Below are 57,671 nucleotides of genomic sequence, written 5' to 3' on the forward strand. Positions count from 1 at the left end.
GACCTTCAAGACGAACAAAGTAATCTTCGGCTCCGGCGCGTTTCCGGTGCTGAAATCGTCCAAATATCCGGAGGCCGCGTATAAGCTGTCCGCTTTCCTGAGCGGGAAGTTCTCTCAAAAAACAACGCTCGCCAATACGTCGATCCCGACCCGGATCTCGGTCATGAAGGAAGTGCTTCCGACTACGCAGGCCGAGAACTGGCAGGTGTTTGAGGAAAGCGCCGATATTGCCCAAGCGGTTGAGGCGCCGATGCAGTATGCCGAAATCGAAGGGGTATTCAACCGGTATATGTCGGAGATTCTCGCAAACCAATCCGATGCCGCAACCGCAATGAAGAAGGCCAAGGCGGAGATTGACGTCATTCTGAAAAAATAAGCAGGGCGGGCCGGCACGCCCGTACCGGCTCGCGGCTTACCAAGAAAGGATCGTGAAGCATGACACGAAACCGGACGCTCTGGGATGCTATCGCGGGCTATACCTTCCTTGCTCCTGCGCTGCTGCTTTTCGCTGTATTTATCGGGGAGCCGGTTGTAGTATCCATCTATCTCTGCTTTACCAAATACAATGTGATCACGCCGGCATCCTGGATCGGATGGGATAACTTCAGGCAGTTCTTTCAGGATGGCAGGCTGCTGGAGATGTATGGCAATACGCTCAAGTATGTGCTTATTCTGACGCCGCTCCATGCTGTACTGGGCCGGCTGCTGGCACTGGCCGTGAACCGGAAGATCGCCAATGGCTGGAAATACCTGTACCGGACTGTGTTTTATTTTCCGGTGCTGACTACCTCGGCGGCGGTTGCCGTTGCCTGGCAGTTTATCTTTGACACCGATTTTGGCATACTGAACTACTTCCTGGGGCTGCTCGGGATTAATCCGATCCCATGGATGCAATCGCCGCATTGGGTATATCTGGCTGTTGCGGTATACAGCTTCTGGAAAGGGATCGGCAGCGCGTTCCTGTTCTACTTTATCGGTCTGCAAAATATCCCGGCAAATCTGTACGAGGCTGCCGAGATTGACGGGGCAAGGCCCTTGCAGCGCTTCTTCTCCATTACGCTGCCGATGCTATCGCCTACGATTTTCTTCGTGCTGGTGACAACGCTGATTGGCGCGACGCAAATTTTCGATGAGCCTTATCTGATTACGGGCGGCGGACCTGGCGACGCCTCGCGTTCAGTCAATATGTATATTTATGAGGTGGCTTTTCAAAATCAGGATATGGGGTATGCCTCCACCTTGTCGCTCAGCCTGTTCCTGATCATCCTGCTGATCACGGTATTCCAGTTCTCGCTCAGTAAAAGATGGGTCTACTATGATCAGGAATAAGAGGGAGAGGATATGCTTATGGAACCGAATGTTCAAACAGGAGTGGGGCTTGCGCCCAAGCGGGAACGCGTAAGCCGCACCGGATGGGAGAGACTGCTGCTGGACGGAGGACTGCTGCTGCTCTGTTTCCTGATGCTGGCTCCCTTCCTGTGGATCATTTCGACTTCTTTCCGGCTGCCCAAGGACTCGTTCTCGCTGCCGCCCGCTATTTTCCCGACCAGCTTTCATCTGGGAAGCTACGCGGAAGTGTTCATCCGCGTGCCTTTTCTGAATTTCATTCTGAACAGTATGAAAATAAGCCTGATTATCGTAGCCGGGCATATTCTCATTTCGAGCATGGCGGCTTTCGCCTTCTCACGAATCCGGTTCCCGGGAAGGAATCTGCTGTTTCTCGTCTTTCTGTCGGGGCTGATGATTCCGGCCCAGGTGACCGTCATCCCGCGTTTTATTCTGATGTCGAAGCTGGAGATGGTTGACACGCATTGGGCGTTGATTTTGCCGGGGCTGATTAATCCGCTGGGGATTTTCCTGATCCGGCAGCTGATGATGACCGTTTCCACTACCTATGACGAGGCTGCTTATATGGATGGGGCAAGCCGGATGTATGTCTTTTTGAAGATCATTATGCCGATGGCTTTTCCCGCTGTCGCAGTTACCTCCGTTATGACCTTCATCGGAACCTGGAATGATTTTTTCGGTCCGCTCATCTTTCTCAATACGTTCGAGAAGATGACGCTGCCGATCGGAATGGCTGTTCTGAGCGGAGCTTTTGTCCAGGGGAATTTGTCCGCGATTCTCGCGGGAGTCGCAATGTCCCTCAGCATTCCGCTTCTGTTTTATATAGCGGGCCAGAAATATCTGGTTGAAGGAATCAGCACCGGCGGATTAAAGTTGTAATCAGATGAGGAGGCTATTATGATGCAGAAAACTTTTGAACAAAGCTTATACCCGGCAGACAAGAAATTCACCTTCACCGGCGCCAGAACGGGACAGATTTCGTTTCCGCTCGGCGGGATAGGCGCAGGCAGCATCGGACTTGCCGGCAATGGGCGGCTGATCGATTGGGAAATTTACAACCGCCCCAATAAGCTTAGCTACAACGGTTTCTCCTTCTTCACGGTCAAGGCTGAGCATAACGGAGAGGTGAAGCTTGCGAAAGTGCTGCATGGCGATTTGAAAGCGCCTTATATGGGAGAGGGCAGGGGGAAATACGAGGGCTACGGCTATGGGCCAAGACGCGAGAATCTGACGGGCTTCCCCCATTTCTCGGAAACGGCGTTCAAGGGAGAGTATCCCTTCGCGGAAATCTCCTTTGCAGATGCCGGCGATCCTATCGGGGTTGTGCTGACGGCATTCAATCCTTTTATTCCGCTGAATGACCACGACTCCTCGCTTCCCTGCGCCATTTTTGAATACGAAGTGACGAACAAGACGGCGGATACGCTGGATATCAGCCTGGCCGGCGTGCTGACGAATCCATTCTTCAAGGGAGCGGTCAATAAGAAAATTAAGCTTGGCAGCAATCCGGCGATGACGTTCTCTTCCACTCATTACGAGGCCGATTCGCCGGAATTCGGCGACCTGACGCTGGCAACCGACCAATCGGATACCAGCTATCAATCGTATTGGTACCGCGGAAGCTGGTTTGATAATTTGACGGTGTTCTGGAAGGACTTTGTTACGCCGGGGCGGCTGCAGGAGCGTCATTACGACAATCCCCAGGAACTGGATGCCGGCAGCTCGCATAACAAGCATCAGGATGTCGGGCTGCTGTGCGGGCATCAGAGCATCGCGCCGGGTGAGAAAGCGGTATTCCGCTTCGTCATCAGCTGGAGCTTCCCGAACTGTGTGAATTTCTGGAATCCCGGAGACAGGGGAGATGCGGATGCGGGCAGGAATCCTTCCTGGACCAACTATTACGCGACCCGGTTTGCGGACTCGACCGAGACCGCGCAGTATGTATTGACTGAATATGACCGGCTGCGCGAGGAATCCGGCTTGTTCCGCGATACGCTGTTCCGCTCGACGCTGCCGGATTATGTGCTGGACGCCGTTGCCGGCAACATCTCCATTCTGAAATCGCCGACCGTTCTGCGACTGACCGATGGAACGCTGTATGGTTTCGAAGGCGTTCATACGAATGAAGGCTCCTGCGAGGGCTCCTGCACCCATGTATGGAATTATGAGCAGGCGACGGCTTTTCTGTTCCCGGCGTTGGCCCGGTCGATGCGCAATATTGACTATAGCTACGCTCAATTCGATAATGGCAAAATGGCCTTCCGGCTGTTTCTTCCAGCCGAGCGGACAACGAGGGAGAATTTCTTCTTCGCTGCGGCAGACGGACAGATGGGAGGCATCATCAAGACCTATCGGGAGTGGAAGATCTCCGGCGATCATCAGTGGCTTCGCTCGGTATGGCCGAAGGTGCAGCGGGCGCTTGAATATGCATGGGAGCCGACCAATGAGAATCGTTGGGATTATGACAAGGACGGCGTGATGGAGGGACGGCAGCATCATACTCTCGACATGGAGCTGTTCGGTCCGAATTCATGGCTGACCAGTATGTATCTGACAGCGCTCAAGGCTGCGGCCGAGATGGCGGAAGCGATGGGAGAGCCGGAGAAAACAGCCGAATATAACGGGATTTTCGCCAGCGGCTCTGAGTGGGCGAATGAGCATCTATATAATGGAAGATATTTTCACCAGCTGGTCGATCTGAAGGACAAAACGGTTCTGGAACCGTTCGGAGCCGCTGCGGCCTACTGGAATGAAGAAGCGGGTGAAATCAAATATCAGATTGGCGAAGGCTGCGGCATTGACCAGGTGCTGGGCCAATGGTTCGCCCATATCGTCGGTCTTGGTTATGTGCTGGATGAGAGCAAGGTGAAGCAGGCGGTCAAATCAATATATGACAACAACTTTATCGAGTGTATGCGCGATTATCCCAACGCCTGCCGGATTTATGCGCTCAACGAGGAGGATGGTCTCTTAATCTGCACCTGGCCTGATAATAACAGTCCTGTCGTTCCGGTTCCTTACGCTGACGAGTGCATGAACGGCTTCGAGTATCAGGCTGCCTGCCATATGATTTACGAGGGGTTTGTGGAGGAAGGCTTAACCGCCGTCAGGGCCATCAGAGACCGCTATGACGGAGAGAAGCGCAATCCGTGGAATGAATTCGAATGCGGCAGCAATTATGTGCGTTCTATGGCTTCGTATGGTCTGCTGCTCGCGCTCAGCGGATTCGAATACGATATGACCAAGGGACATATCGGGTTTAATCCGAAGCTGAATGAGGACGAATTCAGCTTCTTCTGGAGCTTGAGCGAAGGCTGGGGAGAGTTCCGTCACCTGGGAGGCGTCCTCGAATTGGAGGTCAAACGCGGGAGTTTGGCGCTGCAGTCTTTTGCGAGCGCTCTATTGGAGGGCAGGGAGATTGCGGAGATCCGGTGCGGCGGAGCGGCTGTTCCTTTCAATAGAACAGACCGGCTGATTACATTCCAGGACCGTATAGAAATTGACCGCCATTCGACTCTACAGATGTTATTAGAATCGTAGAAGGTTCATGAACTGGTCCTGCATCCTGCAGGGCCAGTATTCGTGATGAACCGGCCGAGTCTGCGAATTCTGTCTGCCGCAGCACGCCAATCAATGCAGGAGGGTTGGGGAAATACGGCCAATTGCAGAGCTATTCCAGAAATATCGTGTCATATGGATGATCCAGCTTCCCGGTCCGATAGTCGCGGGGAGACAGCCCCAGGTATTCCCGGAATACTTTGCCAAAATAGCTGGGGCTGTCGAAGCCGCACATTCTGCCGATATCCTGCACGCTGACAGCGGTCCGGCGAAGCATGGTAACGGCAGCCTCCACCCTCCGGCGGCGCAGGAATTCCAATGGAGAGATGCCTTCTTTATGCTGAAACAGCCGGCACAAGTATGATCGGGAAATGCCGCATTGCGACGCGATGTCCTCCAGCGACAGATTGCGGGCATAGTGATACTTCATGTAATCCTTTGCTTTCTTAATAATCGGATGAGACTCCGGACCAGGAGCAATGGATGTATCCGGCGCGAGCAGGGACAGCATGAATCCATACAGCAGCTGCGAGAGCGGAGCGGATTCGTATATCCGTTCAACGGCTACGGCCCGGTACAGCTCCCAAAACCGCGCCACCGGCTGCGATTCGTTCTGCAGCGATACAATCGGCCCTCTTCTGGCGAGGATACGGTCCCACATGCGGACGGCGTCCTCGCCTTTGGCGTTCAGCCAGACAAACTCCCATGGCTTTCCCTGCCCGCCTGCATAATAGTAGTGGTGGGAGCTTGGAATCTTCACCATAAAAGCCTTGCCTTCCTGCAGGGTATGGGTCTGTCCTTCCATTTCGATTATCCCTTCGCCGCTTAAAGTATATTGAAAAATAACATGGCCATGGTCTGTCCGCTTAAGCCCCTTGTTCCCATAGCTTCCGGAGCTTGCGCTCTGCCAGCCCATGGAATCCAGCAGCATATAGGGAAGCGGCTCGGCATAACGGAACGCGAATGAATCGGGCTTCAGCATGATTGTCCTCCCTGCGAATACGCTCATCAGGCGTAGCGCAGCTTCCTTGTTCCATAATAATATTGTTCTATATTTGAATGGCAGCGATATGATTGTATCACAATAATTCTAACATATGCGGGAAAAGAATACATGGGATGCTGATGGACATTCCTTTCCGCAAGGTCAATTCTGTTATAGAATGGTTTAATATTTTGAGATTGCCGACAGGCTCCCCCATTGTTAAGATGAAGCCATAATAACTGACCGGAGCTTCCCTGATTGATCCAGGGCTCGGGGGCGGCATACGGATTCTAACTGGACAAAGGGGATTATGCCCATGAAGGAAACGACGACAGCTTTTGAAACACGCTCCTTAAGCTCGCTGGCAAAGGTGTTTGCCGATTCGGAGCTTCAGGATGAACGTTCAGCAGACGGAACCGCTCTATGGAAGGAGGTATTTTCCTTCCAGATCGCTTACCGCTCCAGCACAACGATTGCCGACCTCCGTGTAGAGGCGGATTCGCCGCTCTTACCCTATATGACCATTCGCTCCGTGGGACTTGCTCCTTCGGAGATGCCTGTATACGCCAATCCCGATGACCGTTACCTGCGTACGACGCCGGGCTTGTTTCCCGATCCGCTGTACCCGTTAAGCGACGGGCTGAAGGCGGTTGCCGGCCAGTGGCGTGCAGTATGGATCACTGTAAGTCTGCCCTCAAGGCCGGAGAGCGCTGCGCCTCTATATGCGGAAGAAACAACCTCGTATCCGATCGATATCAGGTTCAAGAATGCTGCCGGAGAACTGCTGGGAGAGGAGCAGTTCAAGCTGGAGATCGTGCAGGCCGAGCTGCCTGAGCAGGAGCTGCTGCACACGGAATGGTTTCACTGCGATTGTCTGGCAACCCAATACGGAGTTGAGGTATTCAGCGAGGAGCATTGGCGGCTGATTGAGCGTTATGTGCATAATGCCGCCGCTCATGGCGTAAATATGCTGCTTACTCCGTTGTTTACCCCGCCGCTAGATACAGCCATCGGGGGCGAACGCCCGACCGTGCAGCTGATCGGCGTGGAGCAGACAGCCGGGCATGAATATGTATTTGACTTCACGCTGCTGAAGCGCTGGATCGATATGTGCCATAAACAGGGGATTCAGCATTTCGAATTTTCCCATCTGTTCACACAGTGGGGCGCGAAGCATGCGCCGAAGATTGTCGCCTCCGTGCAGGGAGAGGAGAAACGGATCTTCGGCTGGGAAACAGAAGCGGGAGGCGAAGCCTATACGCGGTTCCTGGATCAGTTTCTGCCCCGGCTTGTACAGTTTATCCGCGGGCAAGGTCTTGAGAAGAACAGCTATTTTCATGTGTCGGATGAGCCGAATGCCGATCATCTGGAGGCTTACCGGCTGGCCAGCGGCATTCTGAAGAAGCATCTGGCTGAATTTGCATTTATTGAGGCGCTATCGGATTATGCCTTCTACGATCATGGACTTGTTCCCGTACCGATTCCATCCAATGATCATATCGCTCCTTTTCTGGAGAACAATGTAAAGCCATTGTGGACCTATTACTGCTGCGGCCAGCATCAAGAGGTTTCGAACCGTTTCTTCAGCATGCCTTCGGCCCGCAACCGCGTGCTGGGGCTGCAGCTCTATAAATTCGGCATCCAGGGATTCCTGCATTGGGGGTATAACTTCTGGTATTCGCGGCATTCGGTCCGCGCTATCGATCCGTTCCGGGTTACCGATGCGGAATATGCTTTTCCATCCGGTGACGCTTTCGCCGTGTATCCGGGAGCGGAGGGACCCATCGACTCTATCCGCTGGGAGGTGTTCTATGAAGCGCTGCAGGATCAGCGGGCGCTCGAGCTGCTAGGGCGGCTTGGCGGCAGAGACGCTGCGCTGGAAGTCATGGAGCAGGAGCTGGAGGAAGCGATAACCTTCAAGACTTACCCCGTAGAGGCTGCCTGGCTGCTGGGAACGAGGGAGCGAATCAACCGCCGGATTGCAGCGCTGCTCGGGTGAAGGGAATGAATAGACCCTTTTACCAAGGGGATAGCTTATAGGAATGACGAGACTGCCGGTGCCAAGCAACGGCAGTTTTTTACTGACGCCGTTACCAGACGATGGAGAATAATTGACGGATCCTACCCAGAAGAACAACAATGCTCATGTTGTCTATCCTTTGACGAGATGATATAATATTATTAATTGTCTTGCTTACAGGAGTCTGCCTTCGCGCAGACTCTTTTCTTGAATACAAGGAAGTATACGTTTTCATTTTAGACTTGGCTTCTAGCTCCCGGAATGAGTTTTGCTTCGATTTGACGGGTTATTGGGAGAATCTGATCAATCTGCTCCTGGCAGCCTATTTCTTGCCGTCTCCTAGTACAAGGCGCTCGCGTATGTAGCTAAAAAGGGTCATTAACTCATGGAGAGAAAGGGACTATTCATGGAATTTACAGCCTATCAGCCGGAGAATGTACGATGAGGATGAAGAAACATTGGTTTTATAAGACCTTGCTATCTTACCTGCCAATCTTTTTTATGCTGTCATCCGTTCTATTCCTCGTATTTTTCTTCGCATTAAGTGAATATATCAAAACCTCCACTATCAAATCGATCGAAATTATCGGTGAGCAGCTCGATCAATCCGTTGAGAATATCCTTCAACCGATCGATAAGGTCATCATCCGGGATATTTTGGTGGACGAGACCATTCGGCAATTTTTCGATGAGCAGGGAAAGGCGCCCTACACGATTTACCGGATGAACCAAAAGCTGAACAATCTGCTTCTCAATTTTTCAATTATTGATTCCTTGTATATTTACCGTTATTCGGATGGACAAGTTGTAACTGAAAGCGCTTTCTCTAATATTGACGATTTTGAAGACCGGGATTTCCTGCTTCAGCATATGGCAGGAAATTCATTAACCTCCTGGAGCGGTAAACGCGTCTATAAGGACAGCAAGCGTCCGGCATCGACGGAGGTAGTTACGCTGATAAGGAAAGCACCGTTCCAGACAGGCAGAGACGGTGTGATTGTCGTGAATATACGGGTGGATGTCCTTCGGGAGATGGTAGCGGATATGTCCAAGCTGGACATCAGTTTTGTACGTATGCTGGATGCGGATGGGGGATTGATCTTTACGACTTTGGAAGAAGGTGCGGATTCCGGTGAAGTCATCTCCCGCGTCCAATCCGACTATACGAATTGGGAAATTTCAACCGGCGTCCAGTCGAAATACCGGTTTGGCTTGCTTTCGTCGTTTCCGTACGTCTGGATTGGGATCGGATTTGTGTCGATCCTGCTGGGACTGGCCTCGATCGTTTACGTCACACGCCGAAATTATAAACCGATCGAGTCGATCTTCAATCGAATCAGCAGCATGGTGGGAGAGCGCGGCGGCGGTCAGGACGAAATTCGCATGATCGACATGGCTGTCGACAAGCTATTGGAGCAGTCGCGAATTTTTCAATCGCAATTTGAATATGATGCTCACCGTCTGCGCCATCATTTATTCATGGAGCTTCTGGAAGAGGGATTTTCGAAGCCCGTCGACGAGTGGAAGAAGGAAATGCGGCGGCTGAGCCTTCCCAGTCAATTTGATCATTTCGTGTTTGCCGTTATGGAAATTGACCGCTTTGCAGATTTTATGCGCGAGTATACAGACCGGGAGCAGGATCTTCTGAAGTATGTCATTTACAGTGCCGTTCAGGAGATGGCAGCTGAAAGCGGAGGATCGCTTTGGGCTGAATGGATCCATGCATCCCAGCTTGGAATTCTCTACTTCGCAAAAGAAGCGGAGGTCGGGACGGAAAGCGGCGATGGACCGATGATCGATTTAGGGGAGAGGGCAGCCCGCTGGTCCGAGCAAAATCTGAAGTTTACCGTTACGTTTGGTATAGGGGGGGACGCTGACAAAGCAAGCGAGCTCCCCCAATTGTATGGGCATGCGCTGGATGCTTTGAATCACAAACCTTTCTTCGGGAACGGGGCAGTGATTCAATACCGGAACTTGCCGGATAGACCCGCAGGGGATCTGTATCGCTATATGGAATTGATCCGGGCGTTTGTTCACCATTACCGAATGGGCGGCGAGAACTGGCAGCAGCTGTTTTCCTCGTTCATGGATGAGCTTCAAAGCGGTCTCTCTACCCGTGAAGATATTTTGAGGGTGCTTAACTATCTGCTGTATCACCTCAATCAAAAGATGTCGGAGCATGGCGGACGAACCGGCATTTGGGAGGAGAAATGGATGCCGGAGCTGGCTGACAAGCTAAGCCGCTTCGACACTCTGGAGGATTTTAGGATGGTGTCAACATCTATTCTGACCGGCATGCAATCCTATCTGCAGCAAATACGCGAGCAAAAAAGCTATAGTCAGTCGATTCGCCAGGTAAGAAAATGGATTGACGTTAATTACGCTAATCCGGAGCTGTCGCTTCTTCAGCTCAGTGAAGAGTTCAATCTGAGCACGCGTATTCTCAGCAAGCTGTTTAAAGAAGAATTCGGGGAAAAATTCATCGATTATTTGGTCCATGTCCGGATGGAAGCGGCCAAGCGCCTGCTGATGGAAACAACGGACTCCGTGCAGGTTATCGCGCTGAAGGTTGGTTATGTGCACTCTTTTTCATTTATCAGGGTTTTTAAGAAAGTGGTTGGAGTGACGCCGGGAGATTTCAGAAAGTGAGATAAACCCGTCATTGATTTATGTATTCTTGGCAGGAGCCTTCATCAAATGATTTTCACCAAGCATTTGAAGGAGGTTTTTTGCGCTGCAAACCGTAAATGTCCGCGACCGAATGCCTCTATTCGCTCCCAGGGCCATGCACATATTTCGCAGTATGCACATAAAAGTCCGCTTACTGGAAGAATCAGCAGCCGAAATGCCTGATAATGGCTGGATTTTCCGGGTTTATGAATAGGGACGAAGAACAATGTGCATACCGAGGAATCATGTTTATTGTCGAAACGGATGAATCCTGCTTGAATAGGAGACAGCGGAAGACATCCGCATCCGGCCTGTTCGATCCACAGCGCTTGGATCATCAACATCCATGAATGCGGTTGCATTGGGGCTGATAGACCAGGTGGTGGAGCGTTCATAACAGATTCTAAGGGAAAGGAGGGACATCCATGGTTGAGTTGGAGAAGGGAATCGAAGCAATAGCCTCTCCCGCAGCAATTAGAGGGGAGAACAAGATCAGGGCAGTAATCAGGGACATCAAACGAACCAAGGTCCTGCTGTTGTTTTTATTGCCGGCGGTTGTCTGGTATGTAATCTTTTATTATATTCCGATGTACGGCGTGACGATTGCTTTTAAGGACTTCTCCGTCATGAAGGGCATTATCGGCAGTCCATGGATTGGATTTACTCATTTCGAGAGGATGTTCGATTCACCGGATTTCAGCCGGGTCCTGCGCAATACGTTGATCATCAGTTTTCTTAAGTTAATCTTCGTATACACATCCGGACTTGTGCTTGCTTTGCTGCTTAACGAGGTTTTCCATGGAAGGTTCAAAAAAATTATCCAGAGCATCACCTATTTGCCCCACTTTCTGTCGTGGGTCATCATCGGCAGCATCATGGTGGAGCTGCTCTCCCCTTCCGGGCTTGTCAATGAAATTATTGTCCTGCTTGGAGGGAAGCCTATCTTCTTCCTGGCAAGCGGAAAATGGTTCGTGCCGACCCTCATTGCTTCCGATGTCTGGCAAAGCGTGGGCTGGGGATCCATTATCTATCTGGCCGCGATTGCCGGCGTCGATCAGCAGATCTATGAAGCCGCTACCATCGACGGCGCCGGCCGGTTCAAGCGTATGTGGCATGTGACGCTGCCGTCGATCGCGAATGTGATTGTCATCATGATGATTTTTAATGTAGGAAATATCATGAATGCCGGCTTTGACCAAATCTTCAATTTGTATAACCCTGCTGTGTATGCAGTGGGAGATATCCTGGATACGTATGTATACCGGGTGGGGCTTGTGCAAATGAATTACAGCTTCTCGGCAGCGGTGGGCTTATTTAAAAATGTGATTGCATTGGGGCTTGTCCTGCTTGTCAATCGCTTGGCTCGAAAATATGGCGAAGCTGGACTATGGTAGGGGGTGTCAGCCATGTCAGGCAGGATTAAATTCACCTGGTTTGATGCTCTGAATTATACGGGCATGGTGCTGCTCTCGTTGTCGGTCCTTTATCCCATCTGGTACCTGTTTGTTCTCTCGGTCAGCACCAGAGAAGGGATGGCGGCGCTGGACAGCTCGATTGTTCTTTGGCCGCAGGGCTTTACTTGGGCAGCTTATGAAGGGTTTATCAACCAATCCTATATTTACACGGGCTATGCCTATACAATCGGCCGCACGGTGGTAGGGACGGCTGCAGCGGTTATATTGATGTGTCTGGCCGCTTATGCGCTCTCCAAAAAAATTCCATTCAAAAAGTCGTTCACCTTTCTCTTTATTTTCACGATGTTTTTTAGCGGCGGTCTCATCCCGACCTACATTCTGATTAAAAATTTGGGGCTGCTCAATAATCCGCTGGTTTATATCCTGGCGCCGCCGTTTCTATTCAACACCTTCTACATGCTGATCCTGCGGAACTTCTTTATGACAATCCCGGAGAGCCTGGAGGAATCGGCGAAGATAGACGGGGCCGGCGATGTGCGTATTTTCTTTCAGATTATGGCTCCGCTGGCGGCTCCCGCGATTGCGACCATCAGCCTGTGGGTGTCTGTGAATCACTGGAACTCCTGGTTTGATTCGTTGATTTACGTTCAGTCATCCGAGATGCAGGTCATACAGGTGCATATCCGAAAGCTGGTCATTGAGCAGAGCGCGAGTATGATGAGCAGCACGATGGATTATTTCGACAAATCTTTGATGCCGACGCCGGAAAGCATGAAAGCGGCCGGCATTCTGATCACCATGCTCCCCATATTATGCATCTATCCGTTTATTCAAAAGTATTTCGTGAAAGGTGTCGTAATGGGCGCAGTGAAAGGCTGATTGCTTGCAGCATGATGGACCAGATAAAAATATATCCATGGAGGGATCACCGAATGGGCAGGACAATGAAGCGTGCGTGGGCGTTAGCTCTGATTCTGTGCATGACAACCGCTTTGTTAGCGGGCTGTACCGGCAGCAGCGCGAAGAAAACAGAACCGTCGACGGTTGCCGGAGAAGCGGGAGGCGAGACGGCCGGATTGGACCCCTTGTCTGCGGAAGCGGCAGAGGTCATCTTCGAGAAAGTATTGGCAGAGACCGAAACGCCGGCCCAATTTGCCGAAACGCCAACTTATGAGTATACGTTTCAATTGGGGGACAGTCCGGAGGATAATGCGTTCGGCAAGCGGTACTTTGAGAAGAAATTCAACGTCAAGCTGAATTTCCTGAAGCTGGATGGCGGAAATCGCAAGGAGCAGTTGAATCTGGCGCTCGCAACGGGTTCCATTCCGGATTTGACGGTAGTGTCGCTGGGAGATGTTCCGGAGTACACGAAGCAGGGGATTCTGGCGAAGCTTCCCGCAGATATGATTAAAACCAATATGCCGCATTATTACGGTCTTCTTGAGAAGAATGACCCTACGCTGCTGACCATTGCCCAGGTGGATGGTCAGAACATGGGGCTTCCGCGCCTTTATCCGAACGGCGGCGTTCCGCGTCCGGGCGCCATCCGCGCGGACTGGCTGCAGAAGGTGGGCGTCAATAAACTTCCCGAAACGCTTGACGAGCTGGAGCAGATCTTCATTAAATTCCGCAATGAAGACCCGGACGGCAACGGTAAGAAGGACACCTACGCGCTATCGAACGGCAGCGATTATCCAGGCGAGGTCTGGTTTCAGACCATTTTTGGCGCCTATGGCGGAAGTCCTTTTCAATGGCGTGATGTAGACGACAAGCTGCAGTTTGGCCTCACCACCCAGGAAACCAAAGAAGCCTTGATTCGACTGAACAAGTGGTATGAAATGGAGCTCATTGACCCTGAGTTTATTACGGAGAAGGGGAAAAACACAGAGGTGGAGGATGTAGCCGGAAAGTTTGCGTCAGGCAAAATCGGTTATATGGACAACTTGAGCTTCGATGATTATCAGTATGACAATGACGGTCATGTCAATTTCAAATGGGTCGTCGCTAATCCGGAGTGGCAGGCCTGGTTCGAAGAGCGCAAGGACAATCCGGAAGAGTTCTACTCTCTGGCCGCGCAAAAGGATTTTAATGCCGAAATGCCGCAGCCGTATTACATTAATCTTCCTCCGGTAGCTGGACCGGATGGACATAAAGGCTATTATCGGGTCGGCTTGCAGGAGTCGGTTCTTGTATTCAGCCAGAAATTGGAGGAAGAGCAGGAGAAATACGACAAACTGCTGCAGATTCTGGATTACATTAATACGGACAAACCGACGAATGACATGCTGGAGTGGGGTCCGGATGGCGTTATGATGATCATGAACGACGCCGGCGAACGGATCTTTAATCCGCAATGGGGAGAGCATGAATTGTTCGATCCCCAGATCACCAAGCTCGGAGCCGTATGGACAACCAACCCGATGAGATGGACAAATCCGGAATGGCTGGGCACCGTTGGTGGACCTCGTGAAACGCAGCGATTCAAGCTTGGCGGCGATGTCTTGCGCGATTATCCATACTTCGAGAACGCGTTGAAGGTGACGCTCCCTTCCCAGGCGCAGAATATGGAAATTCTCGATACGCGCGTCAAAGAATACGTGATCAAGGCCGTCACGGGAGAGATAGACGTTGAAGCCACCTTCGACCAGATGGTGGAGGATTGGTATAAAACAGGCGGCGAGCAGCTAACCAAAGAAGCGAATGATTGGTACGCAACCCAGTCATAAATAAAGGAGCAAAGCCTGTTTGCAAGCGCTGACCGGTCAAGCTTTGGCCGGTTGGCCTACTCATAAAATTGAATTGGATGGAGGCTCACTATGGAAGCAGCTGCAGAGACGTTCCGCAAATCAACCAAAGCCATCATAGATTGCGATGTTCATCCGTATCCCAGGAGCATGGATGAGATCCGTTCTTATATGCCGGAGCCATGGAGAAGCCGGTACAAAGGAAGCGGCCGCGGCTTTTTCGACAATCCCGTGCATGGCATGCGCTTGGACGCTGTGCCGCCGGGCGGGGGAGGCATAGGAACCGACCCGGATTTTGTAAGGCAGCAGCTCTTCGAGCCGTTCGGCCATGAGCATGCCATTCTTATGCCGCGGGCGTTCTGCAATATGATCCCTGATCCGGATTTCGCTACGGCTATCGCGTCCGCTTATAACGAATGGTTGGCGGATACCTGGCTGGGGAAGCACAACGCAGACGGCATCTTCAAGGGCTCGATAACGATTGCCCACCAGGATCCGCAAGCCGCGGCGCGAGAGATTGAACGCTGGGCCGGCCACCCGCATTTTGTGCAGGTGATGACGGACTCCGGAGCGCGCGCTCCCTTCGGACAGCGCCAGTATTACCCGATCTATGAGGCTTGCGACAAGCACGGACTGCCTTTCGCGATTCATCCGGGCACGGACGGAATGGGCATTAATGTCCAGCCGTCGCCGGGATATCCGACCCATTATATTGAATGGCATACCTGCCTCTCGCTTGCTTTCCAGGCGCATCTTGTAAGCTATCTGACAGAAGGTGTATTCGAGCGGTTCCCGGGATTCCGGGTAGTGCTGGTCGAAGGCGGGGTTTCATGGCTGCCGGCCTTGATGTGGCGTCTGGATCAGGAGTATAAAGCGCTGCGGTATGAGGTGCCCTGGCTGACAAAGAAGCCAAGTGAATATTTGCGCGATCATGTGCGCATTGCTTCGCAGCCGCTCGAGCGGCCGGATAACGACCAGCATCTGCTGCAAATGCTGGAGATGCTGGATGCGGAACACATCCTCATGTTTTCAAGCGACTATCCGCATTGGGACTTCGATTCGCCGAAGCAGGCATTCCCGAAGCTGCCGGATGCCTTGCGGAGCCGAATCTTCTACGAGAATGCGAAAGAGTTTTATAAACTGTAAACGGGCAAGGAGGCAGGATGCACTGTGGGAAGACATGTCATTGGGAATGTGGGCGATTTGCCGCAGGGCTCCAGAGTGGTCATGACCCTGGAAAATCGCAGTATCGGCATCTTTAATGTCGGCGGCAACTACTACGCGCTGAAGAACACCTGTCCGCATCAGGCAGCGCCGTTATGCGCGGGCCCGATTAAAGGAACAACTCTGCCGTCGGCCCCCGGCGAATACAAGTATGCCCGGGAAGGGGAAATTATCCGTTGTCCCTGGCATGGCTGGGAATTTGACCTGACGACCGGAAAATCGCTGTTCGATCCGCACAAATGCCTGGTGAAAACATACGAAGTCGCGGTGGAAGAGGAGCAGGAGCTGCCTTCGGTAGAAACTTACCAGGTGCAGGTCGAAGCCAATAAGGTTGTTGTATATATTTGAGTCAACGGACATGGATAGTACGCGAATAATAATTTCTTAGCGGGGTGCTGAACTTGAAAATTACGGGTCTGGAAGCAATCATACTGCAGACGGAAGTCAAGAAGCCTGTTTTCGATGCGATGAATACGTTTGACGCTGGCGGATATGTGGTGACGAAGCTATTTACGGACGAAGGCATTACCGGCTATGCGACGACGCATGTCGGAAGGGTCAGGTCCATTTGCGATATCGTCAAGGTCATCCTGGAGAAGGAGATGCTGCCGCTCATGGTCGGCGAGGACCCTTTCTTCGCCCGGAAAATCCGGCAAAAGCTGTGGGCCTCTGCGGATTATCACGGTGTAGAAGGAATCGCGCAATTTGCGATCGCGGCCTTGGACACTTGCGTGTGGGATATTGTCGGAAAAGCGCTTGGCAAACCCTCCTGTCATGTTGTAGGAGCCAGCCGGGATCGGATTCCTGCCTACGCGATGGCCGGATGGTACTACGATACGGAGAAAGAGTACGTTCAAAAATGCGTGGATGCTGCTGAAGAGGGATTTCGCGCGGTCAAGCTGAAGGTCGGCAAGACCTCTCTGGAGGATGATCTTCACCGGATCCGCATCGTGCAGAAGGAATTGGGTTCTGATATCCGGATCATGATCGATGCCAATCAGGCGTTCGATGAAATGGAAGCTCTGCGCCGCGGGAAGGCTTACGAGGAATTGGGGGTTTATTGGTACGAGGAGCCGATGATTCCGCAGTATAAGGAAAGTCAGGCGCGTCTGGCGGCCAAGCTTACGATTCCGCTTGCCATCGGAGAAAACTATTACACGCGCTACCAGTTTTACGACGCGGTCAGAACGGGCGCAGGCAGCATCTATCAGCCCGACAACCGGAGAGCGGGCGGGCTCACGGAATGGCTGGAAATCGGAGCGATTACCGAGGCGGCCGGCTTGAAAATTGCCAGTCACGGAGGAGGGCCCGCGAATGTCAATGCCCTCTGCGCCATTCCGAATGCGATTTATCTCGAAAGCGGAAGCTTGAAGCAGCAGGATCATGGGATGCTGGTAACCAAGATGAAGATGGTGAACGGCGAAATCCTGCTGCCCGAAGTGCCTGGAATGGGGACGGAGGTATCGGAAGACTTCATTAAGAAGCATCGAGTATCGTAATCTAAGCATGCATGCAAGATGCCATTTGACCGCTTCTCCAGAGTCATTGGCGTCTTGTGTTTTGTTAACGATCATACCCGGGGAGGCTGCAATGAGCATATTGGTCTATGGAAATTTAATTGGAAGGCAGTGGCGGGAGTCGAGTGAAACATTCCCTGTCGTTCATAAGTATTCTAACGAGATTCTGGCGGCAGTGTCCAAATCGTCCAGGGAGGATGTAGCGGAGGCCGTAAGCTGCGCCGCCGCCGCGTTTCGCGGGCATAAGCTGCCGGTCATGAAGCGTTACGGGATTTTAAGGAAAGCGGCGGAGTTGTTTGAAGCGCGGAAAGAGGAATTGGCGTTCACGATAGTGCGGGAATGCGGCAAAGCATTGCGGGACGCCCGCGCGGAAGTGGAAAGGGGCATCCAGACGTTTATCGCTTCGGCGGAAGAGGCGAAGCGCATTGCAGGCAAGGAAGTCCCAATCCAGGGGCAGCCGGGACAAGAAGGGAAGATAGCGTTCACCATTCGGGTTCCGGTAGGCGTTATTTGTGCCATTACGCCCTTCAATTTCCCGTTTAACCTGGTCGCGCACAAAGTAGCTCCGGCGCTTGCTGCCGGCAACGCCATCGTATTGAAGCCGTCCGAGCTCGCCCCCATCAGTGCAGTCAAAATGGCGGAAATCCTGCTGGAGGCCGGTCTGCCTCCGGGGTTTTTGAATATCGTTAACGGTTCGGGCGAAGAGACAGGCCAGTACTTGCTTGAAGACGAGCGGATTGCCATGTATACCTTTACCGGAAGCGCCGGGGTAGGCAAGCATATCAAAAGCTCAACGGGAATTCGGAAGGTTTCCCTGGAGCTGGGCAACAACTCGCCCAATATCGTTCACAAAGACGCGCCTGATATCGAGAAAGCGATCCGCCTCTGTGTCACGCGCGGATTTGCGAACAATGGTCAGGCTTGCATATCTGTTCAGAGAATTTATGTTCACCGCGACATCTATCATGATTTTATTGAAGGGGCTGTGAGCATTGCAAGCCAGTTGAAAGTGGGCAACCCGGAGCTGGAGGATACGCTTCTAGGGCCGATGATTTCGGAGAAGGCCGCGATGCGTGCGGAGGAATGGATTCAAGAGGCGGTGCAGCAGGGAGCCCGTGTGGCCTTTGGCGGAGTCCGTGAGGGAGCGCTATTGCATCCGACGATTCTTACGGAGGTCACCCCCGATATGAAAGTGGTATGTCAGGAAGTGTTTGCTCCAGTCATATGCATCGTCCCTTATGATGAGGTGGAAGAGGCCATGGACGCTGCAAATCATTCCAGCTATGGCCTTCAAGCGGGTTTCTTCACATCCAGCCTGCAATTGGCCCTGAAAGCGGCCCAAAGGCTGGAGTTTGGCGGTGTCATCATTAACGACGCTTCCTCCTACCGGGCGGATATTATGCCTTATGGCGGGGTCAAGGACAGCGGGATCGGCAAAGAAGGACCCTATTATGCGGTTCAGGAAATGACGGAAGAGAGAATCGTCGTTATCGATATGGGTTAGGTATCAAGGAGGCGGACATGAAGAACTATTGGGATTTTTATTTGACGGAAAGAATCGTATTCGGAAACGGTTCGATTATGAGGCTGGATGCGGTTTTGAAAAGGCTGAAGGCCCAAAATCTTTTGCTTATAACAGACCAGGGGATCACAAAGAGCGGCCTGACAACGAAGGTCGCCGGCCTCCTGCAGGATTGGGGATATCAACTGATCGTTTATGATCAGGCGGTACCCGAGCCTCCGGTCGAGAAGGCGGTCGAATGCTACGAGTTTGCCAAAGCTCAGATGAAGATCGACGCGATTATCGGATTGGGCGGAGGGAGCAGTATTGATCTTGCCAAAATCGTTGCCTTGCTGCTGGCGCAAGGGGGGCATCCGAGGGATTATTTTGGGGAAAATGCAATCGATCATCCCATTGCTCCCCTGATCGCAATTCCCACAACCGCGGGGACCGGCTCGGAGGTAACCTCCGTTGCCGTTGTAACCGATACGGAGAATAACATCAAGGTGGGGATTTCGAACAATTATTTACGTCCATCCGTTGCTTTGCTGGACCCTGAATTGACGCTTGAGCTGCCTCCATACGTGAGCGCATGCTCAGGAATCGACGCTTTGTCGCATGCGATAGAAGCCTATATGGCAAAGGACTTCAAGTATATTCAAGCAGAGGGTGAAATTTTATTTCAGGGCTCCAATCCCATCAGCGACACATTCGCTTTACAGGCGATCGAGCTGCTGTATCACAATCTGGTAACGGCTGTGCAGCAAGGAACAAATTTGGAAGCCAGATCAAACATGCTGTTAGGCAGTCTGTTTGCCGGGATCGCGTTCTCGAATGCGGGAACCGCTCTTGCTCATGCGCTGGCTTATCCAATAGGCGGAGCTGCCAAGTCGCCGCACGGGGAGATAACGGGATTGCTTCTTCCCTATGTGATGATGTTCAACGCCGAGGTGCAGGGCAAGAAAATGTCGCTTATAGCTGAAGCCTTTCATTTGAACTGCAGCCAGCTTGAGTCCAGGCAGCAATCCTTGCTGGTTGCTGACAAGGTGCTCGAGCTGTTGAAATCGATTGGTCTTCCCACGAAGCTTTCGTCTATCGGGGTGAAGAATGAGAGTCTGCCCGGCATTGCGGAGAAAGCGCTGCAGATCGACAGGTTGATTCGGAATAATCCGCGTGTGCCAACGAAAGAAGGATTGATTGCGCTGCTGGAGGATGCTTATTAAATGGAAATCCGAAAGAAGATTGTTATTACGAGGAAACTGCCGGACCCAATCATTCAGGAACTCGACGAGAGAAATTACCGCATTCATATGTGGCCGTCCGAGGACGACCCGATGCCCTACGACAAGATTGTGAAAGAAGCCGCTGAAGCGGATGCGCTCCTTACTAACGTTTCCGATCAAATTGACAAGCAGGTCTTGAGTGCCGGCGCAAAGCTTAAAATTGTCAGTACGATGGCTGTTGGATACAACAATATCGATATTCAGGAAGCTTCAAAACGAGGGATATATGTGGGACATACGCCGGATGTATTGACAGAAGCCGTTGCAGATCTGACATTTGCGCTTCTCCTGGCAGTTTCCAGAAAAATCGTGGAAGGGATGGCCTTTATTAAGGCGGATCGCTGGAATAGCTGGGGGCCGATGCTGCTGACAGGACAGGATGTCTGGGGTTCGACTTTGGGGATTATCGGTATGGGGCGTATCGGTGAGGCCGTTTCCCGAAGGGCAGCCGGCTTCGGCATGAATATCCTGTACTGCAATCGAAACCGGAAACCTCAAGCGGAGCAGCAGCTTGGCGTCGCTTATGCCGAGTTGGACGACCTGCTCACCAAATCGGATTTTGTTGTCATGCTGGCGCCCTCTACTCCGGCGACCCACAGAATGTTGGGCGAAAGGGAATTCCATTTGATGAAGCCCAATGCCGTTTTCATCAATACGAGCAGGGGGGAGAACGTTGACGAAGCGGCATTGTTTCATGCTTTGAAAAATAAACGGATATGGGGAGCGGGGCTGGATGTATTTGAACAGGAGCCCATTACATCCCGGCATCGTTTATTTGGTTTGGAGAACGTAACGCTGCTGCCTCATATCGGAAGCGCCACCATCGCAACCCGATTGAAAATGGCCGGCATTGCCGTACAAAACATTAAGGCAGTCCTGTCTGGCGGCAAGCCGGCACACTGCGTAAATGAATTTTAACGTATCAGTCTTACAGCAAGCACCATGACAGGATGGCGGGGATTTTGGGTAAAGCTTCAACAACGGTGAAAGATCATGACGGCAAGTCGTAAAGCCGGTCATTCTTTCTCTGCGATAATTGCCTGTAAAATATAGGTTATTGCTTAAGTCTCCCATAGATTTTGGGAGATTTTTTTTTGACCTTATAGCGAGAGAAAGGTACGGTCTATACAATTGATTGGCGGTGCGATATGGTTTGTATAGAGGTGGTTGGTTTGAATATGTAATCGAATGATTTCATGTTCAGCATCCGCCGTATGAGGATCCAAGTCAACAAGCAGAAGCAGTCACACACGATCCAGGATTGGAGTGGGAGCATGAACATATGGAACAGGATGACTTCATTGTCGATATACCCTAAGCTGGTGCTAACCTTTCTGGTCATACTCAGCCCGATGTATCTGATCAGCTGGCGGATGAATGACGCCGGTTCGGGCACAGTGGAGAAGGAAATTACCCAGTCGCTGCTGTCGCGGACTTCCTTGTACGTGAACATGCTGGAATTCGACCTGAGCCGGGTGATCTCGCTGCTGCAGGAGTATGTCAATGACGAGGATCTGCTCAAGCTATCCTCCTCCGCGGAGGTTATGTCCGAGATCGAGAAGATGCAGGCGCAGCTGGGCCTGAAGAAACGACTGGATATCCTCAAGCGCTCCAGCAAGTTCGTTGAAAATGCAAGCGCTTTTATTCCGTCGATGAACCGGACGGTATCGGCAAACGATAATATTTTCACCTCGTTTAATGAGGATCAATTTCAATCACTCGCGAAGTCGACCAATCGTTTTGAGTCTCCATTCCTTGTGTGGCAGGACCGGATATTCATCAGCTTGCCTTATCCGGACCCGGCTGTCTCCAGCGATCAGAAGCCGGTGTTCCTGCTGACAGTGGAGATTTCCCGGAAGGAGCTGGCCGATGTCCTCAAGGAGTTCACCAATGAAGGGGGCGGCGCTATTCTGGCCGGGGAGGGAATGTCCTGGACGGTCAGCGGAACACGCAATGAAGCCGATGCCGGGATGCTGGAGGAGGCGGGGATGAGTCATGCGGCAAGCGCCGCCCATGAAGCGGAGATCCGCGAGGTCACGCTGAAGGATGACCCGTATATGGTGGTTTCGAAGTCCTCCACAAGACTTGGCATGACGCTGTTCATGTATATTCCCAGCAAAAGCGTGACCGCATCGCTTGATTCCTACCGGTCCTGGTTCTCTGCCCTGTCCATTGCCTCGATATTTATTGTGCTGCTGTTCTCCTACAGCATCTATCTGATTATCCACCAGCCGCTCAAGAAACTGGTGAGGTCCTTCAGGCGGATTGAGCAGGGTCATTTCAATCTGGAAATGAATTATCCGCTCAAGGATGAATTCGGTTATTTATACGGGCAATTCAACGGGATGGTCAAGCGTCTGGATGTGCTGGTGCATGAGGTGTACGAGCAGCAGTACCGGGCGCGTACAGCCGAGCTGCGCCATTTGCAATCGCAGATCAATCCGCATTTTCTATATAACAGCTATTTCATTCTGTACCGGATGGCCATGCTCAAGGACCATGACAACGTCATTTATTTTACCAAGCATCTCGGGGAGTATTTTGAATTCATTACACGCGACGGGGCGGACGAGGTTCCACTGGAGAACGAAATCAAGCATGCGCGCACCTATGCCGAAATTCAGTCGGTCCGCTTCGGGAGCCGGATTCAAGTGGAATTCGATGAACTGCCGGAAGAAGCGGGAGCCGCTGCGGTCCCCCGTCTTATCCTGCAGCCTCTGATTGAGAACTGCTACAATCATGGGCTGGAGCATAAGCGAAAAGGCGGATGGATTCGTGTCCGCATCATCTGCTTGCCGGATAAGATCGTCATCATCGTCGAGGATAACGGGGGGACAATCGACGAGGAGAAGCTGCGCGAGCTTCAGAGCAAGCTTCATCAGGATGATCAGGCGCATGAGCATACGGGACTTCTGAACGTGCATCGCCGCATCCAGATCAGATATGGCGGCCTCGGAGGATTGACCCTCGAGACAGGTGAAGAGAAAGGCCTGAAAGTAACCATGACTCTGCCGAGGGAAGGGGAAATGCCGGGATGATCAGACTGTTGATCGTGGACGATGAGCCATACACTGTTGACGGCTTGTATGAAATGCTGGAAAATACCGCAGATCTGGAGCTTGAGCTTTATCGCGCCTATGCGCCGGAAGAAGCGGTGGAGTGGCTGACACGGACGAAGATGGATATTGTTTTGAGCGATATCCGCATGCCGGGTATGACAGGTCTGGAGCTGCAGAAGTGGGTGGTCAGCCAGTGGCCCCGCTGCAAAATTATTTTCCTTACCGGTATCCGCGAGCTGCAAACCGCCCAGGAGGCGATTCGGACAGGATCGGTCGATTATATTTTGAAAACCGAAGGCGACGAAGCGATTCTCCGCAGCATCCGCAAGGCGATGGAGGATTTGAGGGAAGAGACGCGGAGCGACCAGTTCATGCTGCAGGCCAAGGAACAGATGCACAAAGCGCTCCCCCTGCTGCACAGGGAATGGTTCACCTCCCTGCTGGATCCTCATTTTAGCGGCAGCATGGTTCAAGCAAGAATGCAGGAGCTGGACATCCCGCTGTCCCTTGACCTGGAACTGATCCCTGTAATCGGGCGCATTGACCGCTCAGAGGAGAATGCCGATTCTCGGGATCAAATGCTGCTTTTGTACGCGATTCAAAATATTGCGGCGGAGTTTTTTGAAACAGCCGTTTTTTTCTCCGTAAATCTGGATGCCAATCATCTCGTGCTGCTGATCCAGCCCTCTGGCCATGAAACACATGAAGTCAAGGCATGCCATTCGGCGGCTCTCTGGAGGAAAACAGGCTCCTTCGTTCAGGGAACGCTGGAATCGGTCCAAGAAACCTGCCTTCGCCTGCTGGAACAGCCGGTGTCCTTCATCAGCCCTGCGTACCCTGTAACATGGACGGGACTGTCCCGGGCGTACGCCAATATGAGGCATAAGCTGGTTCTTGGAATTGGAACGGGAGTTGGCATGCTCATGAGCGTAGATCCGCTGGACGAGGGCGGCGGCAGCGATCCGCTTCCTCCGGTCAGAATGATGATGGATAAGCTGGAGCGGCTGATGAACGAGGGGCTGGAAGAACCGTTTATCGAATACCTGAAGGAGGTGCTGGGCCGGCCAACCAAATTCGCTGATTATGTGCAGGTCTATTATTCGGTAGCGGCCCTGCTGCTGGCCCAGCTGGAATGGTTGAATCCCGGAACCGACGGAAGCGATATCGACCTTGAAGGCTTATTCAATCTATCGACACACTCTACCAGCGAACAGGCCGCCCAAACCTTCCTGACGCTGTCCTTGTTGATTCTTTCCCGGCGCAGGGAGCTTCAGGATGAACGGACTTCACAGGTGATCAATAAGCTGCACCAGCATATCTGCCATCATCTGGATGGCGATCTGTCGCTGACGAAGCTTGCGGAGATCGTGTATTTGAATCCGACCTATCTGTCGGTGTTGTACAAACAATCGACGGGGAATAATCTCTCGGAGTATATTGCCCGGATCCGTCTGGAGAAAGCCAAGGAGCTTCTGGAGACGACGCCGCTGAAGATTCATGAAATTGCGGAAAAGGTCGGCTTCGAAACCGCAGGTTATTTTACGCGTTTTTTCAAGAAGCGGCTGAATCTGACACCTCAGGAGTTCCGCGCCAAGACATGAACCAAACAGAAGATAACAAATCAGAACAGAGTGACATTTACGCATGTATGGCCTGCCCTTAAACTGGAAATATAGCAACCACACTAAATAGGGAGGTTCGAAAAAATGAGCAAGCCCACAAGATGGACGGCAATTCTGACGCTCGTATGTATTATGCTTTTTGTAACCGCTTGCAGCTCCGGCAACAATAAGGAAAGCTCCAATACAGCAGATGGAGGCAACCAGGCGACCGCAACGGATACGGAAACGAAGAATACGGATGGAACCGGCAATGCCGGCGCCAGCGAGCCGGAACCATATCTTGGGAAGTTTGATCCACCTATCGAGATTTCTACAGTTCGGATCGTCAACGACACCTATAAATATCCCGCAGGCGATTCCATAGAGAGCAATGTATGGACGAAAACGATCGAAGATAAGCTTGGCATCAAGGTTAAAAATCAATGGGTAGTCAGCGGTGACCAAGCGGGAGGACAGGGCGAGCAGAAAATGAATGTGTCCATCGCCTCGGGAGATCTCCCTGATTTTATCCCGGTAAGCTCCAAGCAGCTGCAGCAGCTGCAGGATGCGGGCGAATTGATGGATTTGACTGAAATCTATGAAAAATATGGTTCCCCTTTTCTCAAAGAAGTACTGAACCAGGACGGTCCTAACGCCCTGGCATCGGCTACATTTGACGGTAAACTGATGGCGATTCCAAGTACAGGCTCCTCGATGGACGGGGCGGCTATGGTATGGATCCGCAGCGATTGGCTGAAGGAGCTTAATCTGCCCGAGCCCAAAACGATGCAGGATATTCTGACCATCTCGGAAGCGTTCACCACGCAGGATCCGGATAAGAATGGGAAGGACGACACTTACGGCATTGCTCTAAACAAAGATTTGTACGGAGGCTTTGCCGATATCACCGGTTTTATGAACGCCTATCATGCTTACCCAAAAAGCTGGATTAAGGATGCGGAAGGCAGCGTCGTATACGGCAGCATTCAGCCGGAGATGAAGACGGCGCTCGCCGCTTTGCAGGATCTATACAAAAAAGGCCAGATCGACAAGGAATTCGGGGTCAAAGACGGCGGGAAAGAAGCGGAGCTGACGGCATCCGGCAAGCTGGGAATCGAGTTCGGAGGCATGTCGAATCCGCTGTGGCCGCTCGTTGACACCAAGAAGAATGACCCCACTGCAGAGTGGCAGTCATACGCTGTTCCATCCGCCGACGACAAGCCTGTGACCCCTCAGGTCGGCTTCGCGGTCGGCAAATATTATGCAGTTAAAAAAGACGCGAAAAATCCTGAAGCGCTGTTGAAAATGATGAACCTGTTTGTGGAGACCGGATGGGGAGAAACGACGACACCGGAGAATTATGCCGCACATTTCACAAGCGATGGCTTCGAATATCATAAATTCCCGCCATTCGTTGCCTGGCCTGCACGTAAAAACCTGGATATTCATCTTCATGTATCGGCAGCGCTTGACAGTAAAGACACATCTGCTCTTAATCCGGAGGAAACGGACAATTACGGTAAAATTGTTGCTTTCCTGAATGGCTCCAACGAGGATCCGCTTGGTTGGGCATACGACAAGGTTTTCGGCAAAACAGGCTCTTTCGTCATCATTAATGACTATGTCAACTCCGACAGATTGAAAATGACTGAATTCTACGGGGCGCCTACACCGGCAATGGTACAGAAGGAATCCAACCTGCAAAAACGCGAGCTGGAGGTGTTTACCAAGATTATAATGGGAGACCCCATCGATAGTTTTGATAAATTTGTTGAAGATTGGAAAAAGCTTGGCGGTGACGAGATTACGGCCGAGGTGAATGAATGGGCTAAAAACAAGTAATTGTCAGCCGGAATGAGGGGGAGAGTACCGTCTTTCCCTCGTTCACGGCATCCGCCGAATCACTTTTGGTTTCTATTAAATAACGTTGAGGAGGTGCCGTATGTCGCTGAAAAAATGGAGCGGACAGCTCCCGCTGCATCTCATGATCCTGCCGGGACTTATCCTCATTCTCATTTATCATTATGGTCCCATGTTCGGATTCATTATTGCCTTCGAGAATTTCGTGCCGGCCAAGGGGATTTTTGGCTCCAAATGGTCTGGACTCGATAATTTCCGTTATGTCCTGGAAATGCCGGAGACGAAGCTGATCCTTCTGAACACCGTCTACATTGCCCTAATGAAGATCGTAGCAGGCCTTGTCGTACCGATTATTACTGCGCTTCTGCTCAATGAGGTCAAGAAGGAGTTTGTCAAACGCGGTGTACAGACGCTGATCTATTTGCCTCACTTCCTTTCCTGGATTATTCTTGGCGGGATTCTGATTGATATCCTGTCCCCATCCAATGGGATCGTCAATCAATTCCTTGGCTTGTTCGGCATCGAGCCGATCTATTTTCTGGGCGATAATTCATGGTTCCGTTATGTGCTGGTGGCATCCGATGCCTGGAAGGAATTCGGGTTTAACACGATCGTGTATTTGGCGGCCTTGACGAGTATTAATCCGGCTCTCTATGAGGCGGCGATTGTCGATGGAGCCAACCGCTGGAAGCAAACGCTCAATGTTACGCTTCCGGGCATGGCGCCGATCATTATCCTTCTGCTCACGCTAAGTTTGGGAAATGTGCTGAATGCCGGATTCGATCAGGTGTTCAATTTATATAGTCCTCAGGTATACGAGACAGGGGACATTATCGATACCTTTGTTTACCGGATTGGCTTGATTGACGCCCAATATGGTGTGGCAACCGCGGTTGGCCTGTTCAAATCCATTGTGTCCATGGTCTTTATCTCACTCTCTTATTATATTGCGTACCGCTTTGCCAACTATCGCATCTTCTAGTTAAGGAAAGGAGCAGAAGCCATGGTAGAACATTATTCATTCAGCCGACGGATATTTATCGGCTTCAACTATCTGTTTCTCTGCCTGCTTTCTGTCATATGCCTGCTGCCGCTCATTCATGTGCTGGCTGTATCCTTCAGCTCCAGCGGTGCGGCACAGGCGGGGTTCGTCAAGTTCTGGCCGGTGGAATTCACACTCAGCTCTTACGAGTTCGTCTTGAAGAAACCGGCTTTTTTCAATTCTATCCTGGTGACCCTTCAGCGGGTCGGTATCGGTGTCGTCGTCAATATGGTGCTTACCATCATGGTTGCCTATCCGCTTGCCAAGGATAACAGGAAATTTCCGCTGCGCACGTTCTACGCCTGGTTGTTTGTAGTGACCATCCTGTTCAGCGGGGGCCTGATTCCGCTGTATATGACGATCAAGTACACCGGCATCATGGATACGATCTGGGCGCTGGTGCTGCCCTCGGCGGTGCCAGTCTTTAACGTCATCCTGCTGCTCAATTTCTTCCGCGGACTGCCGAAGGAGCTGGAGGAGGCGGCGTTTATTGACGGGGCGGGACACTGGACGACGTTATGGCGGATATTCGTGCCCTTATCCCTGCCGGCTCTGGCTACCATTACGCTGTTTGCCACGGTCAATCATTGGAATTCCTGGTTCGACGGGCTGATCTTCATGAATTCACCCGATCATTATCCGCTCCAGAGCTATCTGCAGACCGTTGTAATCAATCGCGACCTGTCTTTGGTATCATCCGCCGACATGGCTTCACTGGCTGAAGTGAACGACCGGACAGCCAAGGCCGCCCAGATTTTCCTGGGTGCGCTGCCGATTCTCATTGTCTATCCGTTCCTGCAGCGTTTCTTTATGAAAGGCATTGTATTGGGAAGCGTAAAGGAATAAGGACAATAAGTCTAGTTTGCAGAGAAGCTCCTCTGCGCAATCCAACGATCGCAACTGAGCGTTGATCTGCCGCAAATCGATCTTGCAACAAACAATAAAGTCAAAGAGGCAGGCTCGTTAACTGGAGCCCGCCTCTTTGGCTGCTAATCTCTAACATCTGAAAGCTATTCGTGAATTTGAACAAGCAGCTGGCCGAGTGTCTGCATGGCTTCCGCTTCCTGCTCGCCGTCAATCTCCAGGGTGACATCCTCCCCTGCGGCAATGCCCAGTGTCAGCATGCTGAGCGAGCTTTTGCCATTCACCTTCTTGCCTTTGTTGATGACCGTGATTTTGCAGGGAAAACCGCTTGCGGTCTGCACGAATGTCTTGGCCGGTCTTACATGGAAGCCGGTCGGATTCACGATGGTAAAGGTTTGAGTTTGCATCCTATTGTTTTCCTCCTTGCATATTCGCCTGAACGAAATCCTTCACTTCCTGCTGGCTGCCCATGGAGAGCGCCTGCTCGGCCAGCTGGCTCCAGGTGCCGAACGGGAGTCCGGCAACCAGTTCCCTTGTCGCAAGTATCGTGCCGGCGCTCATGCTGAATTCATGCAGCCCGAGTCCGAGCAGCAGCGGGACGGCCGCCGCGTCGCCGGCCATTTCTCCGCACATCCCGACCCATTTTCCTTCGCGCTTCGCGGCGCGGATAATCATCGCCACCAGCCGGAGAATGGAAGGGTGATGGGGCTGGTACAGATAGGAGACCGTCTCGTTCATCCGGTCGGCCGCCATCGTATATTGAATCAGATCATTGGTGCCGATGCTGAAGAAATCAACCTCCTTGGCGAACAGATCTGCCGCAATCGCCGCAGCCGGCACCTCGATCATCATACCCACTTCCAATTGCAAGTTTACCGGAATGCCTTCCGCAAGCAGTTTTTCCCGTTCCTCGCGAAGCAGCCGTTTCGCTTCCCGCAGCTCCTCCGGCACGGCTATCATCGGAAACATTATCTTGAGATTTCCGTATGAGCTTGCGCGCAGCAGGGCGCGAAGCTGTGTACGGAACAGGCTTTCATTCGCCAGGCAGAAGCGCAGCGCCCGAAGGCCAAGAAACGGGTTGCTTTCCTTGGGCAGATTCAGGTAAGGAAGCTCCTTGTCCCCGCCGATGTCCAGCGTGCGGATAACAACGGGCTTGCCCTGCATTTTTTCAAGCACATATTTATAGCTGTTGAACTGCTCTTCTTCCGTAGGCAGAGAGCTGCGCCCCATATAAAGAAACTCGGTGCGAAACAATCCGATGGCCTCCGCTCCGTTGTCAATGGCTTTCTGCACATCCTGTATACTGCCGATATTGGCGGCAAGCTCTATATGATACCCGTCGGAGGACACAGTCGGCTGATTCTTCAGTTTGCTCAGCTCAGCCGCTCTGGACTCGTACTCGGAACGTTTATTCTGATACCGCGTGAGCTCCTCCTCGCTTGGACCGATAATGGCTTCGCCCGCCAGGGCATCGATAATCATCTGCGTTCCGGTGGAGACCGCCATGATCTGCGCTCCCGCTCCGACAATAGCCGGAATATCGAGCGAGCGTGCCATGATGGCGGAGTGGGAAGTGCGGCTGCCGGCCTCCGTAATAAATCCTCTCACCATATCCGGATTGAGCTGGGCCGTATCCGAAGGGGTCAAGTCCCGGGCGATGAGGATGCAAGGCTCAGTAATGTCGGAGAGAGTCCGGGTGGAGCTGCCCCGCAGGATGTTGATGACCCGTCCGGTTACATCTTCAATATCGACTGCCCGGGCCTGCAGGAGCTCATCCTCCATCGCTTTGAGCGCCTGAATGAATGTCTGGGCGGTTTCATAAAGCGCATAAGGGGCGCTTGCGAGATCCGTCCGGATCTTGTCGATGGCGACATCGATCAAATCAGGATCCTCCAGCAGGAGCAGATGGCCCTCGAATATTTCGGCTTTCCCGCCTCCAAGCCGCTGCTCCGCCGATTCGCGAATCGCTTCAAGCTCTGTGCGCGCCTGCTGCAGGGCATGTTGGAAACGCTCTGTTTCCAGCTCTGCATCGGCAACTGTTTCAGGCTGCGGGATATACGCATCCGATTGAAGCCTGAACGCAGGAGCAATGGCATAGCCGGGTGAAGCCGGGATGCCTGTTATTAATAAGCTCGGCATGTTGGCATACCCTCCTTTTTAAGCTGAATCCTCTTGAAATATAAGAAAGATAAAATATCTCCATACTTTGCTCATTGAGGAAGAAACTAACTTTACCGCTAAAACACGGCTTCAGCCGTTTCCTCTATACTTAACGAATGGATAAGTTTCACTATTATCCATTAAAGAAGAAACTTACCTGCCCGTCAAAAGACGGCATCGCTTCTTCATTAATTCAACGCCTCATAGTGTCGCGCGATTTCCTGATGAACAAAGTGGGTCTCAGGAATTCCGGTATAAGTGGTGATAGTCGGATGCAGGCCATACCGGGCAAGGGACTCCTGAAGCTGTACAGCCTCAGGATCTTCCTTATAATTGAACCTTAGGGCGGCAGCCGCAGCCCGCGCCAGATGGGCAACCTCCAGACCGAGCGCGTGGGCGGCCAGTGCCGGACGTATAAGCCGGTCATCCGGCGACAGCTTGCGGACCGGGGAACGTCCCACACGTACAACCTCATCCATCAGATATGGATTGATGAACCGCGCCATTATGCTGCTGATATAATCCATATGCTCCTGCTCGTCGAAGCCGTACTTTCGGATCAGCATGGCGCCAGTCTCCTGCAATGTATTTCGGACTTCGGACTGAACGGCCTCATCCTTCATCGCTTGCTGAATTGTGGCGTAACCACGCAGGTAACCGTGATAAGCGGCGCAGCAGTGGCCCGTGTTGACAGTAAACAGCTTGCGTTCGATATACGGCTCCAAATGCGAAACAAGATGCATGCCTTCGATAACAGGGAAGCCTTCCAGGAGGGAAGAGCCGTCAACGACCCATTCATGAAAAGGCTCAACCGTAACCATCAGCGGATCGTCATGATGCTGAAGCGGGACGATCCGGTCGACAGCCGCATCGGGAAACCGGATAAAGCGGTCCGCAAGCTGCTGATATTCGGCTGACAGATGGCTGTACACATGGGCTTTGAGCTGCGTGCTCCCGCCTATGGCATTCTCGCAGGCAATGATATGCAGCGGGGCAGGGATGCTGCTCTGCAGGCGGAGCTCGATGCCTGAGGCTATCCCCGCGGCAATAGCTTTCAGAACCGGCAGCCCTACCGCCGTCGTCACCAAATCCGCCTCGGCTACGGCCCGCGTCACCTGATCGATGTCGTTTCCGTTAATGGCGGCAACCTGCCGTACGGTTGCAGCGTCCGAAGCGGCATTGGCAAGGATGACCTCGTACTGTTTCCGCGCATTAAGCAGATTGACAAGGTTTTCGTTGACGTCGACGAAGCTTACGGCGAAGCCGGAACGGGACAGCAGCAGCCCGATAAAGCCTCTGCCGATATTGCCCGCGCCGAACTGGACCGCCTTCATGCTTCCATACCCTGCTCGAAGATGCGGAGCAGCTCATCCTTGTCAGCGGTATGGAGAATGGTCTCAAGCGTGTCGTCATCAGATACAAGCTCGGCCACATGAGTCAGAATCTCGAGATGATCGTCGCCGGCAGCGGCAATTCCGATAATCAGGTAAGCGGGTTCCCCTTCACCGAAATCTATGCCGTCCGGAACAATGGCAATGGACATGCCGGTGGAGCGGATCAGACTTCTGGCATCATTGGTGCCATGGGGGATAGCAAGTCCCCCTCCAAGATAGGTGGACAGGCTGTCCTCCCGTTCAATCATTTTGCCGATATATTCGGCAGGGACGTGGCCAGCATCAACCAGCATCTGGCCCACAACACGGATCGCCTCATATTTGTCCTTCACCTGAACATTTAATTTTACTTTGTCTCTCGATAAAATGCTCACAGGTCAATCACTCCATTCCATTTTGTTTTGCAGAAAAGCCTCGAGCTCATGGGAGAAAAATTGCTGTATGGACGCCTTGTCTCCCTGCTCCAGCAGATGAATCAGCTCGCTGGACAGGAGCATGCTGCTGATTTCACTCAGCACCTCCAGGCTGTCGGAAGACAGCTTCAAGGGCGCAAGCATCAGCAGAATCTGATGGACAGGCTTCTGATCATCCAGCAGCAGCGGCTGATCCAGCGTGAACAGGCAGAGCACAGGACGCGGAACAAATTCGCTTCTTGTATGGAATAAGGCCAGCTTCGTGTCGGGAATGATCTGGCTGCCATACGATTCCCTCTCCAGCAGCTGGTTTACAATCGGTTCAATACGGTCGATGGCACTTCTGCGCCGCAGCCTGGCGCACAGACGGGATAAAATGCCCTTCAGATGAAATTCATCCGGAGGAATATCCTCGCGATAGCACTCGAATTGATCCAGAATGTACAGGATGATCGCCGAATACCGGCTCATCCGCCGCAGCCTCTCCAGTGCATCGCTGCTAAGAGAGCTCTCCTGTCTGACGGAGGGAAGACGGTTTAAGGTAATGGTCTGAATGTAGGTTCGCAGCTTAACCGCTTCCTCAGCCGTCAGCAGAGGGCTGATCTTGATATAACGGTCCGATTCAACCGGCAGATCGACGGTTGAAATAATCAGATCATACTGATCCTCCGGATATCGCGAAGCCTCGAACCAGGAAGCGCGTCCGATCAGATCAATCTGGGGAAGCTCTTTATTGATTCTGACTTCCAGCAGCTTGGATGAACCGATTCCGCTGGTGCAGACGAGAAGGGCGCGGACATGCCGCGGAAACTGCTTCAATCTCTCCAGCGAAGCGCCGAAATGCATGACCAGAAAGCCGATTTCCTCATCGGGAACGGACGGTTCGGCAACGGTGTCTTTGACTGCCTGCCTGACAATGAGGAACAGCTTCTCGTAATCCTTCTTGATCTGGGCTACCAGCGGATTCCGGATGGCGATCCCTTCGCGCAGACGCTGCAGGGCCGGTCCGGCATGACGGATCAGCCCGTCAAGCAGCGTGCGGTCCTGCATTAACTCTACTCCGAGCCTGTCTTCGACAATCCGGATCATCCGGACAATGGTGTCAGCCAGCTGCAAATTATCGGCCAGCAAAGGATTAATCACTTGCTGCTTATTCCAGTCAGCGAGCTGCTGCCCGATATAGGAGGCTTCTTCCGGGAGTGTGATGCCCATCATATCCACGAACATGCGAAGCCTGGCCTGCTCTCCGCTGTCCGCGCCTTCCATGGCCTGAGCTCCCGAAGCCTCAGCGGGGGAAATCGTTCTCCCCTTGCGGATCCGGGTCAAGCTGACCGACAAGGAGATAAGAAGCATCGTATAATCGGCTTCGGACAAGGTTGTCGGCCATTGATCCTCCAGCTGCCACAGGACCTTCTCGACTTTGAAGAAACTATCCTCTCTTCCGATCATATTCAGCAGCTCGCCAGACAGCGGATCGGCAGGCTGCTCATCGAACCGGCCGAATAATTCAGAATCGTCCAGTTGCTCCCTGGCGAGCCTTGCGATCGTTCCCCGGAGCGCAGCCTCCGGCCCGATAATTTGCACCCCGTATCCGCGCCGTCTGACCAGAGCGAGTCCCTGCTTGACGACCCAATCCTCGATTTCATCCAGATCGGCGGTGACGGTCGGAACGGCTACATGCAGATCATGGGCAAGCAGGAACAGCTTGACGGGTTCCGGGCTTTCCAGCAGCCAGCAAAGAATGAGCACCTTTCTTTCTCTTGCGGTGAAATGATCGGGATTCATCCTGGAGAGCTGCTGCTTGAAGGCTTCAAGTTTGTCCTGCTCCGCTTCAAGCTGGATGCCTGATCCGGATTTCTTAAGAAGAGAGATGCCGGCGTCCCTCAGGGCCTCCTCCACCTGAGCCAGCTCTCTGTGAATCGTCCGCGAGCTGACCTTGATGGCTTCGGCAATTTCGCCCGACGTCAGCTCGCCCTGCTTGTTAAGCAGCAATTCAATAATTTGTCGCTGTCTCTTGGATAGGTTCATCGGCATCAATCCTCGATCTATTAGGATACGCTCAGCCTGTTTACAAGCTCGTCATATTCAGGACTTTTCAAGAAATTGTCGATGGAAATATGCTCTGCTTCGGGAGCCTTCTGTCTGGCGCGGTCCGTCAGCGACCTGTGGGTGATGACGATGTCCGCATCGGCCGGGATTTCACTGATGGCGGTATTGGTCACCGTTACCGGAATCTCTGCGGCCTTGATTTTCTTGCGCAGTATAGAGGCCCCCATCGCGCTTGAGCCCATGCCGGCATCGCAGGCGAACACGATTTTGGAAACATCCGCTTTTGCTTTGACAGCAGCCCCTGGAACCGAAGCGGCATTTGCGACTGCGGCTGCAGCGGTCCCTTTGGCTTCACTTTTCATTTGCTGCATTTTCTGCTGCGCAAGCTCCAGATCGCCTTCTTCTTCCGCTTTGCGGCTTGTTTTGAGCAGCAGCGAGGCAACCAGAAAAGAGACAACCGCAGCGGTCAGTATACCGCTGAGTGCGGCGAGCAATCCGCCCTTGGGCGCCATCGCAATGTAGGCGAATATACTGCCCGGGGATGGAGTGGCGACAAGCCCGGCATTGAAGATCGTGAAGGTGAAGCTGCCTGTAACCCCGCCTGCGATTACTGCAAGGATAAGCCGCGGGTTCATCAGAATATAAGGAAAATAAATTTCATGAATGCCGCCGAAGAAATGAATGATGGCCGCTCCCGGCGCAGACTGCTTCGTAAGGCCTTTTCCCACGAACCAGTAAGCAAGCAGAATGCCAAGACCGGGTCCCGGATTCGACTCCAGCATGAAAATGATCGATTTGCCCGTATTGGAAGCCTGCTCGAGCCCGATCGGCCCCAGCACGCCATGATTGATGGCATTGTTCAGAAACAGGATTTTGCCCGGCTCAATGAGAATATTGGCCAAGGGCAGCAGGCCTGCATTGATCAGAGCCTCCACACCGGAAGCCAGCAATTGGCTCGCTTTCTCTACGACCGGACCAATGCCGGTGTAAGCTCCAAGAGCAAGCGCGCCTCCGATAATACCGGCGGAGAAGTTGTTGACCAGCATTTCGAAGCCCGAGCGGATTTTGCCCTCCACGGATCTGTCGAAGGCCCTGAGGATCCATGCGGACAAGGGACCGACAATCATCGCTCCGATGAACATCGGAATATCCGAGCCTATGATAACCCCCATCGTGGCGATGGCTCCAATAACGCCTCCGCGCGTGCCGTGGAGCATTTGACCGCCTGTATAACCGATAAGCAGGGGCAGCAGGTAGGTGATCATGGGATCAACCAGCTTGCCGAGATATTCGTTGGGTATCCAGCCCGTCGGGATAAATAAAGCCGTAATCAAGCCCCAGGCGATAAAAGCGCCGATATTGGGCATAACCATCCCGCTGAGAAAACGCCCGAAACGCTGCACGGAAACTTTGACCCCGCCTGTGGATGCTTGCCGGCCAGTAAGTTGTTCAGACATCCTGTTAACCTCCCATAAAAAATTCCCCTCTTGTATAGTCTTTGATTAAAGGGGTTGAAATAATCGTAGAATAGAACGCTTCCAAGATCAATCAAAGGAAAAGGAGGTTTCGTCATGAATGCTGTTGACATCATTTGAACTTTGCGTCCATAGAAATTGGGGACCCGGATCAACGCGCAAAAAAAACCGCCCCCGCTGCAAAGGGGCGGGGGCGGCGTAGTACTTATTCCAGATTAGCATGATTGCCAAACATTGAGGATGAGTCGAGCTTCCGATGATCCATCAAACGCAGGATCAGAGCGTCGAACAGCAGCAGAATGCTCTGCTCAAACAACGAGCCCATGGGCTGTACGGTAACTTCGCCCTCACCCGTCCGTTCCTTCGGGGAAGCGGGGATCGGAATCACGATATCCGCCAGCTTCCCGATGGAGGAAGCGGGGGAGATTGTTGCGAGGACGACCGTCGCCCCGATGCCTCCCGCCTTGCCGGCCATGGAGAGAAGGCTGCTCGTTTCGCCCGAGCCCGAGCCGATAATCAGCATGTCTTCTTTGGCGATGCCCGGCGTTATGGTTTCGCCAACTACATGAGCGTCAAGCCCGGCCTGCATCAGGCGCATGGCCAGCGCCTTCATCATCAGTCCGGACCGGCCGGCGCCGGCGACGAATATTTTCCTCGATGCGAGGATGCCTTCGGCCAGCTGCTCCACCGCATCCTCGGGAACGGCCCGGAGGCTGCGGGAGAGCTCTCCGATTATTTTGTCCGTGTACGAAGTAATCCCCATTGGACTAACCTTGCTTGATTAATTGCCGCATTTGGGAAGCGGCCGTCTGGATATTGTCATGCCCTGTAATACCGCCGCCTACTATGATCAGATCAGGCTTGGCCGCAATAACTTCCGGAAGCGTGGATAGTTTGATTCCTCCGGCTATGGCTGTTTTTGCGTTTTTGACGACGCGTTTGATCGCGGTCAGTTCCTCAAAGGAGTTTTTGCCCTCCGCCTGGGTATCGTAGCCGGAGTGGACACAGATATAATCCACGCCGAGCGCGTCAAGCTCCTTTGCCCGCTCTTCGATATTTTTGACACTGATCATATCCACCAGTATCTTCCTGTTTGTTTTGGCCGCTTCCTCTACGGCGCCCCGGATCGTGGAATCCTCAGCTACGCCAAGCACGGTCACGATGTCCGCTCCCGCTTCGACGGCTTTCATGACTTCGTAACCGCCGGCATCCATAATTTTGAGATCCGCCAATACTTTCAGGTTGGGAAAAGCTTCCTTGATCGCTTTGACTGCATGCAAACCTTCATTAATAACGACAGGGGTTCCGATTTCTACAATGTCTATATAAGCTTCGACTTCTTTCACCAATGCTTTGGCTTCCGGGATATTAACCAGATCAAGCGCTAATTGCAATTCCAATTTGATCACTCCTATTCGATTTGTGTTGATATGTTCAGATCCAAGGCTTATTCTATAGCTATCGTTTCTATTTAAGAAGTACGCACTTGCAAGTGGTGTAGTCACCACCAGTATACTATTGGCGTTCCTGCAGGGTTTGAGAGGGTAAGAAGAAATGGGAAATGCAGACAGAAAGGGGCAGCCGGTGTGGCAAACGAGCTGAAGGAACGGATTAATCTCACAGAAATCAATTGCGAGAAGGAGCTGACGCTTGCGGTTATCGGCGGCAAATGGAAGCTGATTATTTTGTGGCATCTGGGTCTGGAAGGCACCAAACGCTTCAGTGAGCTGAAACGGCTTATTCCCTCCATCACCCAGAAGATGCTGACCAACCAGCTGCGCGAGCTGGAGGACGATCAATTGGTGCACCGCAAGGTGTATGCCGAAGTTCCGCCGCGGGTCGAATATACGTTGACCGATTATGGCGAGAGCCTGATGCCGATCCTGCGCATGATGTACAATTGGGGAAAAGATTACGGTGAAAAAGTAGTGTGGAAATAATCGGTACGACCAAGTTTGAGGTTCTTCGACATATCCGGACGTAAAGCGCTCTGTACAAAGCAGGGCGCTTTTTTTTCATAATCCTGTTTAAAGCATGAACGCATATGATTAAGTTGAAAATGGTACGGTTAACAATTATGATGAATAGTGATGACATCAAGATGACGATTTCACATAGCTTTGTAATGTGTGGAGCTGTACTCTGCCTTCAAAGGGGAATATGATGTGGGAATACTTCTTATGTTTGAAAACGCAGATGGGGAAAACGTGCTCGAAACCTTTTTGGAAGAAATACTTCCCTATATGATTGTGGTAAAAAATGGGAAGATTATCACAATAAATTCCGATGCTTCACGTTTATTTGGCTATGACAGGAACAAGCTTATTGGCATGGAGCTCCTTGAACTGATTCATCCCCGCGACAGACGGACCTATCTGATCGAAGAGGAAGAAGTCAAGGGAAATAAGAATAAGAATATTGTATGGCAGGCAAGGGGAATCAGACAGGACCATTCGATTTTTCCTCTGGAAATTCATGGGATGATGAAGCTGTTCCACGGGATTCATTTGTTTCTGATAACCGAAGTGGCGGATTTGACAGAGCGCCAGCAGATCGAGAAGGCCGACAAGCAGATAGAAGAACGGTTTCGGACTGTGTTCAATTATGCGGCTGCAGGCATCGCTCTGATTGATATTAATGGGCGCTTTCTGGAAGCGAATTATTCATTCTGCGATATATTGGGATATACGGAGTCCGAGCTTGCCGAGCTGCGGTTCCATGGCATCCTGCATCCGGATCATCTGGATGATCATCTTGACAACACGACACGGCTGCTGATTGCCGAAATCCCGTGGTATGAAATGGAGAGCCGGTTTATTCATAAATCGGGGCATGTGGTGTGGGGCCTGTTGAATACGACAGTTGTCAGAGACGACCACAACAAGCCGCTTTATTATATCGTGCAATTTCAGGACATTACGACCAAGAAGGAAGCGGAGGAGCTTATACGCAAATCCGATAAGCTCATGGCTGTGGGGCAGCTGGCTGCGGGAGTCGCGCATGAGGTGCGCAATCCGCTTACCGTGCTGAAGGGCTTTACGCAGATGCTGCGGACTACGGATAAAAAAAACGAAAGCTACTATCAGCTGATGCTCTCGGAGGTGGATCGGATCGAATCCATTATCGGGGAGTTCCTGATGCTGGCCAAGCCGCAGGAAGTTGAATTCAAGATGAATGACATTGGCGTGATTTTGTCCAATATTATTATATTGATGGAAACAAACGCGGTTATAAGCAATGTTCAGATTATCTCCAATCTGGGTAATGAGCAAATGTATCTGGAATGCGACGAAAATCAGATCAAGCAGGCGCTTGCGAATATATTGCAAAATGCGATCGAGGCCATGCCCCAGGGCGGCCAGATCATCGTAACGGTCGAGCAGCTCGATGCGGATCATCTGATCATCGGCATCAGCGATCAGGGCTGCGGCATTTCCGAGGATCGGATTGCCCGGCTGGGAGAGCCTTTCTACTCCAGCAAAGAGAAGGGTACAGGTCTTGGCCTTATGATCAGCTATCAGATCATCGAGAAGCATAACGGACGCGTACGGGTGAACAGCAAGCTGAACGAAGGGACCACCTTCGAAATTATACTGCCGCTGCATCAGGATGCGGAGCCTCCGGCCCTTCCCGATCAGACTGGCCTGTGAAGCTCATGCCGGGTAAGCCTGGGCATATAGAGCGTGGCATTGGAAAAAGCAAAACCCTGACCGCCTTGGTCAGGGTTTTGCTTTGCTTGCTGCGGGTTTTCTATTAATAGGAAACTTGCGTGAGCCGCCCTCATTCCCTTTACGGGGTGATTGTCTCAGGCTCCGGATAATCCACGCCTTTGGTATCGACAGTTACCTTTTTCATTTTAGGAGGAGTGACCGCGAGCTCGCTTCCATCGGTTGGGACGCTTACGATGGCGTCAACGGTCTCCAGACCTTTGGTCACTTTGCCGAAAGCCGCATAGGCGCCGTCCAGACCGGTGTTGGCATCCACCATAATGAAAAATTGCGAGCCTGCGGAATCCATATCCTGAGCCCGCGCCATGGAGATGACGCCGCGCTCATGAAGCAAACCGTTTTGTACGCCGTTCTGGCTGAATTCGCCCTTGATGGCGTAGCCGGGTCCGCCCGAGCCTCTGCCGTCCGGATCGCCGCCCTGGATCATGAACCCGGGAACGACGCGGTGGAAGGTCAGGCCGTCATAGAAGCCCTTTTTGACGAGAGAGACAAAGTTGTTGACCGTATTCGGCGCAGCCTTGGGATAAAGCTCGATCTCAATCGTTTTGCCGTCTTCCATTTCAATCGTGACTATGGGATCATCCTCAGAAGCAAATGAGTCAGCTGCGCCTCCGCTGTTCGTATTGCCCGCAGCGTCACCCGTCTCCGCAGGAGGCGTATTGGTGTTTCCTGACGTGTTTCCTGATGTGTTCCCCGAGGTATTGCCCGCCGCGTTTCCGCCGTTGTTGTCAGGCTTGGTTCCGCAGGCGGCTAACAACAGCGCCAGCGACATCAGCGAAATCACCAGGAGAGCTCTCAAAGATAGTTTCTTCCAGTGTGCCTGGGGGCCGGATTGATCATGGTGAAGCTCCGGCGTGAAGCCTGTCCGATTCATTGCATGTTCCCTCTTTTCACTTATTTTCTGTTTTTATTCCTTTCAAGCATCTGTGCTTTATTCGACAGGCGTATGTTGGAATCCTTTCCATTCCGGGCTCAAAATATGTGCATTTTATGGATTTTCCGCATGGCTGGTTTGTACACGGCTTTACATGGGCAGGACATAGCGGCAGCCCCTGAAGCATTGGCCTCAGGGGCTGCTATTCTAACGCATATGGCCTGATGCTCAGGCGCCCTTCGTTTTTCCCCGTTTGAAGAACGGCAGCGAGATGGAGAAGCGCTTGCAGTTTGCTTTCATTTTGCCGTGCTTGTCGAAATGCAGCGAAGCGTTAATTTCACCTCCCAGCACGATGATGATGCTCGACAGATACAGCCAGGTAAGCAAGACTATAATTCCGCCGATGCTTCCATAGGTCTTCGTATAATTGCCGAAATTATTGACATAAAAGGAGAAGCATAAGGAGGTTATGATCCAGCCGAAGGTGGCAAACAACGCGCCCGGCACCACTTCACGAAAATGCAGCCGCAGGTTGGGAGCAAACAGGTACAGGGAGGCGAAGACGACAGACATGATCACGATGGGGATGACGTACTGGGCGAATCCCCATACGGTATCGATGCTGCCTGGAAGCTGCGTCCATTTGTACAGCATATCCCCGATCACTCTGCCGAAGATGAGCATGACCATGCTGAACAGGATGACAAGCGCCAAGACAATCGTAAAAACGAGCGAATACGCTTTAACCTTCCAGAACGGGCGCGTTTCCTCCACATCGTAAGCTTTATTCAAGGCTTTCATGACGGCGCTTATGCCGTTGGATGCCGACCATAACGTAATAATCAACCCCACCGAAAGCAGAGACCCGTTGCTGGAAGCCTGAATCTCGATGAAGGCGTCGCTGATGGTGTTCGTCGAGAGCTCGGGCATGATCAGCTGGATTTGCTCGATTACATCCTGCAGGGTCAGATTGGCGAAGCTGAGAACGGCAATGATGAAGATCAGAAAAGGGAAGAACGAGAGAATCAGGTAGTATGTCAGCTGAGCTCCCAGCGCGGGAACCTCGTCATCCTGAAAGCGGCAGTACAGGTTCTGGGCAAAATCGATAAAGGATCTGCGTTTATACACGGTGCCGTCTGTTCGGGAATTGATCGCATTGTCGGGGTATTGGAGAACAACATTTGACTTGGTCTTGGTTGTATCCGGCCCCACAAGTTTAGCCATTCCAGTCCGCCTCCTTCTGTTGTTACATCTGTATTTACCCGTGGCTTTCCCCTGTTAACCCGTCCTACTTCTTATATTTATTCATGCACAAGGCCCGTCATCACGCATCGGTCAATCTTTTTTGACCTTATCGAATGGATAAGTTTTGCGCCTGTACATTTCTGTAAAGTTTAAGGGAACAAACTAACGCTATCGCCAAAGGACGGCGCCGCCGTTTCTTTTTGACGAATTTATACTTTCTTTAGACCTGGTTTACGAGCGGTTTAGGGTTGAGCGGTATTCTGTTTACAGGAAGCTTCGCTAAGAAGCTCCCTGGTGCTTCACCAAAAGAGGCTTTCAAGAACAGGAGGAAATAAAGATGAATAAGAAAAAGAAATGGTTGTCCTTTGGAATTCCGTTAACGGCCGGTGCGGTTCTGCTGGTCGCCAGCGGCTTCACCGCAAGCGCAGGCTCGGCAGGCTATGACGCTTACAAGGAAGCGCTGAAGACCAATACCAATGTGAAGAGCGTTACAGCCGATGTGTCGGTTACGGTCAGCGACAATGGCGCCGAGAAGCTGAATGCCAAGGCGAAGCTCAAGCTGGATAAAGACCAGGGCGGAGCCAGCGGCTCGCTGACATTGGGCGGAGCGGGCACGGAGCCGATCGCGGTGAATATGTATCATCAGAATGAGCAGATGATTGTCAAGAACGGCAAGGATGACATGTATTACGTCATCGATCCGCAGGGAGCGCCGGAACATGAGCAGCGCAGATTTGGAAACCATGAACCGGGCTGGGACGGTTTTCCCAAGGAACTGGAAAATGTCATTGATACGCTGGTCGGCAATGTGAAGCAGCAGGTGGATCTGGATGAGCAGGCGGATGGCGTCAAGCACATCTCCCTGGATTTAACGGGAAGCCAAATTCCTGCGGCCGTCAATGCCATTGGTTCCTTGTTGATCAAACATGCGGGCAGCGGCGCTCAAGGCGAACATAATAATGCGGCGGGACCTGCGGATTCCATTCACCAGCAGCTGCTTGGCGGAGAATGGCAGCCGCAGCTTCCGGAACTGGCGCAGGATGTCCGGATTGAAGCGGTCAGCCTGGATGCGCTTATCGGCAAGGATAACCGCATCCAGCACCAAACTGTACAAATCAAGGCAGCAGGCAAAGATGAAGCAGGTGCCGATCACACCGTAACGGTAACGCTGGATGCCGGACTCTCGGCTTATAACAGCACGTCGCCCGAAGTAATCGATCTGGATAATAAGCAAGTGGTAACGGTTGATCCGGCTGAAGAATGGGGCGGACAGCAATAATCATCAGGAAACAGCATCGGGCCGGACACAGCAATACCAGATGAACGTTGTCCGGCCGATTTTTCGCCAATTTTTCTTAAAGGAGTGTGAATAATATGCGAACAGGCGCTTCTCCGGCTATTCTGGAGATCGATGGAGTAACGAAAATATATAAAAACGGCCGCGGCATACGCGATATCAGCTTCAAGCTGAATAAAGGCGACATTTTCGGCTTGTTCGGCCCCAACGGGGCGGGTAAGACGACCCTGCTGAAGATTTTGACGGGTCTTTGCGCTGCGGATTCGGGAAGCGTGGCGCTGTTTGGCAGCAGAATTACAGACCGGTTCGAGCTGGCGATGACGGGCACGGGCTGCGTGATCGAGACGGCGGACGCTTACGAATATATGAGTGGTCACGCCAATCTGAAGCAGGCGGCAAGGTTCTATAAAGATCTGCCGGCAAAGCGGATTGATGAGGTGCTGGAAATGGTCGGTCTTACTCTCTACAAGGGAGAGAAGGTCAGCGGCTACTCGCTTGGCATGAAGCAGCGGCTGTCGCTTGCGGGAGCGCTGCTGTCCTCGCCGGGACTGGTCATTCTGGATGAACCGACGAATGGACTTGACGTAGAGGGCATTATAGACGTTCGCCGCATTATCAGACATCTGTCGGAAACGGAAGGGACCGCTTTTCTGATCTCCAGCCATATGATGAACGAGATGGAGATGACCGTAAACCGCATCGGCATTATGAATGGCGGCAGGCTTATTCACGAGGGCGAGGCGGATGAGCTGCAGCAGCAGGGCATCACCATGGAAGAATACTATCTGGCTGCGGTCGTAAAGAGCAGGGAAGGGGTATCTCATGCATAGTCTGACTGCAGGTATAATCAATGAGCTGGAAAAATGGTGGCTGCAGCGCAAAACGAAGTGGTTTCTGCTGTTTCTCGTCCTGATCCCGGTCCTGGCAGCATGGCTGGTCGCCCGTGTTCAAGGGAATGCAGGCATTTCCGCCATTGTGGGCAATGATTTTCCGCTGATCATGCTGGGGATATTGACCACTGTACTGCTGCCGCTCTATTTGTTCATGTGCGCAGCCGATTCCTTCACCGCCGAGACCGCCATGCGGACGCTGAAAATCACACTGGTCCGGCCGATTACCCGGACAAAAGTATTCACAGCCAAGCTGCTGTCGCTGGCGCTTATTGTCGCGGCTGTGCTTGCCGGCGGCTGGGCGGCCTCCGCATTGTCCGGACTGTTTCTTCCGGATGGCGGCAGCACATGGGGAATAGCCAGGGGACTGGGCGCTTATTTCGCCGCTTTCTTCCCGATGGCGGTAATAGCCATATTCGCGGCACTCGTCGCTCAGTGGTTCAAAAGCAGCACAACGGCCATTGTCGTTTGTATCGCAGTTTATGCGGCATTGAAGGTGCTCCCGTTGTTCCTGCCTGAAGCTGCGGTATGGTCCCCCTTCGCCTACACCGACTGGCATGAGCTGTGGCTGCAGCCAAGTGTACCGGTGCTGAGGCTCATGAATATATTCGTCTTTATCTCGGCGTACAGTATAATAGGATATACCGCCGGATTGTTCAGATTTACCGGCAAATCATTATAACAGGGGCGCTTGGCATGTCTATCCGCAAGAAATTACTGCTGTCTTATATCGCAATGGTCGTTGTGCCGATTATTGTCTTTGCCTTGACGGCTGTCATCCTGGTAACCCTGTTCTTGAATGATGCGCTGGGGATCAAACCGCTCAGCAGAATCATCGGGGATTTTGAGAATGTCAAGGAATTCCGCGAAGCGATGGACCGGAAAACGGAATGGACCTCGGGGCTTGCCTTCTTCGCCCGGCATGAGCCGGATCGTCTCGAAGACGCCGCTTTTCTGGAGAAAACGGAGAAGGAGCTGGACCCTCTTGATATCCGGCTGATTATCGTGGCAGGGGATAAAGTCCGGTATATTTCGCCGGCAATTGAAGACAGCAGCGCTGCCGCCCTGCCCAGGCTTGGGGAGTTTGATTCAAGCGGCGCTGGCGGTTATCATAGCGATACATTCAAATTAGACGGCATTGACTATACGGTTTTAAAATACGCCTTTACGCTTGGCGACGGAAGTCCCGGTGTCTTGTATATTTTGGAGGAAGACCGGCTTGCCGATCTTGCCCGGTTATTTTTTGTAATCGTGCTGCTATTCGTGATCCTGATCGTCGGCTTGACCAACGGGCTGCTGACTTATCTGGTATCCCGCGGAATTCTGAGGCCGCTTGATGCGCTGAAGCATGCGGCGGAGCAGATCAAGGAAGGCAATCTGGATAATGAGCTGAAGGTAATCAGAAAAGACGAAATCGGCCAATTAAGCGCCACCTTCGAAGAGATGAGAAAACGGCTGAGAGCGTCGATTCATACGCAGCTGCAGGCTGAGGAGAACCGCAAGGAGCTGCTCTCCAACATCTCACATGATCTTAAAACACCGATCACGGCCATTTCCGCCTGCGCCGAGGGGATGCGGGACGGCATAGCCGATACGCCGCAGAAGCAGGCCAAATATATTGAAATGATTCATTCCAAGGCGGCGCATCTGGATCGTCTGATCGATGAGCTGTTCCTGTACTCCAAGCTGGATCTGAGACGGCTGCCGTTTCATTTTGAACAGACCGATATTAATGCTTACCTTCATGCCTTTGCGGATGAGCTTCATATGCATCCGCAGTACAGCGGGATCCGGATCATGTATGACCATACACAGGGCAAGCCGGTAATGGCTGTGGTGGACCGCGAGAAGCTGGGCAGAGTAATTGCCAATATTACCGATAACAGCTTGAAGCATATGGACAAAAAGGAGAAAGAAATCCGTATTGAGCTGTTTGAGAACAAGCAGCTGCAGGAAATTACGGTATCGATAAAGGATAACGGACGAGGCATCGAAGCCGCTGGTCTGCCCCATATTTTTGACCGCTTCTACCGTACAGATCTCTCCAGGAACAACGATACCGGGGGCAGCGGGCTGGGCCTTGCGATTGTGAAGCAGATCGTGGAGGAGCATGGGGGCCGGGTATGGGCGGAAAGCGTCCCGGGAGAGAGCACGACCATTTTGTTCACATTGACAACCCCGAAGGGGTATAAGGGAGAGCATGATGAAAAGGATCTTGATCATAGAGGATGATTCTGTAATCGCCGAAGTGCAAAAGGATTATTTGGTGGCGAGCGGCTTCACCGTGGACATTGCGGCAACCGGCGATGCGGGCCTGGAGCAGGCGATGAAGGAAAGCTTCGATATGATTATTCTGGATTTGATGCTCCCGGGTGTGAATGGGTTCGATATTTGCAAGGCCATTCGCCAGACGACCCATATTCCGATTCTGATGGTATCCGCCAAGCGTGAGGAAGTGGATAAAATCAGAGGCTTCGGTCTGGGGGCGGACGATTATATTGTGAAGCCGTTCAGCGTTGGCGAGCTGGTCGCGCGGGTGAAGGCGCATCTGTCCCGCTTTGAGCGGCTGACAGGCAGCACCGGAACAGGGAGCAACCCCAAGGATCAGATCCGGATCCGCGGCTTGTTCATCGACAAGCTTCCGCGGAAGGTGTTTGTGGAGGATCGCGAAGCCCTGCTGACGACCAAAGAATATGATTTGCTGCTTTATTTGGCTACAAACCCTAACCGGGTGTTCACCAAGGAGGAGCTGTTCGAACGGATCTGGGGACTCGACTCGATGGGGGATCTGCCTACCGTCACTGTCCATATCAGCAAGCTGAGAGAGAAAATCGAGCTGAACCCGTCCAAGCCCCAATATATCGAAACCGTATGGGGGGTAGGGTACCGCTTTAATTTGTAAGGCTATCGTACTTTTCTGTGTCTTGCGATAGCGCTCTTAAGTGCCTTAGTCGGTCCCCACCGTGTCATGGTTAACGGCAATAATACCGTATTTCTGCGGCGAACCGGCGGTAGCGCCGAACCACATCTCGCCATTGCCAACCATGACGCCCTGATCATTGACGAACAGGCTGTCGATCTTTTGATTGGCCAATGCTTTCTTCACAGGTGCAGTCAGAATTGCGTCATATTTATTGATGAAATCCTCTTTGTTTTTGATGATTGTATTTGCTTTGGCTGTATTCAACCGCATGGGAAAAAGCACATAGTCCGCAACCTTATCTTTATCTCCTCCGGCAACCGCCGATTTGATCTGATCGAATATGGCCTCGAATGCTTCCGGATCATCGATCCCTGCAGCAGCGTAAGGGTTATTGGCAGCGGCATTGGAACCGGCTTCCGGCTGATTGGCAGCGGGCGGTTCTGCTGTTGGCTGAGTCTGGTAATGATCATTCTCCGGGGCAGCTGCGGAATCCGGAAGCCCGCTGCCGCTCATGGGGGAGTTGGCGCCGGAGCCGATATTGTAATTGGAACCGCAACCCGCCATCAGGAGGAGGCAGAGGGCAAGGGTGCCGGAAATGGCGGAGGAATACAGCCATGTGCGGAAGATTTGACGGGAATATGCTGTTCTGGTCATGGATATTCATCCTTTCCTGTAAGCTATAGTTTCTATCTTAACGCAAAATATGTCTGCAAGCATGAAGGGGGAGGACGGCATTGCTTGGATTTTCTTTGACAAGCCAGCTGCTTATGGCTACCATTAGTAATCATTTGACGCCTTTTGAAGGGGCGGTGAAGGAGCCGGATGCCATGCAGGCTATAACGTCTATTATGGTCCGTTCAACCGAAATTGATGTGAATGGACATGTGAATAATGCCAAATATCTGGAATATCTTGAATGGGGCAGAGAAGAATGGTATGAGCAGGCTGGGCTTCATTACGATGTTTTTCTGCAAATGGGCATTCAGACTGTAACGGTGAATATCAATATCAACTACCGGAAGGAATGCAGACAAGGCGACCAGCTGCGGATTATAACAGTGCCCGAAAGAGCAGGCCGAACCAGCTATGTGTTGAGCCAGCAAATTCTGAACGGGCAGGATGAGCTGTGCGCCGATGCGCTTATCACCTGCGTCGCCATGAATGCGGAAACCAGAACAAGCCGGGAGCTTCCGGAAGAGCTTCGCCGTTTATTTCCGGATTGAGGCCTCCTGCCTGACAAGAAGCTTCATAAGCGTGGAAGACCCGGCAGGCGTAAAGCCTGAGAGAGCATGATTGAAATCAAAGCCCGGAACAATAATCATACGAATGGAACCTGCAGGCGCGTGTGTGGCCGTGGAGGTTTTTTTATTTTGCCGGACAGGGCTGTCAGCTGATATAAAACACTTTCAAAAAAGCGCTTTCTATACTATAATGCTAATAAACAAACCAAAACGAACATTATAGGAGGAAATAAGTAATGAAAACGGAAATGGATATTCGCCATGCCTCACACCCGGACGATGTTAAAAGGTATGATACGGAGGCGCTGAGGAAGCATTTCCTCATTGAGAACTTATTTGAAGCCGGACATATTCATATGACTTATACCCATTATGACCGTTTGGTTATCGGGGGCGCAGTTCCCACGGAGCAGCCGCTTGCGCTTGAGGCTCCGCAAACGCTCAAGACCGAGTATTTCTTTGAGCGCCGCGAAGCGGGCTTCGTTAATCTCGGCGGACCCGCTGTCATCACCGTCGACGGGGAGAAGCATTCCCTTGCCCGGCTAGACGCTCTTTATGTAGGAAAAGGGACGAAAGAAGTTCTGCTTGCAAGCGAGAATGCCGCGGAACCGGCCAAGCTGTATTTCTGCTCCGCCAATGCCCACCATCAGCTGCCGGCAAGCAAAATGGCCATCGACAAGGCCAATCCCAATCATCTGGGTTCACTGGAAACATCGAATGAGCGTACGATCTATCAATTTATTCATGAAGGCGGCCTGCAAAGCTGCCAGCTGATGCTGGGCATTACGATTCTCAAGCCGGGCAGCATCTGGAACACCATGCCTGCGCATCTGCATGACCGGAGAATGGAAGCCTATCTGTATTTTGACCTGAACGCGGATGCCCGTGTGTTCCACATGATGGGGCAGGCGGAAGAGACGCGTCACATTGTGGTTGCCAATGAGCAGGGGGTTATTTCTCCGCCCTGGTCGATTCATTCGGGCGCAGGCACATCGAACTATTCCTTCATCTGGGCGATGGCCGGGGAGAATTACACCTTTAAGGATATGGACATTGTGCAAATGAATACATTGAAGTAGGAGCCACTCGGAAGGAGCGTCAAATTCATGCTGGCCGCAACCAGACAACGAAAAATCATAGACGAGCTGCAGCAAAGCGGAGCGGTAAAAGTGGCCGAGCTCAGCGCATCGCTGCATGTCACGGAGAAGACGATCCGCGATGATCTGGAGAAGCTTGAAGCCAAAGGGCTGCTCAAGAGAACGCATGGAGGCGCCGTTCCGCTTGAGCCCAGCGAAGAGAACATCTATCCGTTGGTATATCCGAACAACAAGCTGGAGAAGGCCAAGGAATCCATTGCGGCTGCCGCGCTGAAGCAGATCGAGCCAGGCGGCATCATCGCTCTGGATGGCGGCAGCACGACGCTGGCGATGGCCAGGCGGCTTGAGAACAAGCCGCTCACGGTCGTTACGAACGATGTTATGATTATCCGCGAGCTCGCGCTGCGCGACCAGATCAGGCTTGTCGTTCCAGGGGGATACCGGCAGCATAATCTGCTGCTGCATCCGGAATCGCTGGAGTGGGTGAGCAGGATGAATATTCATAAATTTTTCCTGTCCACGACGGGCATTCATGAGGAATACGGCTTCAGTGTGTTTACGCCGGAGCTGGCGCCGATCAAGCGGATGTTCATCGAGGCTTCCAGGCGGGTGATCTGCGTTGCCGACCACAGCAAATTCGACAAGGGGGCGCTGTTCACCTTCGCCACCCTGACGGAAGTGGAACGGATTATTACGGATGATGGGCTGGATAGCTCCATAATGGGCAAATATCAGGCTCTGCAGGTAAATATTGAGCAGGCAGACAGGAGTGGGAATGAGTGAGTACATTATTTGATTTGACCGGCAAATCCGCTATCGTCACCGGCGCATCCCGGGGAATTGGCAAAGCCATTGCACTGGCGCTGGCGGAAGCCGGGGCCGATGTGGCGCTTGTAACCAATCAGACCAATCCGGCCGATATTGTACAGGAAATTGCGGCATTGAACCGGAAATCCGTTGTCATCAAGGCGGATCTGTCCGACGAAAGCAGGCTGCCTGGCGTCATAAACCAAACGATGGACGCCTTCGGCAAAATCGATATTCTGGTCAACAACTCCGGCATTATCCGGCGCACGCCGGCTGCCGATCATGCCGCTGCCGATTGGCATGATGTCATCAATGTGAATCTGAACGCGGTTTTCTTCCTCAGCCAGCTGGCCGGAAGGGAAATGATCCGGCAGGGTTCGGGAAAGATCATTAACATCGCCTCCATGCTCTCGTTCCAGGGAGGAATCAATGTGCCGGGCTATACAGCCAGCAAGCACGCCGTCGCGGGTGTGACGAAGGCCTTAGCCAATGAATGGGCCTCCAAAGGCGTGCAGGTAAATGCCATTGCCCCTGGCTATATCGCCACGGACAACACGGAGCAGCTGCGCCAGGACCCTGACCGCAGCAGACAGATTCTGGAGCGTATCCCTGCGGGTCGATGGGGCCGCGCCGAGGATCTGAAGGGGCCGGTTGTGCTGCTTGCTTCTGCCGCATCGGACTATATGAACGGCCATGTGATGTGCGTGGACGGCGGCTGGATGAACCGCTGAGTCTCCGGCTTACAGCTTAAGAGGCCGGAGAGCTGCGAGTCTCTCTCCCGCCGGTCAGACAAAAGGGTGTCCTCCGAAATGCCGGAGGACACCCTTTATCTTTGAAACAGCAGTTAAATTTCCCAAGACATTCATTCGAACCGGAATCGCCCAATAAGCGAAACGGCATGCAGGAGGGGCGGCTAATGCCCTTTTTTCCGCACCTGCTTGTCATGGTCCTCCGCCCATTCCTTCGCCTGCGCGGTGGCGATGGAAATCGCCCGGCCCTCTTCATAACCGTCCTTCAGCAGGGCATTGGCGATCTCGATCGCTTTCTCCCGCACGGGAGCCATGAAGTTTTTCAGGGAATCGGGGTAATCCTCTTTGGTCCAAGGCATAAGGGTTCCTCCTTCCGGTTTAGGCTTGTCTCTTTATTTAGCCCTTTTTGCTCGGCGATAAACAGGCAAGTCTGGCGAAAATCGATTATCGGGCAGCTTTAATGTAAAATGATTATGGACATGTACAAATTAAAAAAGAAGGTGACGAGAATGGAATTCAGAACGGAAAAGGATTCGATGGGCGAGATTCAGGTTCCCGCGGACCGTTTATGGGGAGCGCAAACAGAGCGCAGCCTGAATAATTTCAAGATCGGTACGGAGAAAATGCCCGTTGAGCTGATAAGCGCTTTTGCCTATTTGAAGAAGGGAGCCGCACTCGTAAACAAGGAGCTTGGCAAGCTGGATGCAGCGAAGGCCTTGGCCATATCGGATGCCGCCGACGAAATTATTGCCGGCAAATGGACTGGGGAATTTCCTCTGGCGGTCTGGCAGACCGGCAGCGGCACACAGTCGAACATGAACGTCAATGAGGTGATAGCGCGCCGGGCCGGACAGCTCCTTGCACAGCAGGATGCCGCTGGCGATGTGAAGATTCATCCTAATGACGATGTGAACCGTTCTCAGAGCTCCAACGACACTTTTCCGACGGCCATGCATCTTGCGGCGCTGATTACGGTGGAAGATACCGTGCTTCCCGCCATCGCCCGGCTCAAGGCAACCCTCCAAGCCAAAAGCGAGGCGTTCGCCGACGTGATCAAAATCGGGCGGACCCATCTGCAGGACGCGACGCCGCTGACGTTTGGCCAGGAAATAAGCGGTTGGGTGCGGATGCTGGAGAAGGGGGAGCGCAATGTCAGAACCAGCAGCGAGGAGCTTCGCGAGCTGGCGATTGGCGGAACTGCGGTTGGCACCGGCTTGAATGCGGACCCGCGGTTCGGGGAGCTTGCCGCGCTGGAACTCAGCCGTCTCACCGGCAAGAAATTCAAGAGCGCTCCGAACAAATTCCATGCCCTGACCAGCCATGACGAGCTGGTATTTGTGCATGGCGCATTCAAGGCGCTGGCCGCGGATCTGATGAAGATCGCCAATGACGTACGCTGGCTCGCAAGCGGTCCCCGCTGCGGAATCGGCGAAATCAGCATTCCCGAGAATGAGCCGGGCAGCTCGATCATGCCGGGTAAAGTCAACCCCACCCAGGCCGAAGCCTTGACCATGGTGGTATGCCAGGTCATGGGCAATGACGCGGCGATCGGCTTTGCCGCCAGCCAGGGCAATTTCGAGCTCAATGTGTTCAAGCCTGTTATTATATACAACTTCCTGCAGTCCGCAAGGCTGCTCGCAGACGCGATCCGTTCCTTCGACGAGCACTGCGCTGTGGGAATCGAGGCCAACCGCGACGCCATCGCAAACAATCTGAACAAATCGCTTATGCTGGTCACAGCCCTTAACCCGCATATCGGTTATGAGAATGCGGCGACCATCGCCAAGTCTGCGCACAAAGAAGGGCTTACCCTGCGGGAAGCCGCTGTCCGCAGCGGTCTGATCACCGCCGAGAAGTTTGACGAGGTCGTCCGCGCTGAAGATATGATTTGATCATGGACCGATTGATTAATGAAGGTAGAGCGCTTCTTTGAGGCTCTGCCTTTTTCGAGATATTCAGAAAGTAGAAGAGGTGTCTTGTCTTTTTCTGATCGTTTTGAGGAAGAAGCTGACTTTGCCTCCAGAGTACGGCGACAGACGGTTCTTCTTATTTTGCAGCTTCAGACAAGATGCTTGCTCTTTGGGAACAATTACAGGGACCAGCATCTGCAGCTTTCTTACATTCCTGCAAGCTGCGCGGCTTGATTGTAAGAAGAATCAATTCGCCGGATTTGCGCATCGTAGTATCATAGGTGCATGGCGAATAAAGCCGCTCCGATGCAAGGAGGTGAGCCACCATCCATTTCGCGCTGGACAATTATTTACTGCCTGTTCGATATGCGCTGATCAGCTTCCCTGTACTGGCATTCTTCTTTACACTGCCTTTTCTGATTGTGCAATACAGGAGATACGGCTATATTAATAAAATCCGTCTGGTTGTCCTTTACTTGCTGCTTTTGTACATGCTGACCGCGTTGTACCTGGTTATTTTGCCGCTTCCGGCCAACCGGCATATCTGCTCCGGAGCAGCAGGTCCGGCAGCGTCGTTCGTTTCTTTTCAGTTCATCCGGGACATGCTGAGGGAGACGCAGGCTGTAGCCGGTATGCCGCTGACCTATTTGAGGCTGGTTACGGAGCGGGCTTTTTTGGAGGCGGCTTTGAATATTGCGCTGCTTGTTCCATTTGGACTTTTTCTGCGTTATTATTTTCGCCGTTACGCTGCTGCTGCGCTGATTCTTTCTTTTATGCTGTCGCTTTTTTTCGAGATCACCCAGGTTACGGGCTTGTATGGCATCTACGATTGTCCTTACCGTCTGTTTGATGTGGATGACTTGATGCTGAATACGGCCGGCGGGATGCTCGGCTACAGCATTGCCCCGTTGTTGACAAGATTTCTCCCGGATCTGTCCCGATTGGACGAAAATATCGATTTGGCGGCCAAGCAGGTGGGCTATATCCATCGATGGGTGGCGCTCCAGCTGGACGGGATTGTCTTGCTCCCGTTTCTGCTTGCATCTCTGCACAGCGGGAAGCCTGCGGTCACGATTTTGCTTCTGCTTGCTTATTATACAATGATGCCTTTCCTTACAGGAGGACGGACAATTGGCAAATGGATGGTCCGGATTCGGCTTCAAGGCAGAGGAGGCAGGCCGAGGCTGAGTGAATTGCTTGTCCGCTACGGTCTGCTGTACGCGCTGCTTGGCGGTATGAATGCGGTTATCATCAGCGGTGCCATAACGGACCGGGGATGGCTCCCGACGCTTCTGTATATAGGGGCAGCCGTTGTAGTTGATATTGCGTTTGCGATCCATGTCCTGCTGAAAATGTTCAGGGGCGACAAACAGCTTTTTTACGAGAAATGGAGCGGCACCCGCCATGTTATCATGACAAATGGCGACAGCGTTTCCCGCGAAAAGGAATCCTGACAGCCCGGTTATTTTGGACAATTTGGCTTTGCGTTCATGATCATTTTCAAGTATCATGAATAGAAAAGACAAGCTACGCTAAAGGAGCCACATATGTATATGAATGCTAAAACAAATCATTGCAAAATCGTCGACTGTACCATTCGCGACGGCGGACTCGTTAATAACTGGGATTTCAGTGTCGAATTCGTTCAGCATCTGTATAACAGCTTGAATGAAGCGGGCGTTGATTATATGGAAGTTGGCTACAAAAACTCGCCCAAGCTGCTGAAAGGCGCGGAATCTGCGGGACCTTGGCGTTTTCTGGACGACGAATTCCTGCATAAGGTTATTCCTCAGAAGCTGAACACGAAGCTGTCGGCGCTTGTCGATATCGGCCGCGTGGACGAGAACGATATTTTGCCGCGCGAGCAAAGCATGCTTGATCTGATCCGCGTTGCCTGCTACATCCAGGATGTAGAAAAGGCGCTTGAACTGGTGAATGTGTTCCACGAACGCGGTTATGAGACAACGATTAACATTATGGCCCTCTCCAATGTTATGGAGAACCAGCTGCTCGAAGCTTTTGAGCTGATTGAAGCCAGCGTAGTAGACGTGGTTTACGTGGTTGATTCCTACGGCAGCCTGGATCCGAATGATTTCAGTTACCTGATTGAGAAATTCCAAAAGCATCTGCCAAGCAAACGCCTTGGCGTGCATACGCATAACAATATGCAGCTGGCCTTCGCGAACACGTTGATCTCCGCCGAGAAGGGCGTCGAGCTGCTTGACGCATCCGTCTACGGAATGGGCCGCGCGGCGGGCAACTGCCCGACAGAGCTGTTGGTTGCTCACTTGAAAAATGTTAAATACAATGTGCGTCCGGTACTGGATATGATCGAGAAATATATGATCCCGCTTCGCGAGAAGGAAGAGTGGGGTTATATTATTCCTTATATGATTACCGGCATGCTGGATGAGCATCCGCGCTCGGCAATGGCCCTGCGGGATTCGGCCGACAAAGACAAAGCCGTGGATTTCTACGACAAGCTGACGACGCCGGAAGTTCTGCACAGCAAATAAGCAGATTCCCGACGTCCCGGAAGCATCAAGACCAGCGAGGGCTGTCCTGTCCGAATAGAGCGTATGTGGCAGCTCTGTTCGACGGGGCAGCCTTTTGCTGTAATGGGCGGTCTATAAATTGATGGACAGGGGGAGTAAAATGTCATTCGCCAAAATATCCACCCGGAAGATCTATGAGCAGATCGCCGATCAATTAAAGCAGTTTATTCTGGAGGGCGGATGGAAGAGCGGAGAGAAGCTCCCTTCCACGAAGGAGCTGTCGGAGCAATTCCAGGTGGGGCGCTCGACAATGCGGGAAGCGCTTAGCGCCCTCAGGGCGATGGGGCTCATTGATATCCGGCAGGGTGAGGGCTGTTATGTACGGACAGTGGAATCGGCCGATATCAAGATGCCAAGCTTTGATTCGCTGCTGCTGAGCAGGGAAGCGATTTTCGAGCTGATGGAGGCCCGTATTGCCCTGGAAGCGGCCAATGCGTCAATTGCCGCTAACCGCCGGACGGATGAGGATCTCGCCGCATTCCGGCAGCTGCTGCAATCGATGCAGGAGCATCTGGGGGACGAAGCTTTAGGGGAAGCCGCCGATATCGAATTTCACCGGCTGCTGGCCAAAGCAACGCATAATTCGATTATGATGCGGCTGCTGGATACGATATCCTCGCAGATGGAAGCGGCCATCCGCGAAGCGCGGCGGATTCAGATCTATGGCAGCAGACAGGTCTCCGTTCAGCTCTGGGAGGAGCACGAGGCCATCTACAAGGCCATGGAGGCTCGCGATCCGGCAGGAGCGGAGAAAGGGATGCGCACGCATCTTACCCATGTCGAGCGGGTGCTCCGCGCCTATTTGGGAGAAGATACGGCAGAGGGTCAGGAATGAAGGCAATTGGGAAGCTCAAAGAGATTAACGGGCTTAATAATTTGCCCTTTATTTTTATCCACATGTCTGATAAGCTGATATTAGAAAATAAAACGCATACAACGAGAGGGGACTCGTCTACAGATGAAAGTATCCTTATTCATAACCTGTCTTGCCGACACGCTATACCCGGAAGTGGGGGAAAGCGTCGTTCGTGTGCTCAGCGATTACGGCTGCGAGGTTGATTTTCCCGAAGCCCAGCTGTGCTGCGGCCAGCCGGCCTTCAACAGCGGTTATCAGGACGAAGCCCGCGAGGTCGCGCGAGGCTTGATCCGGGCATTCGAGCACAGCGACTACGTGGTTTCTCCGTCCGGCTCCTGCACCGGAATGGTGCATCATTATTATCCGTACCTGTTCGAGAACGAACCGGAGTGGAAGGCGAAGGCGGCTGCCCTCGTGGAGAAGACCTATGAATTCTCGCAGTTCCTTGTCAGCGTGCTGGGCGTAACCGATGTCGGCGCTTCGTTCCCGCATACAGTCACTTACCACCCGTCCTGTCATGCCATGCGATTGCTCGGCGTAAGCGAGGAACCGCTTCAGCTTATCGGCGCCGTTAAAGATATCGCCTTTACCGAGCTTCCGCGCAAGCAGGATTGCTGCGGGTTCGGCGGTACCTTCGCGGTCAAGATGGCCGACATGTCGGAGGCGATGGTGTGCGATAAAGCCGCCTGCGTATCCCAGACCGGCGCAGAGGTGCTGGTTGGTACGGATATGGGCTGCCTGATGAACATCGGAGGCCGGCTGAACAAGGAAGGCAAGCCTGTGCGGGTCATGCATCTGGCGCAGCTGCTGGACGAAGGGAGACGCGCATAATGAGTCGGACAACGGATCAATTGACTGAGGATCGGGAGAAGCCGCAATCACCTACCACCCCCGGCAAGGGGCATCATGAGCATGTGCTGTCGCCAATCGGCTCCGAGCTGAAGAAGCGGACACGCGCAGCGCTCAAGGATGATTTTTTGCGCAAGGCCGTGGCCTTCACAACCGATAAGCTCCGCAACGGACGGCTGGGCGCCGCTGATGTATTAGGAGATTGGGAAGCATGGAGGGAACGCGGACGCGCTATCCGCGAGCATACGATTTCGCACCTGGATTATTATCTGGGTCAGTTCTCCGACAATGTCGTGAAGAACGGCGGCAACGTGTATTACTGCAAGACAGGCGATGAGGCTGTCAGCACCTTCATGGATATTGCCAAGAGCCGTAATGCCAAGCTCGTTGCCAAAGGGAAATCGATGGTGTCGGAAGAAATGCATTTGAATCACGCTCTTGAGGATGAAGGTATCGAAGCGATTGAGAC

Annotated in this window: 50 protein-coding genes (2 of these 50 only partly in view); 37 read left to right on the forward strand and 13 right to left on the reverse strand. The window is 52.5% G+C overall.

The features are described 5' to 3' along the window. The 4 genes in view from ACFOLF_RS26975 to ACFOLF_RS26990 are tightly spaced (at most 59 nt apart) and all read left to right on the forward strand, a layout consistent with a single transcriptional unit that may run on beyond the window. A protein-coding gene (locus ACFOLF_RS26975) for an ABC transporter substrate-binding protein (RefSeq protein ID WP_210045512.1) crosses the window boundary here: on the forward strand, window positions 1–376 show its end. 956 nt of this gene lie to the left of the window's left edge; the window shows 376 of its 1,332 coding nt (coding positions 957–1,332); its start codon lies beyond the left edge, outside the window; the stop codon is at window positions 374–376. 59 nt (window positions 377–435) lie between these two features. Then, window positions 436–1,329: a carbohydrate ABC transporter permease gene (locus tag ACFOLF_RS26980; RefSeq protein ID WP_210045513.1), complete on the forward strand. Its 894-nt coding sequence runs from the start codon at window positions 436–438 to the stop codon at window positions 1,327–1,329. A gap of 18 nt (window positions 1,330–1,347) precedes the next feature. Beyond that, window positions 1,348–2,226: a carbohydrate ABC transporter permease gene (locus ACFOLF_RS26985; protein ID WP_210045514.1), complete on the forward strand. Its 879-nt coding sequence runs from the start codon at window positions 1,348–1,350 to the stop codon at window positions 2,224–2,226. An 18-nt stretch (window positions 2,227–2,244) separates the two neighbouring features. Next, window positions 2,245–4,887, forward strand: coding sequence for a GH116 family glycosyl-hydrolase (locus ACFOLF_RS26990; RefSeq protein ID WP_210045515.1), 2,643 nt, complete (start codon window positions 2,245–2,247; stop codon window positions 4,885–4,887). 130 nt (window positions 4,888–5,017) lie between these two features. Here ACFOLF_RS26990 and ACFOLF_RS26995 read toward each other — a convergent pair whose 3' ends face one another. Next, window positions 5,018–5,887, reverse strand: a complete 870-nt coding sequence (locus tag ACFOLF_RS26995; RefSeq protein WP_210045516.1) for an AraC family transcriptional regulator — start codon at window positions 5,885–5,887, stop codon at window positions 5,018–5,020. Window positions 5,888–6,206: 319 nt separating this feature from the next. Between ACFOLF_RS26995 and ACFOLF_RS27000 the strand changes: the two genes are divergently transcribed. From ACFOLF_RS27000 to ACFOLF_RS27075, 16 genes are all read left to right on the forward strand, one after another. Next, window positions 6,207–7,889, forward strand: a complete 1,683-nt coding sequence (locus ACFOLF_RS27000) for a DUF4091 domain-containing protein (protein WP_210045517.1) — start codon at window positions 6,207–6,209, stop codon at window positions 7,887–7,889. A gap of 462 nt (window positions 7,890–8,351) precedes the next feature. Next, complete coding sequence (locus tag ACFOLF_RS27005; RefSeq protein ID WP_210045518.1) at window positions 8,352–10,559, forward strand: helix-turn-helix domain-containing protein; 2,208 nt, start codon at window positions 8,352–8,354, stop codon at window positions 10,557–10,559. 446 nt (window positions 10,560–11,005) lie between these two features. After that, window positions 11,006–11,974, forward strand: a complete 969-nt coding sequence (locus tag ACFOLF_RS27010) for an ABC transporter permease (RefSeq protein WP_210045519.1) — start codon at window positions 11,006–11,008, stop codon at window positions 11,972–11,974. Window positions 11,975–11,986: 12 nt separating this feature from the next. After that, on the forward strand, window positions 11,987–12,874 hold the full coding sequence (locus ACFOLF_RS27015; protein ID WP_210045520.1) for a carbohydrate ABC transporter permease: 888 nt from the start codon (window positions 11,987–11,989) through the stop codon (window positions 12,872–12,874). 53 nt (window positions 12,875–12,927) lie between these two features. After that, a complete protein-coding gene (locus tag ACFOLF_RS27020) occupies window positions 12,928–14,721 on the forward strand; it encodes an extracellular solute-binding protein (protein WP_210045521.1) in 1,794 nt (597 codons plus the stop codon). A 90-nt stretch (window positions 14,722–14,811) separates the two neighbouring features. Continuing rightward, on the forward strand, window positions 14,812–15,885 hold the full coding sequence (locus tag ACFOLF_RS27025; RefSeq protein ID WP_210045522.1) for an amidohydrolase family protein: 1,074 nt from the start codon (window positions 14,812–14,814) through the stop codon (window positions 15,883–15,885). A gap of 24 nt (window positions 15,886–15,909) precedes the next feature. Beyond that, window positions 15,910–16,311: a Rieske (2Fe-2S) protein gene (locus ACFOLF_RS27030; protein ID WP_210045523.1), complete on the forward strand. Its 402-nt coding sequence runs from the start codon at window positions 15,910–15,912 to the stop codon at window positions 16,309–16,311. 53 nt (window positions 16,312–16,364) lie between these two features. Further along, window positions 16,365–17,462 (forward strand): mandelate racemase/muconate lactonizing enzyme family protein, encoded by a 1,098-nt coding sequence (locus ACFOLF_RS27035; RefSeq protein WP_210045524.1) that lies wholly within the window; start codon window positions 16,365–16,367, stop codon window positions 17,460–17,462. A 91-nt stretch (window positions 17,463–17,553) separates the two neighbouring features. Further along, window positions 17,554–18,984 (forward strand): aldehyde dehydrogenase family protein, encoded by a 1,431-nt coding sequence (locus ACFOLF_RS27040; protein WP_210045525.1) that lies wholly within the window; start codon window positions 17,554–17,556, stop codon window positions 18,982–18,984. 17 nt (window positions 18,985–19,001) lie between these two features. Then, window positions 19,002–20,204 (forward strand): hydroxyacid-oxoacid transhydrogenase, encoded by a 1,203-nt coding sequence (locus ACFOLF_RS27045; protein WP_210045526.1) that lies wholly within the window; start codon window positions 19,002–19,004, stop codon window positions 20,202–20,204. Beyond that, complete coding sequence (locus ACFOLF_RS27050; protein ID WP_210045527.1) at window positions 20,205–21,182, forward strand: 2-hydroxyacid dehydrogenase; 978 nt, start codon at window positions 20,205–20,207, stop codon at window positions 21,180–21,182. It abuts the gene before it with no gap. 356 nt (window positions 21,183–21,538) lie between these two features. Beyond that, window positions 21,539–23,302: a sensor histidine kinase gene (locus ACFOLF_RS27055; RefSeq protein ID WP_210045528.1), complete on the forward strand. Its 1,764-nt coding sequence runs from the start codon at window positions 21,539–21,541 to the stop codon at window positions 23,300–23,302. After that, the gene (locus ACFOLF_RS27060) at window positions 23,299–24,924 is read left to right on the forward strand and encodes a response regulator transcription factor (RefSeq protein WP_210045529.1); all 1,626 of its coding nucleotides are present in this window, start codon (window positions 23,299–23,301) and stop codon (window positions 24,922–24,924) included. The genes ACFOLF_RS27055 and ACFOLF_RS27060 overlap by 4 nt, the downstream gene beginning before the upstream one ends. Before the next feature lie 105 nt (window positions 24,925–25,029). Then, the gene (locus ACFOLF_RS27065) at window positions 25,030–26,766 is read left to right on the forward strand and encodes an extracellular solute-binding protein (protein ID WP_210045530.1); all 1,737 of its coding nucleotides are present in this window, start codon (window positions 25,030–25,032) and stop codon (window positions 26,764–26,766) included. Between the two features lie 100 nt (window positions 26,767–26,866). After that, on the forward strand, window positions 26,867–27,766 hold the full coding sequence (locus tag ACFOLF_RS27070; RefSeq protein ID WP_210045531.1) for an ABC transporter permease: 900 nt from the start codon (window positions 26,867–26,869) through the stop codon (window positions 27,764–27,766). A gap of 21 nt (window positions 27,767–27,787) precedes the next feature. After that, the gene (locus ACFOLF_RS27075) at window positions 27,788–28,672 is read left to right on the forward strand and encodes a carbohydrate ABC transporter permease (RefSeq protein WP_210045532.1); all 885 of its coding nucleotides are present in this window, start codon (window positions 27,788–27,790) and stop codon (window positions 28,670–28,672) included. A gap of 164 nt (window positions 28,673–28,836) precedes the next feature. Here the strand turns inward: ACFOLF_RS27075 and ACFOLF_RS27080 are convergent, their stop codons facing one another. The 8 genes from ACFOLF_RS27080 to hxlA form a co-directional block, all read right to left on the reverse strand. Beyond that, window positions 28,837–29,097 carry an HPr family phosphocarrier protein gene (locus tag ACFOLF_RS27080; RefSeq protein ID WP_210045533.1) on the reverse strand — a complete coding sequence of 87 codons (261 nt, stop codon included), beginning with the start codon at window positions 29,095–29,097 and terminating at the stop codon, window positions 28,837–28,839. 1 nt (window position 29,098) lies between these two features. Beyond that, window positions 29,099–30,829, reverse strand: coding sequence for a phosphoenolpyruvate--protein phosphotransferase (gene ptsP, locus ACFOLF_RS27085; protein ID WP_210045534.1), 1,731 nt, complete (start codon window positions 30,827–30,829; stop codon window positions 29,099–29,101). 209 nt (window positions 30,830–31,038) lie between these two features. Next, a complete protein-coding gene (locus ACFOLF_RS27090; protein ID WP_210045535.1) occupies window positions 31,039–32,184 on the reverse strand; it encodes a mannitol-1-phosphate 5-dehydrogenase in 1,146 nt (381 codons plus the stop codon). Continuing rightward, window positions 32,181–32,618 (reverse strand): PTS sugar transporter subunit IIA, encoded by a 438-nt coding sequence (locus tag ACFOLF_RS27095; protein ID WP_210045536.1) that lies wholly within the window; start codon window positions 32,616–32,618, stop codon window positions 32,181–32,183. Before ACFOLF_RS27095 ends, ACFOLF_RS27090 begins: the two co-directional genes overlap by 4 nt. 3 nt (window positions 32,619–32,621) lie before the next feature. Beyond that, the gene (locus ACFOLF_RS27100) at window positions 32,622–34,685 is read right to left on the reverse strand and encodes a BglG family transcription antiterminator (RefSeq protein ID WP_210045537.1); all 2,064 of its coding nucleotides are present in this window, start codon (window positions 34,683–34,685) and stop codon (window positions 32,622–32,624) included. Window positions 34,686–34,705: 20 nt separating this feature from the next. Continuing rightward, window positions 34,706–36,163 carry a PTS mannitol transporter subunit IICB gene (locus ACFOLF_RS27105; RefSeq protein WP_210045538.1) on the reverse strand — a complete coding sequence of 486 codons (1,458 nt, stop codon included), beginning with the start codon at window positions 36,161–36,163 and terminating at the stop codon, window positions 34,706–34,708. Window positions 36,164–36,386: 223 nt separating this feature from the next. Further along, on the reverse strand, window positions 36,387–36,944 hold the full coding sequence (gene hxlB / locus ACFOLF_RS27110; RefSeq protein ID WP_210045539.1) for a 6-phospho-3-hexuloisomerase: 558 nt from the start codon (window positions 36,942–36,944) through the stop codon (window positions 36,387–36,389). Window positions 36,945–36,948: 4 nt separating this feature from the next. Further along, window positions 36,949–37,581 (reverse strand): 3-hexulose-6-phosphate synthase, encoded by a 633-nt coding sequence (hxlA, locus tag ACFOLF_RS27115; RefSeq protein WP_210045540.1) that lies wholly within the window; start codon window positions 37,579–37,581, stop codon window positions 36,949–36,951. 186 nt (window positions 37,582–37,767) lie between these two features. Between hxlA and ACFOLF_RS27120 the strand changes: the two genes are divergently transcribed. Both ACFOLF_RS27120 and ACFOLF_RS27125 read left to right on the forward strand, forming a co-directional pair. Next, on the forward strand, window positions 37,768–38,121 hold the full coding sequence (locus ACFOLF_RS27120) for a winged helix-turn-helix transcriptional regulator (protein WP_210045541.1): 354 nt from the start codon (window positions 37,768–37,770) through the stop codon (window positions 38,119–38,121). A gap of 225 nt (window positions 38,122–38,346) precedes the next feature. Further along, a complete protein-coding gene (locus ACFOLF_RS27125; RefSeq protein WP_210045542.1) occupies window positions 38,347–39,831 on the forward strand; it encodes a PAS domain S-box protein in 1,485 nt (494 codons plus the stop codon). Window positions 39,832–39,970: 139 nt separating this feature from the next. On the opposite strand, the gene ACFOLF_RS27130 is transcribed toward ACFOLF_RS27125, so the two are convergent. Together ACFOLF_RS27130 and ACFOLF_RS27135 are read right to left on the reverse strand one after the other, a co-directional pair. Next, on the reverse strand, window positions 39,971–40,681 hold the full coding sequence (locus ACFOLF_RS27130) for a peptidylprolyl isomerase (RefSeq protein WP_379112985.1): 711 nt from the start codon (window positions 40,679–40,681) through the stop codon (window positions 39,971–39,973). Between the two features lie 330 nt (window positions 40,682–41,011). Then, on the reverse strand, window positions 41,012–42,007 hold the full coding sequence (locus ACFOLF_RS27135) for a YihY/virulence factor BrkB family protein (protein ID WP_210045544.1): 996 nt from the start codon (window positions 42,005–42,007) through the stop codon (window positions 41,012–41,014). Window positions 42,008–42,365: 358 nt separating this feature from the next. Between ACFOLF_RS27135 and ACFOLF_RS27140 the strand changes: the two genes are divergently transcribed. From ACFOLF_RS27140 to ACFOLF_RS27160, 5 genes are all read left to right on the forward strand, one after another. Further along, window positions 42,366–43,307, forward strand: a complete 942-nt coding sequence (locus tag ACFOLF_RS27140) for a hypothetical protein (protein WP_210045545.1) — start codon at window positions 42,366–42,368, stop codon at window positions 43,305–43,307. Window positions 43,308–43,402: 95 nt separating this feature from the next. Further along, entirely contained in the window at window positions 43,403–44,155 is a 753-nt protein-coding gene (locus tag ACFOLF_RS27145) for an ABC transporter ATP-binding protein (RefSeq protein ID WP_210045546.1), read from the forward strand. Beyond that, window positions 44,148–44,897 (forward strand): ABC transporter permease, encoded by a 750-nt coding sequence (locus ACFOLF_RS27150; RefSeq protein WP_210045547.1) that lies wholly within the window; start codon window positions 44,148–44,150, stop codon window positions 44,895–44,897. Before ACFOLF_RS27145 ends, ACFOLF_RS27150 begins: the two co-directional genes overlap by 8 nt. A gap of 14 nt (window positions 44,898–44,911) precedes the next feature. Further along, entirely contained in the window at window positions 44,912–46,447 is a 1,536-nt protein-coding gene (locus ACFOLF_RS27155) for a sensor histidine kinase (protein ID WP_210045548.1), read from the forward strand. After that, complete coding sequence (locus tag ACFOLF_RS27160; RefSeq protein WP_210045598.1) at window positions 46,419–47,117, forward strand: response regulator transcription factor; 699 nt, start codon at window positions 46,419–46,421, stop codon at window positions 47,115–47,117. Before ACFOLF_RS27155 ends, ACFOLF_RS27160 begins: the two co-directional genes overlap by 29 nt. Window positions 47,118–47,162: 45 nt before the next feature. On the opposite strand, the gene ACFOLF_RS27165 is transcribed toward ACFOLF_RS27160, so the two are convergent. Then, entirely contained in the window at window positions 47,163–47,792 is a 630-nt protein-coding gene (locus tag ACFOLF_RS27165; protein ID WP_210045549.1) for a hypothetical protein, read from the reverse strand. 173 nt (window positions 47,793–47,965) lie between these two features. On the opposite strand from ACFOLF_RS27165, the gene ACFOLF_RS27170 reads away from it, so the two are divergent. The 4 genes from ACFOLF_RS27170 (at window position 47,966) to kduD (ending at window position 51,014) form a co-directional block, all read left to right on the forward strand. Next, complete coding sequence (locus ACFOLF_RS27170) at window positions 47,966–48,361, forward strand: acyl-CoA thioesterase (RefSeq protein WP_210045599.1); 396 nt, start codon at window positions 47,966–47,968, stop codon at window positions 48,359–48,361. A gap of 266 nt (window positions 48,362–48,627) precedes the next feature. Beyond that, window positions 48,628–49,458: a 5-dehydro-4-deoxy-D-glucuronate isomerase gene (kduI, locus tag ACFOLF_RS27175; protein WP_210045600.1), complete on the forward strand. Its 831-nt coding sequence runs from the start codon at window positions 48,628–48,630 to the stop codon at window positions 49,456–49,458. A gap of 27 nt (window positions 49,459–49,485) precedes the next feature. Further along, the gene (locus tag ACFOLF_RS27180) at window positions 49,486–50,259 is read left to right on the forward strand and encodes a DeoR/GlpR family DNA-binding transcription regulator (RefSeq protein ID WP_210045550.1); all 774 of its coding nucleotides are present in this window, start codon (window positions 49,486–49,488) and stop codon (window positions 50,257–50,259) included. Then, window positions 50,256–51,014, forward strand: a complete 759-nt coding sequence (gene kduD / locus ACFOLF_RS27185) for a 2-dehydro-3-deoxy-D-gluconate 5-dehydrogenase KduD (protein ID WP_210045551.1) — start codon at window positions 50,256–50,258, stop codon at window positions 51,012–51,014. The genes ACFOLF_RS27180 and kduD overlap by 4 nt, the downstream gene beginning before the upstream one ends. Before the next feature lie 182 nt (window positions 51,015–51,196). Here kduD and ACFOLF_RS27190 read toward each other — a convergent pair whose 3' ends face one another. After that, window positions 51,197–51,391: a DUF2188 domain-containing protein gene (locus ACFOLF_RS27190; protein ID WP_210045552.1), complete on the reverse strand. Its 195-nt coding sequence runs from the start codon at window positions 51,389–51,391 to the stop codon at window positions 51,197–51,199. Window positions 51,392–51,541: 150 nt separating this feature from the next. Between ACFOLF_RS27190 and fumC the strand changes: the two genes are divergently transcribed. The 6 genes from fumC to ACFOLF_RS27220 form a co-directional block, all read left to right on the forward strand. Continuing rightward, window positions 51,542–52,924: a class II fumarate hydratase gene (fumC, locus tag ACFOLF_RS27195; RefSeq protein WP_210045553.1), complete on the forward strand. Its 1,383-nt coding sequence runs from the start codon at window positions 51,542–51,544 to the stop codon at window positions 52,922–52,924. A 494-nt stretch (window positions 52,925–53,418) separates the two neighbouring features. Further along, complete coding sequence (locus ACFOLF_RS27200; protein ID WP_379112915.1) at window positions 53,419–54,396, forward strand: VanZ family protein; 978 nt, start codon at window positions 53,419–53,421, stop codon at window positions 54,394–54,396. Window positions 54,397–54,495: 99 nt separating this feature from the next. Further along, window positions 54,496–55,458, forward strand: a complete 963-nt coding sequence (locus ACFOLF_RS27205; protein ID WP_210045554.1) for an aldolase catalytic domain-containing protein — start codon at window positions 54,496–54,498, stop codon at window positions 55,456–55,458. A 139-nt stretch (window positions 55,459–55,597) separates the two neighbouring features. Further along, window positions 55,598–56,332 carry a FadR/GntR family transcriptional regulator gene (locus ACFOLF_RS27210; protein WP_210045555.1) on the forward strand — a complete coding sequence of 245 codons (735 nt, stop codon included), beginning with the start codon at window positions 55,598–55,600 and terminating at the stop codon, window positions 56,330–56,332. Window positions 56,333–56,455: 123 nt separating this feature from the next. Further along, on the forward strand, window positions 56,456–57,184 hold the full coding sequence (locus ACFOLF_RS27215; RefSeq protein WP_210045556.1) for a (Fe-S)-binding protein: 729 nt from the start codon (window positions 56,456–56,458) through the stop codon (window positions 57,182–57,184). Then, window positions 57,184–57,671, forward strand: partial view of a LutB/LldF family L-lactate oxidation iron-sulfur protein gene (locus tag ACFOLF_RS27220; RefSeq protein ID WP_379112912.1) — the 5' portion only. It continues 1,144 nt past the right edge of the window; 488 of the gene's 1,632 nt are visible here — the first part of the coding sequence; it begins with the start codon at window positions 57,184–57,186; its stop codon lies off the right edge, out of view. Before ACFOLF_RS27215 ends, ACFOLF_RS27220 begins: the two co-directional genes overlap by 1 nt.

This window comes from Paenibacillus sepulcri (genome assembly GCF_042647105.1).
Lineage (GTDB): Bacteria > Bacillota > Bacilli > Paenibacillales > Paenibacillaceae > Paenibacillus_Z > Paenibacillus_Z sepulcri.

What these genes read in the sequence shown, in the direction of transcription:
- ACFOLF_RS27020 (WP_210045521.1), top strand. Translation starts at nt 12,928, where the DNA reads ATGGGCAGGACAATGAAGCGTGCGTGGGCGTTAGCTCTGATTCTGTGC.
- ACFOLF_RS27050 (WP_210045527.1), top strand. Translation starts at nt 20,205, where the DNA reads ATGGAAATCCGAAAGAAGATTGTTATTACGAGGAAACTGCCGGACCCA.
- ACFOLF_RS27155 (WP_210045548.1), top strand. Translation starts at nt 44,912, where the DNA reads ATGTCTATCCGCAAGAAATTACTGCTGTCTTATATCGCAATGGTCGTT.
- kduI (WP_210045600.1), top strand. Translation starts at nt 48,628, where the DNA reads ATGGATATTCGCCATGCCTCACACCCGGACGATGTTAAAAGGTATGAT.
- ptsP (WP_210045534.1), bottom strand. Translation starts at nt 30,829, where the DNA reads ATGCCGAGCTTATTAATAACAGGCATCCCGGCTTCACCCGGCTATGCC.
- ACFOLF_RS27150 (WP_210045547.1), top strand. Translation starts at nt 44,148, where the DNA reads ATGCATAGTCTGACTGCAGGTATAATCAATGAGCTGGAAAAATGGTGG.
- ACFOLF_RS27065 (WP_210045530.1), top strand. Translation starts at nt 25,030, where the DNA reads ATGAGCAAGCCCACAAGATGGACGGCAATTCTGACGCTCGTATGTATT.
- ACFOLF_RS27165 (WP_210045549.1), bottom strand. Translation starts at nt 47,792, where the DNA reads ATGACCAGAACAGCATATTCCCGTCAAATCTTCCGCACATGGCTGTAT.
- ACFOLF_RS27090 (WP_210045535.1), bottom strand. Translation starts at nt 32,184, where the DNA reads ATGAAGGCGGTCCAGTTCGGCGCGGGCAATATCGGCAGAGGCTTTATC.
- ACFOLF_RS27190 (WP_210045552.1), bottom strand. Translation starts at nt 51,391, where the DNA reads ATGCCTTGGACCAAAGAGGATTACCCCGATTCCCTGAAAAACTTCATG.
- ACFOLF_RS27215 (WP_210045556.1), top strand. Translation starts at nt 56,456, where the DNA reads ATGAAAGTATCCTTATTCATAACCTGTCTTGCCGACACGCTATACCCG.
- ACFOLF_RS27160 (WP_210045598.1), top strand. Translation starts at nt 46,419, where the DNA reads ATGAAAAGGATCTTGATCATAGAGGATGATTCTGTAATCGCCGAAGTG.
- ACFOLF_RS27015 (WP_210045520.1), top strand. Translation starts at nt 11,987, where the DNA reads ATGTCAGGCAGGATTAAATTCACCTGGTTTGATGCTCTGAATTATACG.
- ACFOLF_RS26985 (WP_210045514.1), top strand. Translation starts at nt 1,348, where the DNA reads ATGGAACCGAATGTTCAAACAGGAGTGGGGCTTGCGCCCAAGCGGGAA.
- ACFOLF_RS27145 (WP_210045546.1), top strand. Translation starts at nt 43,403, where the DNA reads ATGCGAACAGGCGCTTCTCCGGCTATTCTGGAGATCGATGGAGTAACG.
- ACFOLF_RS27080 (WP_210045533.1), bottom strand. Translation starts at nt 29,097, where the DNA reads ATGCAAACTCAAACCTTTACCATCGTGAATCCGACCGGCTTCCATGTA.
- ACFOLF_RS26980 (WP_210045513.1), top strand. Translation starts at nt 436, where the DNA reads ATGACACGAAACCGGACGCTCTGGGATGCTATCGCGGGCTATACCTTC.
- ACFOLF_RS27060 (WP_210045529.1), top strand. Translation starts at nt 23,299, where the DNA reads ATGATCAGACTGTTGATCGTGGACGATGAGCCATACACTGTTGACGGC.
- ACFOLF_RS27000 (WP_210045517.1), top strand. Translation starts at nt 6,207, where the DNA reads ATGAAGGAAACGACGACAGCTTTTGAAACACGCTCCTTAAGCTCGCTG.
- ACFOLF_RS27040 (WP_210045525.1), top strand. Translation starts at nt 17,554, where the DNA reads ATGAGCATATTGGTCTATGGAAATTTAATTGGAAGGCAGTGGCGGGAG.
- ACFOLF_RS26990 (WP_210045515.1), top strand. Translation starts at nt 2,245, where the DNA reads ATGATGCAGAAAACTTTTGAACAAAGCTTATACCCGGCAGACAAGAAA.
- ACFOLF_RS27140 (WP_210045545.1), top strand. Translation starts at nt 42,366, where the DNA reads ATGAATAAGAAAAAGAAATGGTTGTCCTTTGGAATTCCGTTAACGGCC.
- ACFOLF_RS27045 (WP_210045526.1), top strand. Translation starts at nt 19,002, where the DNA reads ATGAAGAACTATTGGGATTTTTATTTGACGGAAAGAATCGTATTCGGA.
- ACFOLF_RS27130 (WP_379112985.1), bottom strand. Translation starts at nt 40,681, where the DNA reads ATGTCGCTGGCGCTGTTGTTAGCCGCCTGCGGAACCAAGCCTGACAAC.
- ACFOLF_RS26995 (WP_210045516.1), bottom strand. Translation starts at nt 5,887, where the DNA reads ATGCTGAAGCCCGATTCATTCGCGTTCCGTTATGCCGAGCCGCTTCCC.
- ACFOLF_RS27005 (WP_210045518.1), top strand. Translation starts at nt 8,352, where the DNA reads ATGAGGATGAAGAAACATTGGTTTTATAAGACCTTGCTATCTTACCTG.
- ACFOLF_RS27025 (WP_210045522.1), top strand. Translation starts at nt 14,812, where the DNA reads ATGGAAGCAGCTGCAGAGACGTTCCGCAAATCAACCAAAGCCATCATA.
- ACFOLF_RS27070 (WP_210045531.1), top strand. Translation starts at nt 26,867, where the DNA reads ATGTCGCTGAAAAAATGGAGCGGACAGCTCCCGCTGCATCTCATGATC.
- ACFOLF_RS27180 (WP_210045550.1), top strand. Translation starts at nt 49,486, where the DNA reads ATGCTGGCCGCAACCAGACAACGAAAAATCATAGACGAGCTGCAGCAA.
- ACFOLF_RS27135 (WP_210045544.1), bottom strand. Translation starts at nt 42,007, where the DNA reads ATGGCTAAACTTGTGGGGCCGGATACAACCAAGACCAAGTCAAATGTT.
- ACFOLF_RS27210 (WP_210045555.1), top strand. Translation starts at nt 55,598, where the DNA reads ATGTCATTCGCCAAAATATCCACCCGGAAGATCTATGAGCAGATCGCC.
- ACFOLF_RS27100 (WP_210045537.1), bottom strand. Translation starts at nt 34,685, where the DNA reads ATGAACCTATCCAAGAGACAGCGACAAATTATTGAATTGCTGCTTAAC.
- ACFOLF_RS27075 (WP_210045532.1), top strand. Translation starts at nt 27,788, where the DNA reads ATGGTAGAACATTATTCATTCAGCCGACGGATATTTATCGGCTTCAAC.
- ACFOLF_RS27205 (WP_210045554.1), top strand. Translation starts at nt 54,496, where the DNA reads ATGAATGCTAAAACAAATCATTGCAAAATCGTCGACTGTACCATTCGC.
- ACFOLF_RS27055 (WP_210045528.1), top strand. Translation starts at nt 21,539, where the DNA reads ATGAACATATGGAACAGGATGACTTCATTGTCGATATACCCTAAGCTG.
- hxlB (WP_210045539.1), bottom strand. Translation starts at nt 36,944, where the DNA reads ATGGGGATTACTTCGTACACGGACAAAATAATCGGAGAGCTCTCCCGC.
- ACFOLF_RS27170 (WP_210045599.1), top strand. Translation starts at nt 47,966, where the DNA reads ATGCAGGCTATAACGTCTATTATGGTCCGTTCAACCGAAATTGATGTG.
- ACFOLF_RS27105 (WP_210045538.1), bottom strand. Translation starts at nt 36,163, where the DNA reads ATGTCTGAACAACTTACTGGCCGGCAAGCATCCACAGGCGGGGTCAAA.
- ACFOLF_RS27010 (WP_210045519.1), top strand. Translation starts at nt 11,006, where the DNA reads ATGGTTGAGTTGGAGAAGGGAATCGAAGCAATAGCCTCTCCCGCAGCA.
- fumC (WP_210045553.1), top strand. Translation starts at nt 51,542, where the DNA reads ATGGAATTCAGAACGGAAAAGGATTCGATGGGCGAGATTCAGGTTCCC.